This window comes from Microbacterium faecale, assembly GCF_014640975.1.
Taxonomy (GTDB): domain Bacteria; phylum Actinomycetota; class Actinomycetes; order Actinomycetales; family Microbacteriaceae; genus Microbacterium; species Microbacterium faecale.
The window spans coordinates 2,354,272-2,410,972 of the sequence record NZ_BMHO01000001.1 but is presented as its reverse complement, the minus strand read 5'-3'; the positions used below and the strand labels follow the sequence as shown (position 1 = coordinate 2,410,972).

Annotated in this window: 60 protein-coding genes and 1 tRNA gene (2 of these 61 running past the window's edge); 40 read left to right on the top strand and 21 right to left on the bottom strand. The window is 69.0% G+C overall.

Going from position 1 to position 56,701, the window contains the following annotated elements; all coding sequences use genetic code 11:
• The 9 genes from uvrC to IEW87_RS11430 form a co-directional block, all read left to right on the top strand.
• A protein-coding gene (uvrC, locus tag IEW87_RS11470) for an excinuclease ABC subunit UvrC (RefSeq protein WP_188712334.1) crosses the window boundary here: on the top strand, position 1 shows a 1-nt sliver of it. The gene continues 1,907 nt to the left of window position 1, outside the view; a 1-nt sliver of its 1,908-nt coding sequence is all that appears in the window; the start codon falls outside the window, past its left edge; only part of the stop codon is in view: it crosses the left edge, with 1 base visible at position 1.
• Between the two features lie 11 nt (positions 2–12).
• Positions 13–903, top strand: a complete 891-nt coding sequence (gene rapZ / locus IEW87_RS11465; protein ID WP_188712333.1) for an RNase adapter RapZ — start codon at positions 13–15, stop codon at positions 901–903.
• 117 nt (positions 904–1,020) lie between these two features.
• Complete coding sequence (whiA, locus tag IEW87_RS11460; protein ID WP_188712332.1) at positions 1,021–2,001, top strand: DNA-binding protein WhiA; 981 nt, start codon at positions 1,021–1,023, stop codon at positions 1,999–2,001.
• A gap of 138 nt (positions 2,002–2,139) precedes the next feature.
• On the top strand, positions 2,140–2,766 hold the full coding sequence (locus IEW87_RS11455) for a superoxide dismutase (RefSeq protein WP_188712331.1): 627 nt from the start codon (positions 2,140–2,142) through the stop codon (positions 2,764–2,766).
• 101 nt (positions 2,767–2,867) lie between these two features.
• A complete protein-coding gene (gene gap, locus IEW87_RS11450; RefSeq protein ID WP_188712330.1) occupies positions 2,868–3,872 on the top strand; it encodes a type I glyceraldehyde-3-phosphate dehydrogenase in 1,005 nt (334 codons plus the stop codon).
• Positions 3,873–3,959: 87 nt separating this feature from the next.
• Entirely contained in the window at positions 3,960–5,174 is a 1,215-nt protein-coding gene (locus IEW87_RS11445; protein WP_188712329.1) for a phosphoglycerate kinase, read from the top strand.
• A complete protein-coding gene (gene tpiA / locus IEW87_RS11440) occupies positions 5,165–5,953 on the top strand; it encodes a triose-phosphate isomerase (RefSeq protein WP_188712328.1) in 789 nt (262 codons plus the stop codon). The genes IEW87_RS11445 and tpiA overlap by 10 nt, the downstream gene beginning before the upstream one ends.
• A 70-nt stretch (positions 5,954–6,023) precedes the next feature.
• Positions 6,024–6,272 carry a preprotein translocase subunit SecG gene (secG, locus tag IEW87_RS11435; protein WP_188712327.1) on the top strand — a complete coding sequence of 83 codons (249 nt, stop codon included), beginning with the start codon at positions 6,024–6,026 and terminating at the stop codon, positions 6,270–6,272.
• Complete coding sequence (locus IEW87_RS11430) at positions 6,272–6,631, top strand: RNA polymerase-binding protein RbpA (RefSeq protein WP_188712326.1); 360 nt, start codon at positions 6,272–6,274, stop codon at positions 6,629–6,631. The genes secG and IEW87_RS11430 overlap by 1 nt, the downstream gene beginning before the upstream one ends.
• Positions 6,632–6,769: 138 nt before the next feature.
• Here the strand turns inward: IEW87_RS11430 and pgl are convergent, their stop codons facing one another.
• From pgl to tkt, 5 genes are all read right to left on the bottom strand, one after another.
• Entirely contained in the window at positions 6,770–7,492 is a 723-nt protein-coding gene (gene pgl / locus IEW87_RS11425) for a 6-phosphogluconolactonase (RefSeq protein WP_188712325.1), read from the bottom strand.
• Positions 7,489–8,475: a glucose-6-phosphate dehydrogenase assembly protein OpcA gene (locus IEW87_RS11420; RefSeq protein ID WP_188712324.1), complete on the bottom strand. Its 987-nt coding sequence runs from the start codon at positions 8,473–8,475 to the stop codon at positions 7,489–7,491. The genes pgl and IEW87_RS11420 overlap by 4 nt, the downstream gene beginning before the upstream one ends.
• Positions 8,472–10,022, bottom strand: a complete 1,551-nt coding sequence (zwf, locus tag IEW87_RS11415) for a glucose-6-phosphate dehydrogenase (protein ID WP_188712323.1) — start codon at positions 10,020–10,022, stop codon at positions 8,472–8,474. The genes IEW87_RS11420 and zwf overlap by 4 nt, the downstream gene beginning before the upstream one ends.
• 75 nt (positions 10,023–10,097) lie before the next feature.
• A complete protein-coding gene (gene tal / locus IEW87_RS11410) occupies positions 10,098–11,204 on the bottom strand; it encodes a transaldolase (RefSeq protein ID WP_188712322.1) in 1,107 nt (368 codons plus the stop codon).
• Entirely contained in the window at positions 11,201–13,297 is a 2,097-nt protein-coding gene (gene tkt / locus IEW87_RS11405) for a transketolase (RefSeq protein WP_188712321.1), read from the bottom strand. The genes tal and tkt overlap by 4 nt, the downstream gene beginning before the upstream one ends.
• Before the next feature lie 245 nt (positions 13,298–13,542).
• Between tkt and IEW87_RS11400 the strand changes: the two genes are divergently transcribed.
• From IEW87_RS11400 to IEW87_RS11390, 3 genes are read left to right on the top strand one after another with little or no spacing between them, the layout of a single operon-like run.
• Complete coding sequence (locus tag IEW87_RS11400) at positions 13,543–14,508, top strand: heme o synthase (RefSeq protein ID WP_188712772.1); 966 nt, start codon at positions 13,543–13,545, stop codon at positions 14,506–14,508.
• 19 nt (positions 14,509–14,527) lie between these two features.
• Entirely contained in the window at positions 14,528–16,018 is a 1,491-nt protein-coding gene (locus tag IEW87_RS11395; protein ID WP_268234599.1) for an MFS transporter, read from the top strand.
• Entirely contained in the window at positions 16,015–17,184 is a 1,170-nt protein-coding gene (locus IEW87_RS11390; protein WP_188712320.1) for a hypothetical protein, read from the top strand. The genes IEW87_RS11395 and IEW87_RS11390 overlap by 4 nt, the downstream gene beginning before the upstream one ends.
• Here the strand turns inward: IEW87_RS11390 and IEW87_RS11385 are convergent.
• Positions 17,156–18,214, bottom strand: a complete 1,059-nt coding sequence (locus tag IEW87_RS11385; protein WP_188712319.1) for a COX15/CtaA family protein — start codon at positions 18,212–18,214, stop codon at positions 17,156–17,158. The genes IEW87_RS11390 and IEW87_RS11385 overlap by 29 nt on opposite strands.
• 227 nt (positions 18,215–18,441) lie before the next feature.
• Between IEW87_RS11385 and sufB the strand changes: the two genes are divergently transcribed.
• The 6 genes from sufB (at position 18,442) to IEW87_RS11355 (ending at position 23,852) form a co-directional block, all read left to right on the top strand.
• Entirely contained in the window at positions 18,442–19,860 is a 1,419-nt protein-coding gene (sufB, locus tag IEW87_RS11380) for a Fe-S cluster assembly protein SufB (protein WP_188712318.1), read from the top strand.
• A gap of 2 nt (positions 19,861–19,862) precedes the next feature.
• Positions 19,863–21,080 carry a Fe-S cluster assembly protein SufD gene (gene sufD / locus IEW87_RS11375; RefSeq protein WP_188712317.1) on the top strand — a complete coding sequence of 406 codons (1,218 nt, stop codon included), beginning with the start codon at positions 19,863–19,865 and terminating at the stop codon, positions 21,078–21,080.
• Entirely contained in the window at positions 21,077–21,403 is a 327-nt protein-coding gene (locus IEW87_RS11370; protein WP_188712316.1) for a non-heme iron oxygenase ferredoxin subunit, read from the top strand. The genes sufD and IEW87_RS11370 overlap by 4 nt, the downstream gene beginning before the upstream one ends.
• 1 nt (position 21,404) lies before the next feature.
• Positions 21,405–22,175: a Fe-S cluster assembly ATPase SufC gene (sufC, locus tag IEW87_RS11365; protein ID WP_188712315.1), complete on the top strand. Its 771-nt coding sequence runs from the start codon at positions 21,405–21,407 to the stop codon at positions 22,173–22,175.
• Positions 22,176–22,194: 19 nt separating this feature from the next.
• On the top strand, positions 22,195–22,524 hold the full coding sequence (locus IEW87_RS11360) for a metal-sulfur cluster assembly factor (protein ID WP_188712314.1): 330 nt from the start codon (positions 22,195–22,197) through the stop codon (positions 22,522–22,524).
• Between the two features lie 176 nt (positions 22,525–22,700).
• Positions 22,701–23,852 carry a MalY/PatB family protein gene (locus IEW87_RS11355; RefSeq protein WP_188712313.1) on the top strand — a complete coding sequence of 384 codons (1,152 nt, stop codon included), beginning with the start codon at positions 22,701–22,703 and terminating at the stop codon, positions 23,850–23,852.
• A gap of 30 nt (positions 23,853–23,882) precedes the next feature.
• Here IEW87_RS11355 and IEW87_RS11350 read toward each other — a convergent pair whose 3' ends face one another.
• A complete protein-coding gene (locus IEW87_RS11350) occupies positions 23,883–24,818 on the bottom strand; it encodes a LysR family transcriptional regulator (RefSeq protein WP_188712312.1) in 936 nt (311 codons plus the stop codon).
• A gap of 96 nt (positions 24,819–24,914) precedes the next feature.
• Here IEW87_RS11350 and IEW87_RS11345 point away from each other — a divergent pair, with 96 nt between their 5' ends.
• Complete coding sequence (locus tag IEW87_RS11345) at positions 24,915–25,946, top strand: MBL fold metallo-hydrolase (RefSeq protein WP_188712311.1); 1,032 nt, start codon at positions 24,915–24,917, stop codon at positions 25,944–25,946.
• A gap of 68 nt (positions 25,947–26,014) precedes the next feature.
• Complete coding sequence (locus IEW87_RS11340; RefSeq protein ID WP_188712310.1) at positions 26,015–27,397, top strand: MFS transporter; 1,383 nt, start codon at positions 26,015–26,017, stop codon at positions 27,395–27,397.
• A 24-nt stretch (positions 27,398–27,421) separates the two neighbouring features.
• Here the strand turns inward: IEW87_RS11340 and IEW87_RS11335 are convergent, their stop codons facing one another.
• Positions 27,422–27,952, bottom strand: a complete 531-nt coding sequence (locus IEW87_RS11335) for a TetR family transcriptional regulator (protein ID WP_188712309.1) — start codon at positions 27,950–27,952, stop codon at positions 27,422–27,424.
• 53 nt (positions 27,953–28,005) lie between these two features.
• Here IEW87_RS11335 and IEW87_RS15065 point away from each other — a divergent pair, with 53 nt between their 5' ends.
• The 4 genes from IEW87_RS15065 (at position 28,006) to IEW87_RS11320 (ending at position 31,559) form a co-directional block, all read left to right on the top strand.
• Positions 28,006–28,593, top strand: a complete 588-nt coding sequence (locus IEW87_RS15065; protein ID WP_229731117.1) for a biotin transporter BioY — start codon at positions 28,006–28,008, stop codon at positions 28,591–28,593.
• Positions 28,590–29,270 (top strand): energy-coupling factor ABC transporter ATP-binding protein, encoded by a 681-nt coding sequence (locus IEW87_RS11330; protein ID WP_229731116.1) that lies wholly within the window; start codon positions 28,590–28,592, stop codon positions 29,268–29,270. Before IEW87_RS15065 ends, IEW87_RS11330 begins: the two co-directional genes overlap by 4 nt.
• A complete protein-coding gene (locus IEW87_RS11325; RefSeq protein ID WP_188712307.1) occupies positions 29,267–29,860 on the top strand; it encodes an energy-coupling factor transporter transmembrane component T family protein in 594 nt (197 codons plus the stop codon). The genes IEW87_RS11330 and IEW87_RS11325 overlap by 4 nt, the downstream gene beginning before the upstream one ends.
• Positions 29,861–29,960: 100 nt before the next feature.
• Complete coding sequence (locus IEW87_RS11320; RefSeq protein WP_188712306.1) at positions 29,961–31,559, top strand: ABC-F family ATP-binding cassette domain-containing protein; 1,599 nt, start codon at positions 29,961–29,963, stop codon at positions 31,557–31,559.
• A gap of 60 nt (positions 31,560–31,619) precedes the next feature.
• Here the strand turns inward: IEW87_RS11320 and IEW87_RS11315 are convergent, their stop codons facing one another.
• The 4 genes from IEW87_RS11315 to IEW87_RS11300 form a co-directional block, all read right to left on the bottom strand.
• Positions 31,620–32,465: an SURF1 family cytochrome oxidase biogenesis protein gene (locus IEW87_RS11315; RefSeq protein WP_188712305.1), complete on the bottom strand. Its 846-nt coding sequence runs from the start codon at positions 32,463–32,465 to the stop codon at positions 31,620–31,622.
• Positions 32,462–32,632, bottom strand: coding sequence for a hypothetical protein (locus IEW87_RS11310; protein ID WP_308420922.1), 171 nt, complete (start codon positions 32,630–32,632; stop codon positions 32,462–32,464). Before IEW87_RS11310 ends, IEW87_RS11315 begins: the two co-directional genes overlap by 4 nt.
• A gap of 71 nt (positions 32,633–32,703) precedes the next feature.
• Positions 32,704–33,090, bottom strand: a complete 387-nt coding sequence (locus IEW87_RS11305) for a DUF3099 domain-containing protein (RefSeq protein ID WP_229731115.1) — start codon at positions 33,088–33,090, stop codon at positions 32,704–32,706.
• Between the two features lie 88 nt (positions 33,091–33,178).
• Positions 33,179–33,571 (bottom strand): DUF4190 domain-containing protein, encoded by a 393-nt coding sequence (locus tag IEW87_RS11300; RefSeq protein ID WP_188712303.1) that lies wholly within the window; start codon positions 33,569–33,571, stop codon positions 33,179–33,181.
• 125 nt (positions 33,572–33,696) lie between these two features.
• Between IEW87_RS11300 and fabG the strand changes: the two genes are divergently transcribed.
• A complete protein-coding gene (gene fabG, locus IEW87_RS11295; RefSeq protein ID WP_188712302.1) occupies positions 33,697–34,419 on the top strand; it encodes a 3-oxoacyl-ACP reductase FabG in 723 nt (240 codons plus the stop codon).
• 82 nt (positions 34,420–34,501) lie between these two features.
• Here the strand turns inward: fabG and serB are convergent, their stop codons facing one another.
• Entirely contained in the window at positions 34,502–35,140 is a 639-nt protein-coding gene (gene serB, locus IEW87_RS11290) for a phosphoserine phosphatase SerB (protein WP_188712770.1), read from the bottom strand.
• 35 nt (positions 35,141–35,175) lie between these two features.
• On the opposite strand from serB, the gene IEW87_RS11285 reads away from it, so the two are divergent.
• Entirely contained in the window at positions 35,176–35,973 is a 798-nt protein-coding gene (locus tag IEW87_RS11285; protein ID WP_188712301.1) for an ABC transporter ATP-binding protein, read from the top strand.
• Positions 35,974–36,068: 95 nt separating this feature from the next.
• On the top strand, positions 36,069–36,320 hold the full coding sequence (locus tag IEW87_RS11280; RefSeq protein ID WP_188712300.1) for a type B 50S ribosomal protein L31: 252 nt from the start codon (positions 36,069–36,071) through the stop codon (positions 36,318–36,320).
• A gap of 77 nt (positions 36,321–36,397) precedes the next feature.
• Here IEW87_RS11280 and IEW87_RS11275 read toward each other — a convergent pair whose 3' ends face one another.
• A complete protein-coding gene (locus IEW87_RS11275) occupies positions 36,398–37,132 on the bottom strand; it encodes an exonuclease domain-containing protein (protein WP_229731201.1) in 735 nt (244 codons plus the stop codon).
• Positions 37,133–37,434: 302 nt separating this feature from the next.
• On the opposite strand from IEW87_RS11275, the gene IEW87_RS11270 reads away from it, so the two are divergent.
• Complete coding sequence (locus tag IEW87_RS11270; RefSeq protein WP_373285131.1) at positions 37,435–38,328, top strand: alpha/beta fold hydrolase; 894 nt, start codon at positions 37,435–37,437, stop codon at positions 38,326–38,328.
• Here the strand turns inward: IEW87_RS11270 and IEW87_RS11265 are convergent.
• From IEW87_RS11265 to IEW87_RS11255, 3 genes are all read right to left on the bottom strand, one after another.
• Complete coding sequence (locus IEW87_RS11265) at positions 38,297–38,773, bottom strand: Lrp/AsnC family transcriptional regulator (protein WP_188712298.1); 477 nt, start codon at positions 38,771–38,773, stop codon at positions 38,297–38,299. The genes IEW87_RS11270 and IEW87_RS11265 overlap by 32 nt on opposite strands.
• Positions 38,774–38,872: 99 nt before the next feature.
• On the bottom strand, positions 38,873–39,442 hold the full coding sequence (locus tag IEW87_RS11260) for a histidine phosphatase family protein (protein WP_188712297.1): 570 nt from the start codon (positions 39,440–39,442) through the stop codon (positions 38,873–38,875).
• Positions 39,443–39,614: 172 nt separating this feature from the next.
• Positions 39,615–40,445 (bottom strand): Sir2 family NAD-dependent protein deacetylase, encoded by an 831-nt coding sequence (locus IEW87_RS11255; protein ID WP_188712296.1) that lies wholly within the window; start codon positions 40,443–40,445, stop codon positions 39,615–39,617.
• 23 nt (positions 40,446–40,468) lie between these two features.
• On the opposite strand from IEW87_RS11255, the gene IEW87_RS11250 reads away from it, so the two are divergent.
• Positions 40,469–41,284, top strand: a complete 816-nt coding sequence (locus IEW87_RS11250) for a TrmH family RNA methyltransferase (RefSeq protein WP_188712295.1) — start codon at positions 40,469–40,471, stop codon at positions 41,282–41,284.
• Here the strand turns inward: IEW87_RS11250 and IEW87_RS11245 are convergent.
• On the bottom strand, positions 41,281–42,081 hold the full coding sequence (locus tag IEW87_RS11245; RefSeq protein ID WP_188712294.1) for an SGNH/GDSL hydrolase family protein: 801 nt from the start codon (positions 42,079–42,081) through the stop codon (positions 41,281–41,283). The two genes, IEW87_RS11250 and IEW87_RS11245, sit on opposite strands and share 4 nt — an antisense overlap.
• Positions 42,082–42,189: 108 nt before the next feature.
• Between IEW87_RS11245 and IEW87_RS11240 the strand changes: the two genes are divergently transcribed.
• From IEW87_RS11240 to IEW87_RS11230, 3 genes are all read left to right on the top strand, one after another.
• Entirely contained in the window at positions 42,190–43,938 is a 1,749-nt protein-coding gene (locus IEW87_RS11240; RefSeq protein WP_188712293.1) for a DEAD/DEAH box helicase, read from the top strand.
• Between the two features lie 112 nt (positions 43,939–44,050).
• A complete protein-coding gene (locus tag IEW87_RS11235) occupies positions 44,051–45,139 on the top strand; it encodes a VIT1/CCC1 transporter family protein (RefSeq protein ID WP_229731114.1) in 1,089 nt (362 codons plus the stop codon).
• A gap of 108 nt (positions 45,140–45,247) precedes the next feature.
• Positions 45,248–45,333: transfer RNA gene (locus IEW87_RS11230), tRNA-Leu, on the top strand.
• Positions 45,334–45,429: 96 nt separating this feature from the next.
• Here the strand turns inward: IEW87_RS11230 and IEW87_RS11225 are convergent.
• From IEW87_RS11225 to IEW87_RS11215, 3 genes are all read right to left on the bottom strand, one after another.
• Entirely contained in the window at positions 45,430–45,984 is a 555-nt protein-coding gene (locus IEW87_RS11225) for an SGNH/GDSL hydrolase family protein (protein WP_188712292.1), read from the bottom strand.
• A 157-nt stretch (positions 45,985–46,141) separates the two neighbouring features.
• Complete coding sequence (locus IEW87_RS11220; RefSeq protein WP_229731113.1) at positions 46,142–47,260, bottom strand: serine hydrolase domain-containing protein; 1,119 nt, start codon at positions 47,258–47,260, stop codon at positions 46,142–46,144.
• A 66-nt stretch (positions 47,261–47,326) separates the two neighbouring features.
• Positions 47,327–48,088, bottom strand: coding sequence for an SDR family NAD(P)-dependent oxidoreductase (locus IEW87_RS11215; protein ID WP_188712290.1), 762 nt, complete (start codon positions 48,086–48,088; stop codon positions 47,327–47,329).
• Between the two features lie 211 nt (positions 48,089–48,299).
• Between IEW87_RS11215 and pdhA the strand changes: the two genes are divergently transcribed.
• From pdhA to IEW87_RS11175, 8 genes are all read left to right on the top strand, one after another.
• The gene (pdhA, locus tag IEW87_RS11210; RefSeq protein WP_188712289.1) at positions 48,300–49,418 is read left to right on the top strand and encodes a pyruvate dehydrogenase (acetyl-transferring) E1 component subunit alpha; all 1,119 of its coding nucleotides are present in this window, start codon (positions 48,300–48,302) and stop codon (positions 49,416–49,418) included.
• Entirely contained in the window at positions 49,415–50,431 is a 1,017-nt protein-coding gene (locus IEW87_RS11205; RefSeq protein WP_188712288.1) for an alpha-ketoacid dehydrogenase subunit beta, read from the top strand. The genes pdhA and IEW87_RS11205 overlap by 4 nt, the downstream gene beginning before the upstream one ends.
• A complete protein-coding gene (locus IEW87_RS11200) occupies positions 50,428–51,624 on the top strand; it encodes a dihydrolipoamide acetyltransferase family protein (RefSeq protein WP_188712287.1) in 1,197 nt (398 codons plus the stop codon). Before IEW87_RS11205 ends, IEW87_RS11200 begins: the two co-directional genes overlap by 4 nt.
• A gap of 4 nt (positions 51,625–51,628) precedes the next feature.
• Positions 51,629–53,236, top strand: coding sequence for a carboxyl transferase domain-containing protein (locus tag IEW87_RS11195; RefSeq protein ID WP_188712286.1), 1,608 nt, complete (start codon positions 51,629–51,631; stop codon positions 53,234–53,236).
• Positions 53,236–55,173, top strand: a complete 1,938-nt coding sequence (locus IEW87_RS11190) for an acetyl/propionyl/methylcrotonyl-CoA carboxylase subunit alpha (protein ID WP_188712285.1) — start codon at positions 53,236–53,238, stop codon at positions 55,171–55,173. The genes IEW87_RS11195 and IEW87_RS11190 overlap by 1 nt, the downstream gene beginning before the upstream one ends.
• Positions 55,170–55,643, top strand: a complete 474-nt coding sequence (locus IEW87_RS11185) for a MaoC family dehydratase (protein ID WP_229731112.1) — start codon at positions 55,170–55,172, stop codon at positions 55,641–55,643. The genes IEW87_RS11190 and IEW87_RS11185 overlap by 4 nt, the downstream gene beginning before the upstream one ends.
• The gene (locus tag IEW87_RS11180; protein WP_188712284.1) at positions 55,640–56,455 is read left to right on the top strand and encodes an HpcH/HpaI aldolase/citrate lyase family protein; all 816 of its coding nucleotides are present in this window, start codon (positions 55,640–55,642) and stop codon (positions 56,453–56,455) included. The genes IEW87_RS11185 and IEW87_RS11180 overlap by 4 nt, the downstream gene beginning before the upstream one ends.
• Positions 56,456–56,517: 62 nt before the next feature.
• Positions 56,518–56,701: the 5' portion of an acyl-CoA dehydrogenase family protein gene (locus tag IEW87_RS11175; protein WP_373285130.1), read on the top strand. Its footprint extends 983 nt past the window's final position; the window shows 184 of its 1,167 coding nt (coding positions 1–184); the start codon lies at positions 56,518–56,520; the stop codon falls past the right edge of the window.

The window sequence follows — 56,701 nt, the reverse complement described above, 5'->3', positions numbered from 1 at the left end:
ACCCGGGCCGATATGGTGGCGAGTGTGAACGGTGCGACGGAGAACCAGGGCGAATTGCTGATCGTCACCGGGATGTCGGGAGCGGGCCGCACCACGGTCGCCAACGCCCTCGAGGACCACGGGTGGTACGTCGTGGATAACCTGCCCCCGCAGATGCTGCGCCCACTCCTCGAGCTCGCGGGACGCGTCGACGGGCAGCTGCCCCGCGTCGCGGCGGTGGTCGACGTTCGCGGCGGCGAGATGTTCGCCGAGCTGCAGTCGATCGTCCACCAGCTGCGCGAGCTGGGGAATCTCCGGATCATCTTCCTCGACGCCTCTGACGATGTGCTCGTGCGGCGCTTCGAACAGGTGCGCCGGCCGCACCCGCTCCAAGGTGACGGCACGATCCTCGACGGGATCCGCGAGGAGCGGCGCCTCGTGCAGTCGATCCGCGAGCGCAGCGACGTCACCATCGACACGTCGACCCTCAACGTGCACCAGCTCGCGTCGCGCGTCTCCGGCCTCTTCGACGAAGACGGGGCTCCCCGACACCGCACGACGATCCTCAGCTTCGGCTTCAAGTACGGACTGCCGGTCGATGCCGATCTCGTCGCGGACATGCGCTTCCTGCCGAATCCGTTCTGGGATGAGCAACTGCGCGGGCTCACGGGCGAAGACGACGCGGTGAGTGCGTTCGTCCTGGCCCAGGAGGGTGCAGAGGAGTTCCTCGACGCGTACGTCGCCGCGGTGCGCCCGATCCTCGCCGGGTATCAGCGCGAGAACAAGACGCACTCCACGATCGCCGTCGGCTGCACCGGCGGAAAACATCGCTCGGTCGCAATGGCGCGCGCCCTCGGGGAGCGGCTGGCGGCGGATCCGGACCTGCAGGTGCGGGTGCGGCACCGTGATCTCGGCCGCGAGTGATGCCATAGTTATAGCCCGGCGTGCTGAGAGTTCCACCACGGCGCGGACGGAGTGCTCCCGGTACGCTGGTAACCCCCGATCCGGGGACCCATGCCGCTGCCGAAGCTGAGGAGATCTGTGGCACTGACCAAGGATGTGAAGGCCGAGCTGATCGAGGTGCGCGACCCCCGCGCGTCGGTCCGCGTCGCCGAGACGACCGCCCTGTTGCGATTCGCGGGAGGCCTGCACTCCATCGCCGGCCGCGTCGCGGTCGAGGCCGAGGTCGACGACCGACGGCTCGCGATCCGCACCGCGCGCGACATCGCCGAGATTTATGGCGTGCGTCCCGAGCTGGCCCGCATCCAGTCGTCCGGCGCCCGCGACGGTGAGCGATTCGCCGTGCGCATCGTCCAGGGCGGCGAGACGCTCGCCCGGCAGACCGGACTCCTCGACATGCGCCGGCGCCCGGTGCGTGGCCTGCCGAACCGATTGACGACCGGCAACACGGTCGAGCTGCAGGCGATCTGGCGCGGGGCATTCCTCGCGGCGGGCACCGTCTCCGAGCCCGGCCGCTCCGCCGCTCTCGACGTCGCCTGCCCCTCAGGAGAGGCCGGCATGGCACTGGTCGGTGCGGCCCACCGCATCGGCGTCGCGGCCAAGCAGCGTGAGGTGCGCGGGGTCCCGCGCGTGGTGATCCGCGATGCGGAGGCCATCCGTCAGATGCTGCAGCTGATGGGAGCGACGCGCGCCGCCGCGAACTGGGACGAGCTGCGTCAGCGCCGTGAGGTGCGCGCCGGCGTGAATCGTCTCGTGAACTTCGACGACGCGAACCTCCGCCGCTCCGCGCAGGCCGCGGTCGCGGCGTGCGCACGCGTCGAGCGCGCGCTCGAGATCCTCGGCGAGGACGTCCCTGGCCACCTGCGGCAGGCGGGCGAGCTGCGGCTCGCGCACCGCGACGCGAGCCTCGACGAGCTCGGCCACCAGGCGGATCCGCCGCTGACGAAGGACGCGGTCGCCGGCCGGATCCGCCGCCTCCTGGCGATGGCGGACAAGCGCGCGAGCGCGGACGGGATCCCTGGCACCGAGTCTGCTGTGCCGCCGAGCGTCGAATCGGCCTAGGGTGCGTCTCCTTACTTGACCCGTCACGCGATGTCACGTCCGCGTGCCGGATCCTCTCACCGTCACTAGGATGAGAGGGTCCGCTCGGTTACGCATCAGACGATGCACGAGAAGCCGGAAAGAAAGAGAAGGCGACTGATGGCCACGTACACTCTTCCCGAACTCAGCTACGACTACGGTGCGCTTGAGCCGCACATCAGCGGTCGCATCATGGAGCTTCACCACTCCAAGCACCACAACACCTATGTCACCGGTGCCAACACCGCGCTCGACCAGCTCGCCGAGGCGCGGGCGACGGGCGAGTTCGGTGCGATCAACAAGCTCGAGAAGGACCTCGCGTTCAACCTCGGCGGCCACACGAACCACTCGATCTTCTGGACGAACCTGACGCCGGAAGGACAGGAGCGTCCGGAGGGCGAGATCGCCGCGGCGATCGATGAGCACTTCGGCTCGTTCGACGGCTTCCAGGGGCAGTTCTCGGCCGCAGCGCTGGGCATCCAGGGATCCGGCTGGGCCGGCATGTTCTGGGACTCGATCGGTCAGAAGCTGATCATCCAGCAGTTCTTCGACCAGCAGTCGCAGTTCGCGGCTGGCACGGTCCCGGTGCTGCTGCTCGACATGTGGGAGCACGCCTTCTACCTCGACTACCAGAACGTCAAGGGCGACTACGTCAAGGCATTCTGGAACATCGTCAACTGGGACAATGTGGCGGATCGATTCCGCACGGCTCGCGATAAGACCGCGGGCCTGCTGATCGCGAATTGAACCGTTGTTCGGCCGGCGGAGTGCGGATCCGCCGGCCGAACGCCCTCCCTTGACGAAGACCCATGAAACGCCCCTCGGGGCCATACCCTAGGAGACACAGAGTGTCCGCACGGATCGGTATCAACGGCTTCGGCCGCATCGGACGCAACTTCATTCGGGCTGCCCTCGCGCAGAGCGCGGACTTCGAGGTCGTCGCAGTCAATGACCTCACCGACAACAAGGCGCTTGCCCACCTGCTGAAGTACGACTCCGTCGGTGGCCCTCTCGGCCGCGACGTCTCGTACGACGACGAGTCGATCACGGTCGACGGCAAGACGATCAAGGCGTTCGCCGAGCGCGACCCTGCGAAGCTCCCCTGGGGCGAGCTGGGCGTCGACATCGTGATCGAGTCGACGGGCCGCTTCACTCACGCCGATCAGGCGAAGGCCCACCTCGAGGCCGGTGCGAAGAAGGTCATCATCTCGGCTCCCGCAAAGGGCGACGTCGCGACGTACGCGATCGGCATCAACGCCGACCAGTACGACCCGGCGACCGAGCACATTCTCTCGAACGCGTCGTGCACCACGAACGCGCTCGCCCCGCTGGCCAAGGTCTTCAACGACGCCTTCGGCATCGAGCGCGGCTTCATGATGACCGCGCACGCCTACACGGCTGACCAGAACCTGCAGGACGGCCCGCACGGCGACCTGCGTCGCGCGCGCGCTGCCGCGATCAACATCGTCCCGACGTCCACCGGCGCCGCGAAGGCCATCGGTCTCGTGATGCCGGAGCTGAACGGCAAGCTCGACGGCACGAGCTATCGCGTGCCGATCCCCACGGGCTCCATCGTCGACCTGACCCTGATCACCAAGGACGGGCTGACGGTCGACGAGGTCAACGCCGCCTACAAGGCCGCCGCCGAGGGACCGCTCAAGGGCGTTCTCGAGTACTCGGATGACCCGCTCGTCTCGAGCGACATCGTGCAGAACCCGCACTCGTCGATCTTCGACTCGGGCCTGACCAGCGTCAGCGGGAACCTCGTGAAGGTCTCGTCCTGGTACGACAACGAGTGGGGCTACTCGAACCGCCTCGTCGACTTCACGTCGCTCGTCGCGTCGAAGCTCTGACGACCGACCACGACCGACGATGATCGAACGCCCGCCCGCCGTGCACACGTGCCGGCGGGCGGGCGTTCGCATGTAGATTGGCGCCCGATGACTCTTCGTACCCTTGACACCCTCGGCGACCTCGCCGGCACGCGCGTTTTCGTCCGCTGCGACTTCAACGTCCCGCTCGCGGACGGCACGATCACGGACGACGGCCGCATTCGTGCGGCGCTCCCGACGATCCGTGCGCTCGTCGACGCCGGTGCCCGCGTCGTGACCGCATCGCACCTCGGACGCCCGAAGGGCGCCCCCGATCCTCAATACTCTCTTGCCCCGGTCGCCGCGCGACTCGGTGAGCTGCTCGGTGCCCCCGTCGCCGCCGCGACCGACACCGTCGGCGCGTCTGCAGCCGAGGTCGTCGCCGGCCTCGAGAACGGCCAGGTCGCGGTTCTCGAGAACCTCCGGTTCCACCCCGGCGAGACGGCGAAGGACGACGACGAGCGCCGCGCCTTCGCGCAGGAGCTCGCGCAGCTGGCCGACGTCATGGTCTCCGACGGGTTCGGCGTCGTGCACCGCAAGCAGGCGAGTGTCTACGAGCTCGCGCAGCTGCTGCCGTCCGCCGCGGGCAACCTCGTCGCGCACGAGGTCAGCGTGCTCGATCGCCTGCTCACCGCCCCGGAGCGTCCATATACCGTCGTGCTCGGCGGATCCAAGGTCAGCGACAAGCTGGGCGTCATCGACAGCCTGCTGCCACGCGTCGAGAAGCTGCTGATCGGCGGCGGAATGGCGTACACGTTCCTGGCCGCACAGGGCTACGCGATCGGCAAGAGCCTCGTCGAGACCGACCAGATCGCCACGGCGAAGCGGTACATGGCCGACGCAGCCGACAAGGGTGTGGAGCTGATCCTGCCCGTCGACAGCCTGATGGCGTCCGCATTCGCGGCCGACGCGACGAGCGAGAATGCGCCGAGCGAAAACCTCGAGAGCACGTTCCTCGGCGCCGACGCGCTGGGCCTCGACATCGGGCCCGCGAGTGCGGAGACCTTCGCGGAGGCCATCCGCACCTCGAAGACCGTGTTCTGGAATGGCCCGATGGGCGTGTTCGAGTTCCCGGCCTTCGCGGAGGGCACGCGCGCGGTTGCGCAGGCCCTCACGGAGACCGACGGTCTGACGGTCGTCGGCGGTGGCGACTCCGCTGCCGCGGCGCGCACGCTCGGATTCGCCGACGACCAGTTCGGCCACGTGTCGACCGGCGGCGGCGCCAGCCTCGAGTTCCTCGAGGGTAAGAAACTCCCCGGACTGGAGGTCCTCGGATGGGCATGACACGTACGCCGCTGATTGCGGGCAACTGGAAGATGAATCTCGACCACCTTCAGGCGGTCGCCCTCGTTCAGAAGCTGCACTGGAGCCTGAAGGACGCCTCACACGAGTTCGACGACGTCGACGTCACGGTGTTCCCGCCCTTCACCGACCTGCGCAGCGTCCAGACGCTCGTCGACGCGGACAAGATTCCGTTCGGGCTCGGCGCGCAGGATCTGTCCATCCACGACTCCGGCGCCTACACGGGCGAGGTCTCGGGCGAGTTCCTCGCGAAGCTGGGCTGCGGATCCGTCATCGTCGGCCATTCGGAGCGTCGCGAGTACCACGCAGAGACCGACGAGGTCGTGGCGGCCAAGACGCGCGCCGCGGTGAAGCACGGACTCGTGCCGGTGATCTGCGTCGGCGAGACGAGCGAGGACCTCGAGAAGCATGGCGCGTCGGCAGTGCCGGTCGCGCAGCTCGAGACGATTCTCGACGGCCTCGCGTCCGACTCGGAGATCGTCGTCGCGTACGAGCCCGTCTGGGCGATCGGATCCGGCCAGGCCGCGACCCCGGAGCAGGCCCAGGAGGTCTGCCAGAAGCTGCGCGACGTCATCCGCGTGTCGCTGGGCGACGAAGCGGCGGACGCCACGCGCGTGCTATACGGCGGATCCGTGAAGTCCGGAAACATCGCCTCTTTCATGCGCGAGCCCGACATCGACGGAGCGCTTGTCGGCGGCGGCAGCCTCAAGGTCGACGAGTTCAGCGCCATCGTGCGCTTCCAGAAGCACGTCGGCGTCTGATCCGGCGCTGATCGGTATAATCGACGATTGTGCGGTCTCACCGGATCGCACAGACGAAAGGCCTTATCACGTGCAGATTCTCGAGATCATCCTGCAGGTGCTCCTCGGGCTGACCAGCCTCCTGCTGATTCTGTTCATCCTGATGCACAAGGGACGCGGCGGCGGACTGTCCGACATGTTCGGCGGCGGTATGACGCAGGCGGTGAGCTCCTCCGGCTCGGCGGAGCGTGTGCTGAACTACCTGACCATCGTCGTCGCGCTCGTCTGGTTCCTTTCCATCGTGGGCCTCGGGCTCATCACGAAGTTCCAGGTGATCTGATGGCCGGCGGTCACAGCTCAAGCGCCATCCGCGGGACACGGGTGGGCTCCGGCCCGATGGGCGAGCAGGATCATGGACACCAGGCTGAGCGAATCGCGGTCGAGTACTGGGACGCGCACGGCAACTCGGTCATCAAGCATTACGCGGCCGAGATCCCGGAGGACGAGATCCCCGAGATCGTCGATCACCCGAAGTCGGGTCTGCCGGCGGGGCGCGACAAGAGCGATCCCCCCGCGCCCGAGAAGCTGCAGGCCTACAAGTCGCACCTCGAGTACGTCAAGGAGCGTCGCACCGACGAGGAAGCCGACGAGCTCCTCGAGGACGCGCTGAACAAGCTGCGAGAGAAGCGCGGCGAGTAACCCTCTGGTCCGCGACAGCGCCCCGCCACAAGGCGGGGCGCTGTCGCGTTGGGCGAGAACGAGCCCACGCCCCCGACGCATCCAGCGAGCATCGCCGTGGAGAAGTCGGGGGCGTGAGGACGCCTGCGATGTGAGCGATCAGGCGCTTGCGGCGTCGTCGGCGAAGACGATCGTCTCCGACGTGCCGCGGGCAACCGCCGCCGGGGCGGTCTCCGGGTCCGCGCCGGCGCGGATCCGGGCGACCGCGTCGGACTTGTCGGCACCCGCGACGACGAGCCAGACGCGCTCGGAGGCGTTGATGATCGGCAGCGTAAAGGTCACGCGTTCGGACGGCGGCTTCGGCGATTCCCTGATGGGCAGCACCGTCGCCGATTCGACGTGGATCTCATCGCGCCCGGGGAAGAGCGACGCGATGTGCGCGTCGGGGCCGACGCCGAGGAACGTCACGTCGAAGACGGGAGCGGAGGCATCCGCCGCTGCGAAGCGCTCGAGCTCGCTCGCGTAGGCCAGGGCGGCGTCGTCGAGGTCGCCGTCCTCCGTCGCCCACGGCTCGTGCACGCGGGCGTCCGGAAGCACGTCGAGCAGCGCCTCGCGCGCCTGCAGCGTGTTGCGGTCGCCGTCGGCCCGCGCGACGAAGCGCTCGTCGCTGAACCAGAAGTGCACGCGCGACCAGTCGACGGTGCGGAGATCGTCATGTCCGGCGATCGCGGCGAGGCTGGCGATCCCCATGGATCCGCCCGTGAGCGCGACGTGGACGTCGCGTGTTTCGGTCAGCGGCGCGACGACCTCGATGAACCGGGAGGCGACGGTGTCGGCGAGCGCGGACTTGTCGGCGCGGGTGACGAACGTGGCGGAGCTCATGCGTCGTTCTCCTTCTCGGTGGCGCCCGTGGGGACCGGGGCGTATCCGTGCGTCTGCACCGGGGCGGGGAGGGCGTTCCACCCGTCCGTGATGACGCGGCCGTAGAGCGGGTCCGGGTCGAGCCGGCGCAGCTCTTCGGCGATGCACTCGCGTAGCGTGCGTCGGGGCAGGAGCAGCTCATGGTCGGGCTGCCCGGGTTGCGTGAGGACCGCGTGCGTCGGCGTCTTGCGCTCGAGCACGATATCGCCGGACGCGCGCGTCAGGCGCACCGAGCGCATGCCGTGGTTCCACTCGGCGGGGTCCTCGTACTGCCACGACACGGGGGCGTCGAGCGCGAGCCCGAGCCAGGCCGCGAGCAGCGCGGTGGAGGGCGACGGGCTCGCGCCGCGCACCTCGATCGCGGTGACGGGCTCGTACGGCGGCTGGTCGAGAACGGCGGCGAGCTGCTCACGCCAGGTCGTCAGCCGCGTCCACGCGAGGTCCGTGTCGCCGGGCCGGTACGTCTCGTCGAGACGCTGAAGGCGCTCGGAGGCTGCTTGAGACGTCGACGAGTCGGTGATGCGCCGCTGGGCGATGCGTCCGAGCGGGTCGAGCGCCGGCGCTTCCGGGGGAGTGTCCGGCCACCACACCACGACGGGCGCGTCGGGCAGGAGCAGACCGGTGACGAGCGACTCGGGATTGTTCGCCGCCTCGCCGTGCGCGCGCAGGATGATGACCTCGCTCGCGCCGGCGTCGCCGCCGATGCGGATCTGGGCGTCGAGACGCGAGGCGTCTTCCGGGTGGGTGACGAGCACGATGACGCGCATCGGGTGCTCGCGCGACGCATCGTTGGCGGCCTCGATCGCGCGCTCTGCGGGTCGGTGATCGCTCTTGATGATGAGTGTGAGCACGCGACCGAGTGCGACCGCGCCGCCCTCTTCGCGGACGGACACGAGCTTCTTCGCGACGGTCGAGACGGTGGTCTCGTTGAGGTCGATAATCACGGGCGCCTCCAAACGCGACCGTCCTGCGCGAGCAGGGCATCGGCGGATTCGGGTCCCCAGGATCCGGGTTCGTACTGCTCGACAGGCGTGTCGAGCGATGCCCAGTACTCCTCGACGGGGTCGAGGATGCGCCAGGACAGCTCGACTTCCTCGTGGCGGGGGAAGAGCGGCGGATCTCCGAGCAGCACGTCGAGGATCAGGCGCTCGTATGCCTCAGGGCTCGCCTCGGTGAAAGCGTGGCCGTATCCGAAGTCCATCGTGACGTCCCGCACGTGCGTTCCGTTGCCGGGCACCTTCGAACCGAATCGCAGCGTCACGCCCTCATCGGGCTGCACGCGAATCACGAGCGCATTCTGGCCGAGCTCCGACCGGTCGCGTCCGCGTTCGAACAGGTACTCGGGGGCGCGTTTGAAGACGATCGCGATCTCTGTCACCCGGCGACCGAGGCGCTTGCCGGTGCGCAGATAGAACGGCACGCCCTCCCAGCGGCGGGTCTCGATCCCGACCTTGATCGCGGCGTACGTCTCGGTTGCCGAGCGCGGGTTCATCCCCTCCTCGTCGCGGAAGCCGGTGACCTGCTCGCCACCCTGCCATCCGCCGGCGTACTGGCCGCGGGCGGTGGCGGTGGAGAGGTCCTCGGGGAGGCGTACGGCCTCCAGCACCTTCTCCTTCTCGGCGCGGAGGTGGTCAGCGGACAGGCTGATCGGCTCCTCCATCGCGGTCAGCGCGAGCAGCTGCAGCAGGTGATTCTGGATCACGTCGCGCGCCGCACCGACCCCGTCGTAGTAGCCAGCGCGGCCGCCGACGCCGATGTCCTCGGCCATGGTGATCTGCACGTGGTCGATGTGGTTCTTATTCCACAGCGGCTCGTAGAGCTCGTTGGCGAAGCGCAGGGCCAGGATGTTCTGGACCGTCTCCTTGCCGAGGTAGTGGTCGATGCGAAAGATCGCGTCGCTCGGGAAGGCGGCCTCGAGCGAGTCATTCAGCTCGCGCGCCGACTCGAGGTCGTGACCGAACGGCTTCTCGATGACGACGCGACGCCAGCGGTCCTCGTCCGCCTTCTCGTCGACGAGGCCCGAACGCAGCAGCTGCTGCGCGACGATGTCGAACGCGTTCGGCGGAATCGACAGGTAGAACGCGTGGTTGCCCATCGTTCCGCGCTCGCGGTCGAGCGTGTCGACGGTCTCACGGAGGCGCGCGAACGCGTCGTCGTCGTCGAAGGTGCCCTCGACGAAGCGGATCCCCTCCGCGAGCTGCTGCCACGTCTCCTCCCGGAACTCCGTGCGGGCGTGGCGCATCACGGCGTCGCGGACGACCTCCGCGAAGTCCTGATCGTCCCACTCGCGGCGGGCGAAGCCGACCAAGGCGAATCCGGGGGGAAGGAGGCCGCGGTTGGCGAGGTCGTACACGGCCGGCATCAGCTTCTTGCGTGACAGGTCGCCCGTCACGCCGAAGATCACGAGAGCACTGGGCCCGGCGATGCGATTGAGGCGACGGTCGTCGCTGTCGCGCAGCGGATTGACGCCGCGCTGGATGGGAGCAGGCATGGGTTCCTTCGTCGGGTCAGGGGCGAAGCCTGATGCCGGGGAGCGGACGCGGCGCGCTCCCCGGCACACGGATCGTCAGCGAGCGGCCTCGAGGGCGTCGGTGACCGTCTTCTGCAGGTCCCGCCACGAGGCGTCGAACTTCTCGACGCCCTCGTCCTCGAGGACCTGTGTGACGTCGGCGAAGTCGACGCCGACGGCGGCGAGCTGCGCGAACACCTCGCGGGCGTCCTCATAGTTCACGGTGACGGTGTCGCCGCGGACCTCGGCGTGGTCGAACGTGGCCTCGAGCGTCTTCTCCGGCATCGTGTTCACGGTGCCCTCGGCGACGAGTTCGGTCACGTAGAGCGTGTCCGGCAGCGCGGGGTCCTTGACACCCGTCGACGCCCACAGCGGACGCTGCACGTTCGCGCCCGCGGCCAGGAGGTCGGCTGCGCGCTTCTCGGCGAAGCGCTTCTCGAAGAGCTCGTAGGCGAGGCGCGCGTTCGCGATGCCGGCGCGCGACTTCAGCGCGGTGGCGTCGTCGGATCCGATCTTCGTGAGACGCCCATCGACCTCCGTGTCGACGCGCGACACGAAGAACGAGGCGACGGAACGCAGCTTCGACAGGTCGTGGCCCGCGTCGCGCGCCTTCTCGAGGCCCGCGAGGTACGCGTCGATGACCTCGCCGTAACGCTCGAGGCTGAAGATCAGCGTGACGTTGACGCTGATGCCCGCGCCGATCGTCTCGGTGATGGCGGGCAGACCGCCCCGGGTCGCCGGGATCTTGATGAGGGCGTTCTCGCGGTCGACGCGCTTCCAGAGATCCTTCGCCTGCTCGACGGTGCCCGCCGTATCGTGGGCGAGGTCGGGGGAGACCTCGATCGAGACGCGCCCGTCGACGCCGTCGGTCGCGTCGTAGACGGGACGGAACACGTCGCACGCCTCCTGCACGTCGCGCGTCGTGATGGAGAAGATCGCCTGGTCGGTCGTCGCGCCCTGCGCGGCGAGCTCGGCCACGGAATCCGCGTAGGCGGCTCCGTTCGAGAGCGCACCGGCGAAGATCGTCGGGTTCGTCGTCACTCCCGTGACGTCGCGCGTCGTGATCAGCTCGGCGAGGTTGCCGCTCGTGATGCGCTCACGCGAGAGGTCGTCGAGCCAGATGCTGACGCCGGCGGACGAGAGCTGTGCGGTGGGGGAGGTCATGCGTTCTCCTTGAGGGTCTCGCGTGCGGCCTCGACGACCGCCTCGGTGGTGATACCGAACTTCTGGAACAGGGTCTTGTAGTCGGCGGAGGCGCCGAAGTGCTCGATCGAGATCGAGCGGCCGCGGTCGCCGACGATGTCGCGCCACGACAGGGCGATGCCCGCCTCGACGGAGACACGCGCCGTGACAGCCGACGGCAGGACGCTCTCGCGGTACTCCTCGCTCTGCTCGGCGAACCATTCGAGCGACGGCGCCGAGACGACCCGGGCGTTGACGCCCTCGGCCTTGAGCTGCTCGCGCGCCTCGACGGCGAGCTGAACCTCGGAGCCGGTGCCGATGAGAATGACGTCCGGCGTGCCGCCGGGAGCCTCCTGCAGCACGTAGGCGCCCTTCGCGGTGAGCGCGGCCGAAGCGAAGTCGTCGCCCGACGCAGCGTCCGCAGCCCGCGTGAAGGTCGGAACGCCCTGGCGAGTGAGCGCGAAGCCCGTCGGACCGCCGCGGCGCGTGAGCGTCTCGAGCCACGCGTACGCCGTCTCGTTGGCGTCCGCCGGACGAACGACCGCGAGGTTCGGGATCGCACGCAGGGCAGCCAGGTGCTCGATCGGCTGGTGCGTTGGGCCGTCCTCGCCGAGCGCGACCGAGTCGTGCGTCCACACGAAGATGCTCGGGATGTCCATGAGCGCGGCGAGGCGCACCGACGGCCGCATGTAGTCCGAGAACTGCAGGAATGTGCCGCCGTACGCGCGCGTCTTGCCGTGCAGCACGATGCCGTTCAGGATCGCGCCCATCGCGTGCTCGCGGATGCCGAAGTGCAGCACGCGGCCGTACGGCGTGCCGGAGAACTTCGCGGTGGAGCGGGCGGGGACGTTGAACGAGTCAGCGCCATCGATGGTCGTGTTGTTCGAGCCGGCGAGGTCGGCGGATCCGCCCCACAGCTCGGGCAGCTCGGCCGCGAGCGCGTTGATGACCTTGCCCGAGGCGGCGCGGGTCGCGATCGAGCCGCCGTCTTCGAAGTCGGGCAGGGCGGACTCGAGGCCGTCGGGCAGCTCGCCGGCCTCGAGCCGGTCGAACAGCGCCTTGCGCTCGGGGTTCGCGGCGGCCCACGCGTCGAACTTCTTCTGCCACTCGGCGCGGATGCCCGCGCCACGCTCGCTGAGCGAGCGTGTGTGGGCGATGACCTCGTCGGAGACCTCGAAGGTCTGCTCCGGGTCGAAGCCGAGGATCTGCTTCGTCGCCGCGAGTTCCTCGCCGCCGAGTGCCGAGCCGTGGATGCCGCCCGTGTCCTTCTTATTCGGAGCGGGCCAGCCGATGACGGTCTTGAGCACGATGAGCGACGGCTTGTCGGTCGCCTGCTTCGCCTCCTCGATCGCGGCTGAGAGCTCGGCGATGTCCTCGACGTAGTCGCCGGTCTTCTTCCAGTCGACCGTCAGGACCTGCCAGCCATAGGCCTCGTAGCGCGCCTGCACGTCCTCGGTGAAGGCGACGTCCGTGTCATCCTCGATCGAGATCTGGTTCGCGTCGTAGAGCACGACGAGGTTGCCGAGCTGCTGGTGCCCGGCGAGCGAGGAGGCCTCGCTCGTGACGCCCTCCTGCAGGTCGCCATCGCTTGCGACGACGTACACGAAATGGTCGAACGGGCTCTCGCCGGCGGCCGCCTCGGGGTCGAACAGACCGCGCTCGTAGCGCGCCGCATACGCGAACCCGACGGACGAGGCGAGGCCCTGGCCGAGCGGACCTGTCGTGATCTCGACGCCCTCGGTCTCACGGAACTCGGGGTGGCCGGGCGTCTTCGATCCCCAGGTGCGCAGCGCCTTGAGGTCGTCGAGCTCGAGCCCGAAGCCGCCGAGGTACAGCTGCACGTACTGCGTCAGCGAGGAGTGGCCGGCCGAGAGGATGAAGCGGTCGCGCCCCACCCAGTGCGGGTCAGCGGGATCGTGGTTCATCACGCGTTGGTACAGCAGGTACGCCGCTGGTGCGAGGCTCATAGCGGTGCCCGGATGTCCGTTGCCCACCTTCTCGACGGCATCCGCCGCAAGCACTCGTGCCGTGTCGACCGCACGCTGATCGATCTCGTCCCAACGCAGTTCCGCCACGGGGACCGCCCTTCTTCGTCGGTTATGCGCCGCGGACGTTCGGGGCCCGAGCCGCGCCGGAAACGTCCGACACGGCGTCGACGCGCGTTTCGCCGCCCAGCTTAGTGAATCCTGAGCCGTCGCGCGTCATCCGGACGTCATCTGCGACATGTGCGTGGGAGGATCCTGGTCGTGGCGGCGTGGAGCCCCGATAGACTGCTCGTATTGCATATCGAGCGGATGTTACGGAGGGTTCAGCGGTGTCGATGACTTCTCACCCGGAGCGCGCGTCGGCCGCAGGGCACGCCGACACAGTGCGCACGGGGCGCCGGGGCGTGCGCCGCACGATCGCCGCTTACGTCGCGCTCACGAAGCCGCGCGTGCTCGAGCTGCTGCTGGTGTCGACCATCCCGGTGATGTTCCTCGCCGCGCAGGGGCTGCCGAACCTCTGGCTCGTCCTCGCGACCGTTATCGGTGGCTCGCTGAGCGCCGGATCTGCCGCCTCGTTCAATATGTATCTCGATCGCGACATCGACCGGGTGATGAAGCGCACGCAGAACCGTCCGCTCGTCACGGGCGAGGTCACCCCGCGCGAGACCCTCATCTTCTCGTGGGTGCTCGCCGTCGTACAGGCCGTGTGGCTGCTGGCCTTCACCAACGTGCTGACGGCATTCCTGTCGTCGTTCGCCATCTTCTTCTACGTCGTGATCTACACGATGCTGCTCAAGCGCCACACCGAGCAGAACATCGTGTGGGGCGGGATCGCCGGCTGCTTCCCCGTGCTCATCGGCTGGACCGCCGTGACGAACTCGCTCGCCTGGGCACCGTTCGTGCTGTTCGTGCTCGTCTTCCTCTGGACGCCGCCGCACTACTGGCCGCTGTCGATGAAGTACGCCGGCGATTACGACGAGACCGACGTGCCGATGCTCGGGGCCACCCGATCGGGTGCACAGGTCGGCCTGCAGGTCGTGCTGTACGCGTGGGCGACCGTCGCGTGCTCGCTCCTGCTGATTCCCGTCGCGCAGATGGGGCTGGTCTACTCGGCCTGCGCGGTCGTGTTCGGCGGCTGGTTCATCTACGAGTCGCACCGTATGTACACCATGTCGGTGCGCGCCGAGGCGGGCGTCGAGCGGGGCTCGGAGGCGCGGCCGATGCGCGTCTTCCACGCGTCGATCACCTACCTCACCCTCGTCTTCCTCGCCGTCGCCGTCGACCCGCTGCTGCCGTTCTGATCCGGTCGCACGTAACCCCGTGACCGACGCAGGAGACGGAACCCCGACCACCCGCAGCATCGCCCTGAGCGCTGCCGGCCGGTGGCGTGCGTTCGGCGTGAGCGTGACCGTCGCCGCCCTGACGATCATGGACATCTCCAAGGTCAACGTCGGGCTCGCGTCGATCGAGACCGCGCTCGGCGGCGGATCCACCGAGCTTCAGCTGGTCGTGTCCGGCTACATTCTCGCGTTCGGGCTCATCCTGGTGCCCGCCGGCCGCATCGGCGACCAGCGGTCGCGCCGCACGCTCATGATCGGCGGTCTGGTCGGCTTCACGTTGGCGAGCGCCCTCGGCGCACTTGCCCCGAACATCTGGGTGCTCGTCGCGGCGCGCTTCCTGCAGGGCGTCGCGGCCGGGGTGCAGATGCCGCAGGTCATGGGCACGATCCAACAGATCTTCACGGGCGCGGAGCGGGCGCGGGCGTTCGGCATCTTCGGCGCGATCGTGGGGCTATCGACCGCGCTCGGTCCGACGCTCGGCGGCATGGTCATCGGGCTCGGCGGAGAGACCGACGGGTGGCGGTGGATCTTCTGGATGAACGTCCCCCTCGGTGCGATCGTCATCGCCGTCATGGTGCGCGTCCTTCCCGAGGTCAGACGACCGTCCGGCGAGCGGCTCTCGCTGGATCCGGTCGGTCTCGCGCTCTTCACGATCGTCGTCGTGACGCTCATGATTCCGTTCCTCCTCACGACGGGGTCGCCGGACGACGCCGCAATGCGCTGGTGGCTGCTCGTGCCCGCGGTCCTGTTCGCTGCCGGTTTCGTCGCATGGGAACGCCACTACGCGCGCACCGGCCGGCAGCCGCTCGTCCCGCTACGGCTGTTCCGCATCACATCCTGGCGCAACGGCACGATGCTGCAGGCGCTCTACTTTGCCGCCCTGCCGTCGATCTTCCTGCTCATGGCGCTGTATCTGCAGAACGGACTGGGGTATTCCGCACTCGTCGCCGGTGTCGTGACGATCGGCTTCGCGCTGTTGAGCGCGGCCTCCTCGTGGTACAGCGGCCGCCTCGTCGCGCGGTTCGGCCGGGCGCTCGTCATCGTCGGCCTCTTCATCGTGCTCATCTCGATCGTCGGCCTCGTCCTCGTGGCGCGCTTCACGAGCGACGAGACGACCCCCTGGGTCATGGCCGGCATCATGGTCATCGGAGGCGTCGGCGGCGGCATCGTCATCTCGCCGAACCAGACGTTGACGCTCGCGGAGATCCCACGCTCGGAGGGCGGCCTCGCCGGATCCGTCGGCCAGCTCGCCCAGCGCGTCGGCAACGCCATCGGTGCTGCAATCGCCCTGTCGCTGTTTTACTCGACCGTGTACCTCGAAGAGGGCACGCGGCCGCACGAGACGGTCTTCAACGACGCGTTCAGCAACGGGCTGCTCGCGGCGGCGCTGTTCGTGACGGCGTCGCTCGTCATCGCCTTCATCGACCTCGGATCGCGCCGGCGTCAGGCGCGGGAAGGACACGGCAGATGACGACACCGACCTCGGCCCGTCCGCGCCGTCGCCGCCTCCCGTGGATCCTCGCCGGGGTGTCGGCGTTCGTGGCGCTCGGGATCATCGCGGCGTTCGTGGTGCCGCCGTTGATCGCCCACCGCGACGCCGAAGCCGCGTACGCCGACGCCATCGCCGCGCGGGACGACGCCCGTGTCGAGTGGGATGAGGCGCGCGCGGCGTTGGACGATGAACGCGCGCCCGTCGAGGACGTCGTCACGCGCGCGGAGGCCGTCGCAATCGACGAGGTGAAGCTCTACCTCGATGAGGCGCTGTGGGAAGAGGTCGTCCAGCTCGTGGACGAGGTCGCCGAGATCGAGCAGGGCATTCCGGACAGCGACGACGCGCCCGTCGTCGAAGCGACGGAAGCGCCAGAAGACATCGAAGCGCTCCGCGAAGCGACGGATCGGGCGCGGGACGCGGCCGAGACGTACGAGGACGGTGCGGCGGGATTCGCCGCGGCGGCGGAGTCGCTCGCCGCCGTCGTGCCGCGGCTCGCGGAGACGACCGCGTCGCTGCGGGGGACGATCACAGAGACCGCCGACCGACTCGAGGAGGAGAACATCTCCGCCGAGAGCGTCACGCGGATCCGCATGCATTCCGCAGCGCGCCTCGCCGCCACGAGCGAGGAGCACGTTTCGACGTACGTGGCGCAGTACGCGGCGCGCGCGCACGAGGTCGAGGAATCCCAGGCCGCGGAGCTCGCGGAGAAGGACCAGGGCGACGGTCTCATGGAGGTGCGCCTCGAGATCGAGGACTTCGTGCGCTCCATTACGGGTGCCGCGCGCGTCGACTTCGACTGGGCGCCGATCGTTAACGGCCTCGGCGATGGTGTCTCGGCGGGCGGAGTGGTCGAGTGGCAGTACTCCGACGGCGGCTACGCGACGATGACGCTGTCGAACAGCGTCGCGGCCTATTGGCCGGATGAGCGGTTCGAGAGCCTCGTCGTGCACGAATCCGGGCACGTGATCACGTCGCAGTGCCGGGACATGCTGCTTGAGACGTTCGACGGTGACGTCGAGCTCATGGCGACCGCGTGGGCGATCGGGATGGGCTACACCAACACATGGGGCAACGGCGTCGACTTCTACTACAGCGGCACGTGGCCGCCGGATGACCTCATCGAGGCGTCGAAGGACTGCCGCTGATCGGACGCTTCATTCGCAGAACGAGGGCGACGTACGCCGCCGCGGAGAGGGCCGCGAGCACCATGTGCACGCCGACGAGCAGCGGCGGCAGCGAGGCGTTCGCCTGCCAGACTCCGACGAGGACCTGCACGATGAGCACCGCGAGGAAGGTCACCGACCAGCCGCGCGTTGGCAGGCCGCGCAGCCACGCGAGCACGACGATCGCCAGGGCGATTCCGGACATCGCGTAACCCGGCCACGAGTGCACGTGCGCGAGGATCGTCGCATCGAAGCCGGTGCGGATCACGTACTCGTCGCCCGAGTGCGGACCGTTGGCGGTCGTGAGCACGCCGAATGCGATCGTCGCGGCGAGCACGAGCGAGCCGACGTGCACGAGGATCGCGTACCCGCGGGGCACGGTGAGCTCGCGCGGGCCCGAGGTCGCGTTCATGCGCACGAGGAACGCGGCCGTCACGCACACGAGCAGGAGCGACGAGGCGTAGTGGAACCCGACGATGAACGGGTTCAGCCCGGTCAGCACGGCGCTGCCACCCACGACCGCCTGCGCCATCACGCCGACGAGCACGATCCAGGCGAGCGTCACGAGGTCGCGGCGCACGCGCGTGATGACGAGCGAATGCACCGCGCCGGCGACGGCCGCGAGGAGCAGCACGACCGACAGGGGGACCGCGCCGGAGAAGCCCATCGCCGTGAATCCGAGGTAAGCGCCGATCGCGCCGACGACCCCGCCGACTGCGAAGACGAGCGCCGGAACGAGCGAGCGGCGACCGCCCGCGGCGTGCAGCACGAGGAGGAGGACGACGAGCGCCACAATGCCGACGACGCCCGTCATCGTGCGGTTGCCGAACTCGATGATGCCGTGGATCCCGAGCTCCGCGGTCGGCACGAGCGAGTCGGGCGTGCACATCGGCCATTCCGAGCACCCGAGCCCGGATCCGGTCAACCGCACCGCGCCACCCGTGGCGATGATCAGCACCTCGGCGACGAACGACAACCAGGCGAAGATCCTGAGCGCGGGCGAGATCGGCATGGAGCGGCTCCTGTACCTGCCCTGAGCGTTACGCCGAAACGGGCGAGGCACGGGGCGAAACCTGTAGAATTGAGTGATGAAGGATTCGTACGCGATGCGTGCGTGATCCGAGAACAGTCTAGGCGCGCAATCTGCGCCAACAATGAGGACCCGACCACACCGCGTCCGCTCCGGCGCGGTGGAGCAGATGACACTGTTCGAGGTCCACGAGGAGAGTGTGAGGCGACATGTCCGATGTGCTGATCGACCGTCCAGAGCTCGAGAGTCTGGGGGTGTACGAGTTCGGCTGGCATGACTCCGACGTTGCCGGCGCGAGCGCCCAGCGCGGCCTGAGTGAGGCCGTCGTGCGCGACATCTCCCGTCTGAAGGACGAAGAAGAGTGGATGCTCAAGACGCGCCTCAAGGCGCTCAAGCTCTTCGACAAGAAGCCGATGCCCACGTGGGGTGCTGACATCACCGCCATCGACTTCGACAACATCAAATATTTCGTGCGCACGACCGAGAAGCAGGCGCAGTCCTGGGAGGACCTGCCCGACGACATCAAGAACACGTACGAGCGGCTCGGCATCCCGCAGGCTGAGCGCGAGCGTCTCGTCGCCGGTGTCGCCGCGCAGTACGAGTCCGAGGTCGTCTACCACCAGATCCGCGAGGACCTGGAGGAGCAGGGTGTCATCTTCATGGACACCGACACGGCGTTGCGCGAGCACCCGGAGTTCTTCAAGGAGTACTTCGGAACCGTCATCCCGTCCGGCGACAACAAGTTCGCGGCGCTCAACACGGCCGTCTGGTCGGGCGGATCCTTCGTCTACGTGCCGAAGGGCGTGCACGTCGAGATCCCGCTGCAGGCCTACTTCCGGATCAACACCGAGAACATGGGCCAGTTCGAGCGCACGCTGATCATTGCGGACGAGGGCAGCTACGTCCACTACATCGAGGGCTGCACGGCTCCGATCTACAAGAGCGACTCGCTGCACTCGGCCGTTGTCGAGATCATCGTGAAGAAGAACGCCCGCGTGCGCTACACGACGATCCAGAACTGGTCGAACAACGTCTACAACCTCGTCACGAAGCGCGCGATCGCGGAAGAGGGCGCGACGATGGAGTGGGTCGACGGCAACATCGGATCCAAGGTCACGATGAAGTACCCGTCGATCTTCCTCGTGGGCGAGCACGCGAAGGGCGAGACGCTGTCCGTGGCGTTCGCCGGTCCGGGCCAGCACCAGGACGCGGGCGCGAAGATGATCCACATGGCGCCGTACACGCAGTCGTCGATCGTCTCGAAGTCGATCGCACGAGGCGGCGGCCGCGCCGGTTACCGCGGCGAGGTGCGCGTCGATGAGAAGGCGCATCACTCGTCCAACTCGGTGATCTGTGACGCGTTGCTCGTCGACACGAAGTCGCGCTCCGACACCTATCCGGCGATCGACATCCGCGTCGACGACGTCGTCCTCGGCCATGAGGCGACCGTGTCGAAGGTCAGTGAAGAGCAGCTGTTCTACCTCATGAGCAGGGGTCTCGAAGAGACCGAGGCGATGTCGATGATCGTGCGTGGCTTCATCGAGCCGATCGCCCGTGAGCTGCCGATGGAATACGCGCTGGAACTCAACAAGCTCATCGAGATGGGCATGGAAGGATCGGTCGGCTAACGATGACGACTGACACGACGGCGCCCGCAGCGGCGCAGGATCAGCACGGCCACGTGGACCCGGCGCGTGCACTCGTCGGGGCACGGGACGATGTGACCGTTCCCGTGCAGACCCGCTCGGAGCGGCCGCGATCGTACGATCCGGCCGACTTCGGCACGCCGACCGGACGCGAGGTCAACTGGAAGCACACGCCCGTCTCGCGCATCGCGCCGCTGTTCGAGCAGTCGACGGCGAACGACGGCGTCACGTACACGTTCGCGTCCGGCGAGCAGTACGTCGCGGAACCGCTCGCGATCGGAGACGCCCCCCGGGGTGAGTTCTTCGAGCCCGAGGACATCACGGCCGCGGTCGCGTGGCACGGCGCCGACAAGGCGCTGCACATCAAGCTGCCGCGCGAGGTCGAGGTCGACGAGCCGATCGTGGTCGACATCGTCGGCCAGGGCGCGGACAAGCGCGCGGACGCCCACATCGTGATCGAGGCCGAGCCGATGTCGAGGGGCACCGTCGTGCTCCAGCACACGGGCTCGGCGCAGTACGGCCAGAACGTCGAGATCATCGCCCGCGACGGCTCGAACCTGACCGTCATCAGCGTGCAGAAGTGGGACGACGACGCGCTCCACGCGTCGGCGCACCAGGCGCGGGTTGACCGCGACGCGTCGCTGACGCACTTCGTGATCACGTTCGGCGGCGATCTCGTGCGGGTGAACCCCAACCTCGAGCTGTCGGGGCAGGGGTCGCACGGTGAGATGTTCGGGCTTGTCTACAGCGACACGGGTCAGCACCTCGAAAACCAGGTGTATCTCTTCCACAAGGGCGAGAACACCACGGGCGATGTGCTCTACAAGGGCGCACTCCAGGGCGAGACCGCCCGGACCGTCTGGATCGGCGACGTGCTGATCGGCCCGGACGCGACCGGAACCGACTCGTACGAGGCCAACCGCAACCTGCTGCTCACGAGCGGCGCTCGTGCCGACTCGATCCCGAACCTCGAGATCAAGACCGGCGACATCAAGGGCGCAGGACACGCATCCGCAACGGGTCGATTCGATGACGAGCAGCTGTTCTACCTGCAGACCCGCGGCATCAGCGAGGAAGAGGCGCGTCGACTCGTCGTGCTCGGCTTCCTCTCCGAGGTGCCGCAGAAGATCCGGATCCCGGAGTTGCAGCAGACGCTGCTCGCCGACATCGAGCGCGAGATCGCCGAGGGAGTGAAGCGGTGACCGCCACGCGCGTGTGCGGCCTGGGTGACCTCACTCAGGACGAACCCATGCGCGTCGAGATCGATGGCACGCCCATTGCGGTCGTGCGCGACTCGAACGACGAAGTGCACGCGATCGGCGACACCTGCACGCACGGTGACATCTCGCTGTCCGAAGGTTTCGTCGAGGGCGAGACGCTGGAATGCTGGGCCCACGGCTCGGCGTTCTCGCTCCGCACCGGCAAGCCTCTCAACCTCCCCGCTTACGAGCCCGTCCCCGTCTACGTCGTCCAGATCGACGGCGACGACGTGCTCATCGACATCAACGTGAAGAAGGAATACTGACATGGCTGTTCTCGAGATCCGCGACCTGTTCGTCACGGTCGAGACCGATGAGGGCACGATCCCGATCCTCAACGGCGTCAACCTGACCGTCGCCAGCGGCGAGACGCACGCGATCATGGGCCCGAACGGATCCGGCAAGTCGACGCTCGCCGCGACCATCGCTGGCCACCCCAAGTACGAGGTCGCGAGCGGAACGATCACGCTCGACGGCGAAGACGTCCTCGAGATGGGCGTCGACGAGCGTGCGCGCGCGGGACTGTTTCTCGCGATGCAGTACCCCGTCGAGATCCCCGGCGTCTCGGTGACGAACTTCCTGCGTACCGCGAAGACCGCGATCGATGGCGAGGCGCCGGCGATCCGCACCTGGGCCAAGGACGTCCGCGAGGGGATGCAGAACCTGCGCATGGACGAGAAGTTCGCGCAGCGCAACGTCAACGAGGGCTTCTCGGGCGGCGAGAAGAAGCGCCACGAGATTCTGCAGCTCGAGCTGCTGAAGCCGAAGCTCGCGATCCTCGACGAGACCGACTCCGGCCTCGACGTCGATGCGCTCAAGGTCGTCTCCGAGGGCGTGAACCGCGCCAAGGACACCACCGACCTCGGCGTGCTGCTGATCACCCACTACACGCGCATCCTCCGCTACATCAAGCCCGACTTCGTGCACGTCATGGTCGAGGGCAAGATCGTCGAGGAGGGCGGCCCCGAACTGGCGGAGCGCCTCGAGGAGTCCGGCTACGAGGGCTACCTCCCCGAAGACGCGCCCCTCCAGGGCTGAGGAAGCGTAAACTGTGACTATGTCCGCCACGCTTACCTCCGCGCTGTATGACGAGGTCACCGAGGCGCTCAAGGACGTCATGGACCCCGAGCTCGGGGTCAACATCGTCGACCTCGGGCTGATCTACGACCTGGCCTGGGATGACGAGAACGACGCGCTCGTCATTCACATGACGCTCACGAGCGCCGGGTGCCCGCTCACCGATGTGATCGAGGAGCAGATCGCTCAGTCGCTCGATGGCGTCGTCAAGCAGTTCCGGATCAACTGGGTCTGGATGCCGCCGTGGGGCCCCGAACGCATCACGGATGACGGGCGCGACCAGATGCGCGCGCTCGGCTTCGCGATCTGAGACGCATACGAAAGGTCCGCGGGCTTCGGCCTGCGGACCTTTCGCCGTTCCTGACGTCCTCAGTTTCCGAAACGGCTTCACACCGCGAACTTGGGCGCCGTCTGCGGAAGGTTGAGCGTGACGGGCGATGACGCTCGGCGACGGGGGATCATCCGTCCTGGCGTAGGGTCGTGACCATGACGGATCCGCTTGACGCTCTGCCTCTCGACGTCCTGCGCCAGCGCTCCAGCACGAAGTGGGCGACACACCCCGACGATGTGCTGCCGCTTTTCGTCGCTGAGACGGACTTCCCGCTCGCCGAGCCGATCACCCGAACGCTGACCGACGCGATCGCGATCGGCGACACCGGCTACGTGCCGCCGAAGACGGCGTACCCGGAGGCGTTCGCCGCGTTTGCTGAGCGGCGCTGGGGCTGGCAGGTCGATCCCGATCGCGTGCGCACGACGTGCGACGTCATGATGGGCGTCGCTGAGCTCGTCCGGGCGACGGCGAAGCCAGGGGAGAAGGTCGTGATCACCTCGCCCGTGTATCCGCCGTTCTTCAGCGTGCATGACGAATCGCACACCGAGTACGTCGATGTTCCGCTCCGGAGAGACGGCGGTTCGTGGTCGCTCGACCTTGAGGGAATCGACCGCGCCTTCGCCGATGGCGCCGTCGCGATTCTGCTCTGCAACCCGCACAACCCGACTGGAACCGCGCACACGCCCGAGGCGCTCGCGGAGCTCGCGCGCAGCGCCGAACGGCACGGCGCCGTCGTGATCAGCGACGAGATCCACGCGCCGCTCGCGATCCCGGGTCGTCGGCCCTTCACGCCCTTCCTCACAGTGTCGGCCGAGGCGCGGCAGGTGGGGTTCGCCGTGCAGAGCGCGAGCAAGACCTTCAACCTCGCCGGCCTGAAGTGCGCGCACATCGTCACGGCGACCGACCGCAACGCCGAGCTCGTGCGGCGGATCCCGGACGAGGTCGAGTGGCGTACGGGATTGTTTGGCATCAAAGCCGGGATCGCGTCGTACACCGACGGCGACCCGTGGCTCGACGCGCTCCTGGCGCGCCTCGCCGCCAACCAGACCCTGCTCGTCGACTTGCTCGCCGAATATGTGCCTGCCGCGGCATACGTACCGGGGGACGCCGGCTTCCTCGCCTGGGTCGACCTGCGCGAGACCGGCTGGGGGGATGATCCGGCGGCGAGGATCCTCGCGGATGCTCGTGTTGCGCTCAACTCGGGCCCGGCGTTCGGCGCCCCAGGCCGCGGCCACGCGCGCATCAACTACGGCACCGGCCCCGAGATCCTCACTGAGGCCGTCCGCCGCATCGGCGCCCTCACCTGACCTCGCCCGCGCGGAGGTCGGCGGCGCGCGTCAGGTCCGTGACGAGGCCTCGTCGCGGTTCAGCGCCGCGTGGGTCGCGACCCAGTACTCGCGCACGGCGCTGAGCACCTCCGTGATGAGCGCAGTCGGCCTGACGCCGCGGGGGAGCACCGCAGCGACCGGATTGTCGAGCGCTTCGCCCGGCAGCGCGCGGAACAGCAATGGACGCCCCTCCGGGCTGTGCGAGCGCGTCTGCATGAGAATCGAGTACGCGGATCCGCGGCCTGCGACATTCTGGATCGCGTCGACGCTGCTGCTGCGCCACGGCACGAGTGGTTCGACGCCCTCGGCCGCGAATGCCGCGAGCGTGCGCTGGAGCGCGGGCTCTTCGTCGAGGAAGATCGCCGGATGCTCCGCCAGCAACGGCAGTGAGAGCTGCACCTCGGAGGCGAGGGGGTGGTCGGGGCTCATGACCGCCATGCGTCGGGCGCGTCGCAGCATCGTCGGCTCGCAGCCGTCGATGAGCTGGGCTCGGTAGATCACGGCGACCTGCACGCGTCCGGCGAGGAGCTCCTGCTGCACGAACGAACCCGAGCCCTCGATGAACTGCAGTTGCACATCAGGATGGCGCGTCGCGAACCACTCGATCAGGGCGGGGATCGTATGCGTGGAGAGAGTGCGATAGACGCCGATGGCGAGGCGCCCGCTCAGACGCCCGCGCGCCTCCGACACGATCGCGGACACCTGACTGACGCCGTCGAGGACTCCGCGGGCGTGCGAGGCAACCGCGACGCCCTCGGCGGTGAGCGCGATGCCGTGCCCCGGACGCCGGATCGCCAGGCGGGCGCCGACGGTGCCCTCGAGCTGAGCGAGCGCCGTGCTGACGGCCGCCTGCGTGACGTGGCATGCGGTGGCGGCGCCCGTCACGGACCCCGTGTCGGCGATGGCGACGAAGTACTCGAGCTGGCGAATCGTGATGTCAGTCATTACCTCTCTTGATACCACGTCTAAAGACATTTAGTTGGACAGATGTCTGTCCTCCGGTGAGCATGGTGGAACACCTTGGGAAAGGAACACGACGACGTGAGCACGGAATTCTCCCCGCACATCGTGACGCTCGGCACGGCCGGCGGCCCGCGCTGGTGGGCAGACCATGACGGAGCGCCCCGATTCGGCATCGCGACCGCGGTGGTCGTCGGCGAGCGGTGGTATCTCGTCGACTGCGGCGATGGAGCAGGGCATCAGGCGCGTTCCGCCGGCCTGAACATGGCTGACCTCGGTGGCATCTTCCTGACGCACCTCCACTCCGATCACGTCGTAGACCTCCCCGGAATCGTGCTGTTCGGGGCGTTCGAGCTGAAGGGCCGCACGGGCGGCCCCATCCCGATCGTCGGTCCCGGCGACCGGGGCAAGCTCACGCCGCTGGCCCCGCAGGCGACGGCACGGCCGCAGCCGGTCGCTCCCGAACGGCCGACGCCGGGCGTCGCCGGACTCATGGACGGCATCCTCGCGGCGTACGCGACCGACATCAACGACCGCATCTTCGACTCGCTGGCGAAGAGCCCGCGCGACACGTTCGCGGTGCGAGAGATCGATGTCGGGGGCATCCGCGGCTTCGACCCCGACACCACCGTGGCCCCCGAGATGGAGCCGATCGAGGTCTTCCGTGACGACCTCGTCACCGTGACGGCGACGCTCGTGTCGCACCATCCGATGGCCCCGGCGTTCGCATTCCGGTTCGACACGGAGCACGGATCCGTCACCATCTCGGGCGATACCGCTCCCTGCGACAACCTCGTGCGACTCGCCCGGGACACCGACCTGCTGCTGCACGAGGCGATCGACCTCGACAACCTCGCGGCGCAATACCCCGACACCGAGATGATGCGCGCCACGATGGAACACCACCGTCGTTCGCACACCACTCCCGCCGACGCGGGGACGGTCGCTGCGCGAGCAGGCGCCCGCCATCTCGCGCTGCACCACCTCGTTCCCGCCTACGCCCACCCGGCGGTCTGGCAGGACGCTCGGCTGTCGTTCGGCGGGCCTCTGTCGATCCCGGACGACCTCGATCGCATCGTCTTCGCACGCGTCCCCGAGCCCTCGGCCTCGTAGTCGCGACCGTCCCGCGCCAGCAGGCGTCACCCGCTTCATCGGCCACCGCGCCACACTAGGAGTCAATGATGACCAACGTCAGCCCGTCACCGTCCAGTGACCACGTGTACGCCGCATCGCGGCGCGACATGCGTCGGATCCTCGCGTCGAGTCTGATCGGCACCGCGCTCGAGTACTACGACTTCATCCTGTACGCGACTGCCGCCGGCATCGTCTTCAACAAGGTGTTCTTCACGAATCTCGACCCCGCCCTTGCGCTGATCTTCTCGTTCGCCACCCTCGCTGCGGGGTACGTCGCGCGTCCGCTCGGCGGCATCATCTTCGGACACCTCGGCGACAAGATCGGCCGCAAGACCGTCCTGATGGCGACGATCGTCTTGATGGGCGTCACGTCGACGCTGATCGGGCTGCTGCCGGCGACGGCTCAGATCGGGATGTGGGCGCCGGCCCTGCTGGTCACCCTGCGTGTCGTCCAGGGCATCGCCGTCGGGGGCGAATGGGGAGGGGCCACGCTCGTCGGCTTCGAGAACGCAAAGAAGCGTTCTCGCGGATTCGCCGCGGCGTTCTCGTACATGGGCGCCCCCACGGGGACCCTCGTCGGCACGCTGATCCTGGCCGGCATGGCGACGCTGCCCGAGGAGCAGTTCCTCTCGTGGGGCTGGCGGGTGCCGTTCGTGCTGTCAGCGGCGTTCATGATGATCGCCGTCTTCATCCGCCGCAAGGTGTCGGAGTCGAAGGTGTTCCAAGAGGCGCTCGAGAACGCCCCGAAGGAGAAGAAGACCCCGCTCGCCGATCTGGTGCGCCACCACTGGCGACCGCTGCTCCGCGCCTTCGCCGTCGGCATCTCGGGGCAGGCCGCGCAGGGCCTGATGGGCGCGTGGGCCGTCGCGTACGTTGTCGCGCAGGCGTCGCACTCGCAGAGCCTGATCCTCGTGCTGAAGTCCGCCGCCGCGGTCACCACGATCATCTTCATCATCGTCTCGTCGCGGATGTCGGACCGGTTCGGCCGCCGCCGGATCCTGCTGTTCGGCAACATCCTCGGCATCACCTTGGCGTTCCCGATCATGATGATGCTCCAGACCGACAGCGTCGTCCTGTTCTTCTTCGCGGTGTTCCTCGGACTCTCGGTGGTGCAGGGATTCTCTGCCGGACCGTACGGCGCGTACGCGGGGGAGCAGTTCCCGACCGCCGTGCGAAACTCGGGCGCCTCGGTCGCCTATCAGTTCGCCGCGACCGCTGGCGCGGGCTTCACTCCCATGATCGCGACCGCGCTCGCCGCGGCCGGCGGCGGAAACCTGTGGCTCGTGTCGCTGCTGTGGATCGGCTTCGCCTCCGTCAGCCTGATCGGCCTCCTCACGGGCAAGGACCGCTCGCACCTCGAGCTCACGGAACTCGATGGAGCGGCGCCCGTGGTGACGAAGCCCGAGCAGGATCTCGCACGCGTCCGCTGATCGCACGTGCCTGCGGCCCTCACGTCATGGCGTGGTGAGGCGGTCGATGCCGGCCTCGAAGTCGGCGCGGGTCGCTGCCGCGACGTCGGCGGGATCCGCGTCGTAGGCGCCGATGGCCGCGGCCTGCATCCGCTGCTGGACGAGATAGGTGTGGCCGAGGACGAACTGCGCGAGGACGGTCGCGTCGCGGGCGGGGTCCGCGGAACCGGCCGCCTCGTATGCCGAACGGATCCGCGCCTCGAGCGCATCGGATCCGAGGGAGAGTGCGGCGGTCGATACGACCACCTCCGCGCCGTCTCGTCGGTTGAGGAGGGCGTCGCGGAGCGCGCGGGCTGTCTCGCGTACGCCGGTCGCCGGCGCGGCCTCGCTGACGATCCGATCGGCGACCGCGGCGAGAAGCGACTGCTTGTTCTCGACGTGCCAGTACAGAGCGCTCGGCTGCACGCCGAGATGCGTCGCGAGGCGGCGCATCGACAGGTCGGGGAGCCCGAACGCGTCGAGGAGTTCGAGGGCGGCATCGACGATGCCCTCGAGGTCGTGTCCGGTTCCACGCATGAACACGACTATAGTGAACGATGTTCAGTGAACGGTGTTCAGGAAGGCTCATCATGACCAGATCCGAATCGTGGGAGGCACGCGACATCGCGCGCATCGCCGTCTTCGCGGGCATCATCATCGTGCTCGGCATCATGGGGCCGATCCCGGTTCCCGGCCTCGTGCCCATCACCGCCCAGACACTCGGCGTGATGCTCGCCGGAACGGTCTTGGGATGGCGCCGCGGGGGAGCGGCCGTCCTGATCGTGTTCCTTCTCGTCGCGATCGGTTTGCCCGTGCTCTCCGGCGGGCGCGGCGGGCTCGGCGTCTTCCTCGGACCCACCGCGGGCTACCTCATCGGATGGCTGCCGGCGGTCGTCGTCGTGGGCGTCCTCGCGCATCTCGGCGCGCGCCGCCTCGTCTGGTGGCGCGTCGCGCTCGGGGCGGTCGTCGGCGGAATCGTCGTCATGTATGCCGTCGGGATCCCCGGAGTCGCGCTCGTGACGGGCATCGGGCTCGGCGAAGCCGCCCTCTCGTCGCTGGCGTTCCTCCCCGGCGATCTGATCAAGGCGGTCGTCGCGGTCGTGCTGACGATGCTCCTCTACCGCGCGTATCCACCCGCCTTTCCCGCGACGGTGCGTCGCGCACGGGCGGCCGCGTGATCCGCATCCGCGACCTCGGCGTGGCGATCGACGGCGCGCGGGTGCTCGCCGACGTGACGGTGACCCTCGAGGAGCGGCGGATCGCGGTGATCGGCGCAAACGGATCCGGGAAGTCGACGTTCGCGCGCACGCTCAATGGGCTCGTCGCTCCGACCGAGGGATCCGTCGAGGTGTGCGACATCGACGTCCGGCGCGATCCGCGTCGCGCGCGACAGGCCGTCGGATTCCTCTTCACGAACCCCGATGCGCAGATCCTCATGCCGACAGCGGCCGAGGACGTCGCGCTGTCGGTGAAGGCCGCTGGCGTGCCCCGCGCCGAGCGCACGGAGCGCACCGCCGCGGCCCTGGCACGATTCGGCCTCACCGACCACGCGGATCAGCCCGCGCACAGCCTCTCGGGCGGACAGAAGCAACTCCTCGCGCTCGCAGCTGTTCTCGTGCGAGCGCCGCGCGTGCTCGTCGCAGACGAGCCGACGACCCTGCTCGATCTCGGCAACGCCCGCCGCATGGCCGACCTGCTGCTGGGCGACGAGGGGCCGGAGCAGACGCTGATCGTCACCCATGACCTCGCCCTCGCCGAGCGAACCGACGTGTGCCTCCGATTCGCCGACGGGCGGCTCGCGGATCTCGGCGACCCCGTCGAGGTGGTCGCTCGCTACCGTGCGGAATTCCCGTGATTCCGCTCTACCGGCCCGGCACGAGCCCGCTGCACCGCCTCGGCGCGGGGTGGAAACTCGCCGGTCTCGCCGTCCTCGCCGTCGCCGCATCGGTCTTTCCGCACACGCCCGTCTCAGCCGTCGTCACGCTCGGGCTCACGCTCGTGGTCTTCCTCATTGGTGGGCTCGGCGTCACCGCGTGGCTGGGCCGAGTGTGGGACCTGAAGTGGATCATCGTGTTCCTCGCCCTCACTCAGGGCATCTTCCTCGGCCCTGCACCGGCGCTGACCGGCACGACGCGCGTCGTCGCGGTACTGCTGCTCGCATCCGTGTGCACCATGACGACGCCGACGGGGGAGATGATCGATGCGCTCCGACGCGCGCTCAGCCCGCTCCGCCGTATCGGCGTGGATCCGTGGCGCGTCGCCTTCACCGTCTCCCTGACGATCGCCGTCATTCCCGTCGTCGGCGCTCTCGCCGCCCAGGTGCGCGACGCCGCGCGCGCACGCGGCGTTCGGCTCGGGCCCCGGGCGATCGTGACGCTTCTCGTGCTCGCGCTGCGTCACGCCGACGACATGGGCGACGCGCTGACGGCGCGCGGCATCGCCTGACGCCGCGCGCAGGCCAGACGACGATCAGCCGCACACCGATAGGATGATCTGCCGGCGCGATCGCGCCCGAAACCCCCTCCAACGAACAGGACCGTTCAGAGTGCTTGCCGTCAAGGACCTAGAGATCCGCGTGGGTGCGCGCCTGCTGATGAGCGGCGTGACGTTCCGTGTGGGCGACGGCGACAAGATCGGCCTCGTCGGGCGCAACGGTGCCGGCAAGACGACGCTCACGAGGGTGCTCGCGGGTGACATCGTCGCGAGCGACGGATCCGTGACGCTCTCGGGCGAGCTCGGCTACCTGCCGCAGGACCCGCGCACGGGCGACCCGGAGGAGCTGGCGCGCACACGGATCCTCAATGCCCGCGGACTCGGCGACCTGCAGGCCGGCATCACGCAGGCGACGGAGGACATGGGATCCGACGACCCGGCGCGCGCTGAGAAGGGCATGCGCCGCTTCGGTCGGCTCACCGAGCGCTTCGAGGCGATCGGCGGCTACGCGGCCGAAGCGGAGGCGGCGACGATTGCGAGCAACCTCGCGCTGCCCGACCGGATTCTCGACCAGCCGCTCAAGACGCTCTCGGGCGGTCAGCGCCGACGCATCGAGCTCGCGCGGATCCTCTTCAGCGACGCCGACACCATGATCCTCGACGAGCCCACCAACCACCTCGACGCCGACAGCGTCGTTTGGTTGCGCGAGTTCCTCAAGTCCTACCGGGGCGGGCTCATCGTCATCAGCCACGACGTCGATCTCGTCGGCGAGACCGTCAACCGCGTGTTCTACCTCGACGCGAACCGCCAGGTCATCGACATCTACAACATGGGCTGGAAGCACTACCAGCGCCAGCGTGTCGCCGATGAGGAGCGCCGCAAGAAGGAGCGCACGAACGCCGAGAAGAAGGCCTCGGCACTGCGCCAGCAGGCCGCGAAGTTCGGGGCCAAGGCCACGAAGGCCGCCGCCGCCCACCAGATGGAGGCGCGCGCGGATCGACTCCTCGCGGGCCTCGAAGAGGTGCGTCAGGTCGACCGCGTCGCGAACATCCGGTTCCCGAAGCCCGCGCCGTGCGGGAAGACGCCGCTCATGGCGTCGTCGCTGTCGAAGTCCTACGGCGCGCTCGAGATCTTCGCTGGCGTCGACCTCGCGATCGACCGCGGCAGCAAGGTCGTCGTGCTCGGCCTCAACGGTGCGGGCAAGACGACGCTGCTGCGGATCCTCGCCGGCGTCGACGCATCGGACACGGGCCAGATCGAACCCGGGCACGGGCTGAAGATCGGCTACTACGCTCAGGAGCACGAGAACCTCGACATCGATCGCAGCGTGCTACAGAACATGATGTCGTCGGCGCCGAACCTGACCGAGACCGAGGCGCGCCGCGTACTCGGATCGTTCCTCTTCACCGGCGATGACGTGCTGAAGCCGGCGCGCGTGCTCTCCGGCGGTGAGAAGACGCGCCTCTCGCTCGCAACGCTCGTCGTGTCGTCGGCGAACGTGCTGCTGCTCGACGAGCCGACGAATAACCTCGACCCGGCAAGCCGCGAAGAGATCCTCGACGCCCTCGCGCACTACGAGGGCGCCGTCGTCCTCGTCTCGCACGACGAGGGCGCCGTCGAGGCGCTCAACCCCGAGCGCGTCCTCCTGCTTCCCGACGGCGTCGAGGATATTTGGAACAAAGACTACGCCGACCTCATCTCACTGGCGTAGAACGCGCGGGCGCACGCACCTGCCCACGTTGTCGTCGGTCGTAGGGCGCTCCCGTACGCCCTACAGGCGGTCGAGGATGGCGTCTTCCTCTTCGGCGTCTCGGTCGCGGCGCTTGCGGCGCGGGCGGCGCTGGGGGCGCGGCCTGTCTTCGTCGAGGTCGTCCGGGTCCTCGTCGTCGCCGCGAGCGGGGACCATCTCGGTGCGGATCATGTATCCGATGAACGCGAAGCCCATGATCGCGAACAGGATCCACTGCACCGCGTACGACAAGTGGGGCCCCGGGTCGACCTCCGGAGCGGCGAGGGGGTTCGGCCGCTCGTCGGGGGCCGGCTCCTCGCTCGACATGATGGCGTAGACGGGGGTGATCGTCTGCTCCCCGGTCTGCGCCGCGACGGACGGCACGTGGATCATCGGCAGCTGCCCCTCGGGCGCGGTGCGACCGGACGTCGGCAACGCCTCGCTCGCGCGCAGTCGGGCGGTGACGGTGACCTCTCCCGTCGGGGGAGCGGGAACAGCCTCGGCACCGCCCTCGTACGCCGGCGGAACCCAACCGCGATCGATCGCGAGGATCCGACCGTCGTCGAGCTGAAGCGGCACGATGACCTCGTAGGCGCTGGTGCCGCCCTCGGGGCGATTGCGGGCCAGCAGCTGGTCATCGGCGAGATACTCACCGGTAACGACGACGGGATGCCACTCGTCGCCGGGATCGAAGTCGTCGGTTCCCGACATCAGCTCGCTCAGCGGCACGGGGTCGGCGTCGTAGTTGTTCGTGATCAGCGCATTCGAAGCGTCACGCAGCTCGCCGCGCGCGAACTGCCACGACGAGAGGATCGCACACGCGATCGCGAACAGGATCGCGACGAGGACGTAGATGCTCCACCGCGCGCTGCGCGGCCAGGTCCTCATCGGGGACCCTCGGGAAGATCGACGTCGGACCCGTCGGTCACGTCGTCGACGACGCGCACGGGGAATGCGCGGGACGCGAGGAAGTCGTGCAGGTAGTCGGCGTGCTCCGCGCACGCGAGCCACACCTTGCGCCGGTCGGGCGTGTGGATCTTCGGGTTACGCCACACGACGCTCATCTCGGCGGGCGCTCGGCATTCCGCGCGCGCGCACTGGGGGGAATCGGGGGCGAAGCCGAGGATCATCGTTCGTCACTCTCTTCGTCTGTGTGGGGCGCGCTCGTCGACGGGTCCTCGGAGGAGCCGTCGATCCGGATCACGTGCGGGCCTTCCGATGGGTCAGCTGGTGCGGCGCCAGGCTCGATCGCGCGCGTCGGGCTCACGGCGGTGGTCGTGCCGCGCGCGTTCGCCTGGTTCGCGAAGACGACGGCGATGTACGGCAGGACGATCGCCCCGACACTGAAGACGGCGGTCTGCCACCCCCACGGCTGGACCGCGAAGGCGAGTACCAGGCACACGGTGCGGATGACCATCGTCAGCACGTACTGCTTCATGCGCGCCGTCTCGTCGTCCTGCGGCGATTTGCCGATCGACGTCGCGGACTGAGCGGGGCGGATGTGCTTCCTCACGATGCCTCCATTCTAGGCGCCGTGGCGCACACGAGAGCGGCCCGCGCCCCCGACGGTGATCGGGGCCGCGGGCCGCTCTGGCGGTGGCTCAGTAGGCGCCGAGAACGCCGAAGCCCGTGGCGATCGCGCCGAAGACGGCGACGACCAGGATGCCGATGATGATGCTCACGCCGATCAGGATGTACCCGATGATGAGGCCGGTCAGCGCCATCCCGCGTCCGCCTCCGCCGCGCTTCTTGATCTGAGACAGGGCGATGTGGCCGAAGACCACGGCGAGGATCGCCGAGATCGGCGCGAGAATGCTGAGGATGCTCCCGATGACGGGGACGAGCGAAAGGATCCACGCTGCGGGCGAGACGAGCGACGCGATCAGCGCGGTGAGCGCGAGCGGGTTCGTCTGCTGCTGCGGCGCCGCGCCATACGACGGCGGAGCCTGCGGTGGCTGGTAGGCGGGCTGCTGCGGCTGGTCGAACTGCGACATGTGATTTCTCTCTCCCCGACGTGTCGTGTTCGGCCAGTCTAGCCCGGCGCCGCGGCGCGTCGCACGGGGGACACCCCGTCATCTAGGGTGGGGACCGGCCGAATCGGAACACCCCAGGAGCACCCATGAACGCACCAGCCACGCCCGACCACGTCGCCCTCGTCACCGGCGGGAACCGCGGGATTGGACGGGCGATCGCTGAGCGTCTCGTGCGGGACGGTTATCGCGTTGCGGTCACGGCGCGATCCGGCGAAGGTCCAGAGGGAACGCTGACCGTCCGCGCGGACGTGAACGACGGTGCATCGTTGGACGCCGCTGTGGCACAGATCGAAGCCGAGCTCGGCCCGGTGACGACGATCGTCGCGAACGCCGGAGTGACGAAGGACACCCTGCTGATGCGGATGAGCGACGACGACTTCACGAGCGTCGTCGACACCAACCTCGGCGGCGCGTTCCGCACCGTCAAGCGCGCGATCCGATCGATGCTGCGGGCGAAGCACGGCCGCATCATTCTCATCTCGAGTGTGTCGGGTCTGTTCGGTGTGGCCGGGCAGGCGAACTACTCCGCGTCGAAGGCGGGACTCGTGGGCTTCGCACGCGCGATCACGCGCGAGTTGGGCGGCCGGGGCATCACGGCGAACGTCGTGGCGCCCGGGTTCATCGAATCGGACATGACGGCGCAGCTCGACGAGAAGACGCAGAAGACCTACCAGACGCAGATCCCCGCGGGACGTTTCGGATCGGCCGATGAGATCGCCGGCGTCGTCTCGTGGCTCGCGAGCGACGACGCCTCCTACATCTCCGGCGCGGTCATTCCCGTCGACGGCGGTCTCGGGATGGGGCACTGACGCGGGAGACGCCTCCGCAATTCCACAAGTCTCCGACAAGTCCGCTGCGAATCGCGCCGGACTTGTCGGAGACTTGTGGACATCAGGGGAGCAGGGGGATGATCTCGCGCAGGTTCACGGGGCCGACCGTGAGGTTCGCTGCGCGTCGGACGGCTGGCTTCGCGTTGAAGGCGATGCCGAGTCCCGCGCGTGCGATCATCTCCAGATCGTTCGCGCCGTCGCCGATCGCGACAGTCCGGTGGCGAGCGACCCCCGCTTCGTCCGCCCACGCCGTGAGCTGATCGGCCTTCGCGGCCGCGTCGACGATCGCGCCGTCGACCTCGCCGGTCAGCGCGCCGTCGCGCGCGACGAGACGGTTCGCGCGCCACACGTCGACGCCGAGCGTGGGAGCGAGATCGTCGAGGATCTCGTGGAACCCGCCGGAGACAACGCCGACGATGCCGCCGCGAGCATGAATGGCCGACGTGAGATCGGTGACGCCGGGAGTCGGCTCGATCCGCGCGCGCACGCGCGAAAAGGACGAGAGAGGCACTCCCGCGAGTTCGCGGACCCTCCCGCGCAGGCTCTCGGCGAAGTCGATCTCGCCGCGCATCGCGGCCTCGGTCGCGGCGGCCACTTCGGCACCGCGCCCCGCCTCGTCGGCGATGAGTTCGATGACCTCATTGCGGATCAGGGTGGAATCGGCGTCGAGCACGACGAGAAAACGCGCAGTCACAACGATGAGCGTACTGAAGTTCGGTCGGTAGGATCACGCATATGACCTCCGTGCTCGAGATGAAGGATGTCGTCGTGCGCCGAAACGGGCGCCATATTGTCGACGGCGTGTCCTGGACAGTGAACGACGACGAGCGCTGGGTCATTCTCGGCCCGAACGGCGCGGGGAAGACGACCCTCCTCCAGATCGCCGACACCATGATGTTCCCGACGTCGGGAACCGTCGACGTGCTCGGTGAGCGTCTCGGCAAGACCGACGTGTTCAGCCTGCGCCCGTTCATCGGCTTCGCCTCGACAGCGCTGGCACGCCAGATCCCCGCCGACGAGAGCGTCCTCAACGCGGTGCTGACCGCCGCCTACTCGGTGATGGGCCGCTGGAACGAGCAGTACGAGAACATCGACGAACGTCGGGCGTTGCGCGTGCTCGCCGAGTGGAAGCTCGACGGCCTCGCCGACCGCACGTTCGGTACCCTCAGCGATGGCGAACGCAAGCGCGTGCAGGTGGCGCGCGCCGTCATGACGGATCCCGAGCTGCTTCTGCTCGACGAACCGACGGCGAGCCTGGACCTCGGAGCACGCGAGGAGCTGCTGCAGCTGCTGAGCGGCTACGCCCAGGCGCCGACGACTCCCGCGATGGTCATGGTGACCCACCACGTCGAGGAGATCCCCGTCGGGTTCACGCACGTCATGCTGCTGCGCGAAGGGCGCGCAGTCGCTCAGGGGCCGCTGCGCGAGACGCTGACGCGCGAGAACCTCGAGCAGACCTTCGGCTTCCCGATCGCCATCATCGAGCAGAACGGCCGCTGGGTCGCGCGGGCCGAAGCACCCATCTTCGGCTGAGCGGGCGTCTGGTAAAGTAGTGCGCTGGCGCTCGAGGTGCGCCGGTGCGCACGCGCACGATTCCCTCCTCACGAAACGTCCCCGCAAGGATTCTCATGAAGACTGACATCCACCCCTCGTACGAGTACGTCGTGTTCCGCGACCTCGGCTCGGGCGAGACGTACCTGACGCGTTCCACGGCGACGAGCGACAAGACGATCGAACTCGACGGCGAAACCTACCCCGTCATCGACGTCGAGATCTCCGCGGCGTCGCACCCGTTCTACACGGGCAAGCAGCGCATCATGGACTCGGCTGGCCGCGTGGAGCGGTTCAACCAGCGGTTCAAGAACTTCGGCGGCAAGTAAGCCGATCACACGAAGAGGGGCCTGCTCGAGCGGGCCCCTCTTCGTGTCTCTGTGAGGCGGTGTTGCCGCGACGCGCGTCAGCGGATCGGCCAGGACCCATCGATCGTCTCGCCCGGGGCGATGCGTCCGATGCGCACGAAGTATTCCCCGAGGCTCGCCGCCTGTGCCGCGGCCCACCCGACCTGCGCCGCGTGCAGTTCTGCGAGCGTCGTCGGAAGATCGCTCCCGAAGCGCTCGGCCTGCGCCAGCGCGACGCGCCCGGCGGCGATCGCATCCGCGGACGCGTCGTGCGCGTCTTCGAGCGTCACGCCATAGTGCGCCGCGACGATGTCGAGCGTGCGCTTGCCGCGGCGGTACCGATCGTGCTGCTTGTCGACGACGAGCGGGTCGACGACGGGAGAGGGGTTCGCGATCGGGGCGAGCCCGTGGCGGGCGGCCTCGTGTCGCAGCACCGACAGGTCGAAGGGCGCGTTGTAGGCGACGACCGGGATCCCCGTGTCGAAGAGCGTGCGGAGGGCGCCGATGATCTCGCCGACCACCTCGGCGGCCGCACGGCCCTCGGCGCGCGCCGTCTCGGTCGAGACGCCGTGCACCGCGGCCGCGGCCGCGGGGATTTCGATGCCGGGATCGGCGAGCCAGGAGTGCGACTCGATGACCTCGCCGGAGGCGTCGAGGACGCCTACGAATGCCGTCACAATGCGGTCGTTCGCGACGTCGATGCCGGTCGTCTCGAGGTCGAAGACGCCGACGCGCGTGAAGAGCACGCCGCCTGCCTCATCGGGGAACCGCGCCGTGATGTCGTCGAATGCCATGCGCAGCTCCTCGGGTGAGTCCATCATCAGGCGTCCGTCGATGTCGATCAGCGCCTCGTGCGGCGCGGCGGTGGGCCGGCGACGCGCCGCAGCCTGCTGGCGTGGGCGACGTGGCACCCACGAATCCTTCTCGCCCGGATGATCGAGATCCTCCACGGCGAAGAGCGGCGGGGGATCGGGCCACGACGTCTTCATACTCACTGACCGTATGGCCACCGAGCGCGGACGCGGGCGCGCCACGCCACGAACGCGCGCCCTCGGTCCCGCGAAGCGCCGCGCCTTAGACTCGAACCGTGCCCGCGGTGCCGTCCTACTACGCCGATCAGCTCGACCGGATCCCGGTCGCGCGTCGCGCGGTCGACGCGGGCGGCACGCAGACGGCGTACTGGACGTACGGATCCGACGACGCCGCTGTCACCATCCTCGCCGTGCACGGATTCCGCGGCGACCATCACGGCCTCGAGCCCGTCGTCGCGCACCTGCCCGGCGTGCGCTGGATCATGCCCGATTTGCCGGGATTCGGCGAGACGCCACCCATCGCGGGGCGCGCCCATGACATCGACGCGTATGCTGCGTGGCTCGCCGAGGTCGCCGCGCGCATCGCACCCGGAGCGATCGTACTGGGGCACTCCTTCGGTTCGATCGTCGCCGCCGCGGCCGTCGCGCGCGGCCTGGCCACGCCGAAGCTGATTCTCGTCAACCCGATCGGTGCGCCGGCGCTGGCTGGTCCGCGCGGGCTGCTCACGCGGCTGGCCGTGCTCTATTACCGGCTGGGCGCATGGCTGCCCGAGCGCCTCGGCACCTGGCTCCTGCGCACGCGGCTGATCGTTCGCGTCATGAGCGCCGCCATGGCGAAGACGCGCGACAAGGCCCTCCGGCGCTGGATCCACGACCAGCACGACCGGTTCTTCTCACTCTTCAGCGACCGCGAGACGTTGCGACAGGCCTTCGTCGCGAGCGTCAGTCATGACGTCCGCGCGTTCGCGGCGGAAATCCGGAGCCCGACGCTCCTCGTCGCGGCCGTGCAGGACGACATCACGCCGATCGAGGCGGAACGGACGCTCGTCACACTGTTCGAGCAGGCCGAGCTCGTCGAAATCGACGATGTCGGCCACCTGATCCACTACGAGCGGCCGAGTGAGGCCGCCGCGGCGATCAGCCGGTTCATCGAGCCTCGCGGCGGGCGAGCTCCATGAGACCTGACACGCGATAGGGGATCGAGTCGCTCATCACGAGCCGCGTCTCCGTGCGCTCGACGCCGTCGATCGACAGGATCCGCGCGTCGACGTCGAAGAGGTGCCGCGCGTCGCGACAGGCCACGAGTGCGATCAGATCCACCTGCCCGGACACGCCGTGCACCTGTACGACTTCGGGGACCCGGCGCAGCTCCTCGGTGATCTTCGGCAGCCGCGACTGCACGAGGCCGATCGAGATGAAGGCCTGCAGCGGGAAACCCAACGCCGCGGGCGAGATCGACCGCTCGAACGAGTGGAACACGCCGAACTCATCGAGTCGCGCCATGCGCGCCTGCACGGTGTTTCGCGAGAGCCCGAGCTTTTCGGCGAGTGCGACGACGGTCGCGCGGGGGTCGACGCTGAGCGCTGCGATCAGTTCGAGGTCAACGTGGTCGAGAGTGGCCATCACGGTGACAGTACCAGTGGAGGTGGCTCCGTCTGCACATTATGCTCAATTGTTACGCGAGCAAGTGCGCGCGATGGGTGATGATGGCGCGAATAGTTCTCAGCGTGGTGAACCGTGGTAGCCGATCACGCGGGCCCCGGCGGAGGTCAGCTCGATGATCTGCTGCGACCCGTTGCCGATGCGCTCGTCGGGGCGGGGAAGTTCTCCGTCGGTGATGTGGCGCAGGACCTGTCCGATGAGTCCGCCGTGCGCGACGGCGACGACCGGGTCGTCACCCGCGATGTCAGCGATCTCCTCGAGCGTCGCGAAGGCGCGCTCTCGCAGATCGTCGACCGTCTCCGCATCCGGCACGTCCCGGCCACCGGGGAACCGCTGCCAGAAATCGGCGACGAGGAGCCCCTCGGCCGCGCCGTAGTTGCGCTCGCGCAGACCGTCGCGGAGGTGAGGATCACCGAGACCGATCGTGCGGCCGATGATCTCGGCGGTCTCCTTCGCGCGGACCAGCGGGCTGGCGAACAGGTGAGTGTAATCGCCGCCACGCAGGGCCTCGCCGGCGGCGGCCGCCTGCGCGCGACCGGTGTCATTGAGAGGGATGTCGCTGTGCCCCTGCACGCGACCCGCGCGGTTCCAATCGGTCTCGCCGTGGCGTACGAGTGCGATAAGTGTCACACCTTCGATCCTAGGGTGTGTCTCATAATTGGAGCCGTCGCGAGCAAGGCCCTGGGTGCGTGCGTCGCAAGACGGAGGAGGGAGGCGATGCCTTTGCATCGTCGACCGACGACAACGCCGCGAGGCGCGTGCTCAGGGCCTGCGCAGTAGGCGAGCAATTGTGAGACGCGCCCTAGGCGAGGGCGTGAGCGAGCTTGGTCAGGACGTCGCTCGTGCCGCCGTCGACCTTGACGGCCGCCCGTGCGTCAGCCTTCGTCTCGCCGCGATTGACGATGACGACGGGGTGCCCGAGACGCCGCGCCCGCTCGACAAGTCGGATCCCGCTGTTGACGACGAGCGAGGATCCGGCGACGAGCAGCGCGTCGCTCGCGCGCACGAGCTGTTCCGCGTGGCGGAATCGCCCGACGGGGATGAACTCGCCGAAGAACACCACGTCGGGTTTGAGCACACCCCCGCAGACGGTGCAGTCCGGCACCACGAGGTCGACCACGGCGTCGGGGGCGACATCGCCGTCGGGGCCGAGCGGCACCGAATCCGGCGTCGCGATCCACGGGTTGTCACGCTCGAGACGGTGCGCGATATCGCGGCGGTCGAAGACCTGGCCACAATGCGTGCAGAAGATCCGGCGCATCGTGCCGTGCAGCTCGACGACGCGGGAGCTCCCCGCGCGCAGGTGGAGGCTGTCGACGTTCTGCGTCGCGATGCCGGTCACGACTCTCGCTCGCTCCATACGGGCGAGGGCGCGATGCCCGGCGTTCGGCTCGGACGCCGCGAACGCGCGCCAGCCGAGATGTGAGCCGATCCAGTACCGGTCTCGGGCGCGAGCATCGCCGAGATAGGTCTGTGCCGTCATCGGGATGCGCCTCGGCGCGCCGTCGCCGCGATAGTCGGGGATCCCGGAGTCGGTCGAGATGCCGGCGCCGGTCAGCACGGCGATGCGGCGCCCGGCCAGGACATCGACCGCCCGCGCAATGTCGTCAGCGGGAGAGTTCCGGATCGCCACACCGTCGATCCTACGATGGTGACGTGCACCTCGAGCGGATCCAGGACCCGGGTGACCCCCGCCTGGACGATTATCGGAATCTCACCGACGTCGCGTTGCGGCGTGTGCTCGAACCGGCGGGCGGGTTGTACATGGCCGAGTCGGCGAAGGTGCTCTCCCGCGCGATCGGCGCCGGTCACGCTCCGCGGTCGGTGCTGACGGCCGAGAAATGGCTCGATGACGTCGAACGCATCGTCGGCGGTGTGGATGTGCCCGTGTTCGTCGTGCCGGACGCGGTCGCGGAGTCGGTGACCGGCTACACGGTGCACCGCGGCATGCTCGCGGCCATGCACCGCCCGGTGCTGCCGGAGGTGTCCACCGTGCTGCGCGGCGCGCGCACTGCGCTCGTTCTCGACGGTCTCGTCGACCACACCAACGTCGGGGCCGCCTTCCGCAACGCGGCGGGTCTCGGTGCCGACGCCGTCCTGGTCACCCCGCGGTGCGCGGATCCGCTCTACCGCCGCTCGGTGCGGGTGTCGATGGGCACCGTCTTTCAAGTTCCGTGGACACGCCTGCCCGCGTGGCGCGAGACGGATGGACCGAGCGCGGGCGACCTGCTCCACGCGGAGGGCTTCCACATCGCGGCGATGGCGCTCACCGACGAGGCGGTGCCGCTCGACGAGTTCGCCGCGCAGCGCCCGCAGCGCGTGGCTTTCGTCATGGGCTCCGAGGGGCCTGGTCTCGAGACGCGAGCGCTCGCGGCCGCGGACACGACGGTCGTGATTCCGATGGCGGGCGGAGTGGACTCGCTCAACGTCGCCGCGGCCAGTGCCGTTGCGCTGTGGGCCCTGCGCGCCTAGCCGAAGTCGGGCCGCTTCGGCGTGACGCCGTCGCCCGACGACTGGTGGCGGAGCCTGCGCAGCACCCACGGCACGAGGTGCGTGCGCGCCCACACGAGGTCGTCGCGGCGGGCCGCGCGCCAGGGGCGCTCCGGCAACGGATCGGGCTGCATCGGCTGCAGCTCGTTCGGCACGTTCAGCGTGTGCAGCACCATGCGCGCGACCTCGTGGTGGCCGAGCGCGTTCAGGTGCAGGCGGTCGTCCGCCCAGAAGCGCGGATCCTGGATCTCGCACAGCGCCCAGAGATCCGCGACGAGGGCGTCGTACCGCTCGGCCACCGCCCGCATGTTCTCGTTGTAGATCGCGATCTTGCCGCGGAACGGACGGAACACGGGATTCCAGGCGACGTCGAAGCCGGTGAAGACAACGACCGCGGCGCCCGACGACGATAGGCGCGCGATGGTCGTCTCGAAGAGCTCCGCAATCTCGTCCGGATCCGAGCCGGGCCGGATCACGTCGTTCCCGCCCGCGCAGAGGGTGATGAGATCGGGCTTCAAGGCGAGAGCCGCGTCGAGCTGTTCGTCGTGGATCTGGCGGATGAGCTTGCCGCGCACGGCGAGGTTCGCGTAGGCGAAGTCGTCCACCTGCTCGCTGAGCACCTCGGCCACCCGATCCGCCCAGCCGCGGTGCCCGCCCGGCGCGCCCGGCTCGGGATCCCCGATGCCCTCCGTGAACGAGTCGCCGACCGCGACGAGCCGGCGCCAGGGGTGCGAGTCGTCGTTGGAAACGAACGGGGTGCGCGGGTCGTGCGCGGTCATGGAACCTCCTCAAAGTCACACGAAATCTAGTCGTTTCCCTCCATCGACGCCACCACCTGAGAGCACTCGGCGAACGAGCGTCGGACCTCGCCGCTATCGTGGACAATCGTGCTGAGCCCGTCCTTTCCGCAGCGAGCCCCCCGGGGGACGGCTGGTCGGCTGCGCGCATGGCAGCAGGAGGCACTCGAGGCGTTCTTCGAGTCGAACAAGCGCGACTTCCTTGTCGCGGCGACGCCCGGCGCCGGTAAGACGACCTTCGCGCTGACGGTCGCGCGAGAGCTCAAGCAGGCCGGTGAGATCGACCGGATCGTCGTCGTGTGCCCCACGGAGCACCTCAAGACGCAGTGGGCCGACGCGGCCGCTCGCGTGTCGATCCGCCTCGATCCGTCGTTCAGCAACGCGACGCCGCAGCTCGCCCGTCACTTCCACGGCGCGGCCGTTACGTACGCGCAGATCGCCGTGAAGCCGTGGGTGCATCGCCGGCTCGTTGCCGACGCGCGCACGCTGGTCATCCTCGACGAGGTTCACCACGGCGGCGACGCGCTCAGCTGGGGAGACGCGATCCGCGAGGCGTATCAGCCCGCCGCACGCCGACTGCTGCTGAGCGGGACGCCGTTCCGCAGCGACGACGCGCCGATCCCATTCGTCGAATACGCGCCCGACGAGAAGGGCCTGCGTACCTCTGTCACCGACTACGACTACGGATACGCGCGCGCTCTCGCAGACGGCGTCGTGCGCCCTGTCCTGTTTCACGTGTACTCGGGGCACATGACGTGGCGCACCCGGATGGGCGACGAGGTCGAGGCGCATCTGGGTCAGGACAACACGAAGGATGTCACGAGCCAGGCCTGGCGCACGGCGCTCGATCCTGAGGGCGAGTGGATGCCCGCCGTCCTCGCGAGCGCCGACCGGCGCCTCACGGAGATCCGCCACCACGTGCCCGACGCGGGCGGTCTCGTCATCGCGACGGATCAGTCCACGGCACGCGCGTACGCCGAGCTACTGCGCACGATCACGGGCCAGCGGCCGACGCTCGTGCTCAGCGACGAAGTCGAAGCCTCGCGACGCATCGAGCAGTTCGCGCAGAACACGTCGCGATGGATGGTCGCGGTGCGGATGGTCTCCGAGGGCGTCGATGTGCCGCGACTCGCCGTCGGCGTCTACGCGACCAGCTCGTCGACGCCGCTGTTCTTCGCGCAGGCGATCGGTCGATTCGTGCGCGCTCGCCGCAAGGGCGAGGCGGCGAGCGTGTTCCTGCCCCAGGTTCCCGTGCTCATGGCGCTCGCGCACGAGCTCGAGAAGCAGCGTGACCACGTGCTCGACCGTGGCGAGAAGGACGAGGATGGGCTGGACGACAGCCTGCTCGAAGCGGCTGAGCGTGAGGAGTCGGCGAGCGATGAGCTCCTCGAGCAGGCGTTCTCGTTCGCACCGCTCGGCTCCGTCGCGCATTTCGACTCCGTCGTCTTCGAAGGGCAGCAGTTCGGGCAGCTCGCGGTGCCGGGGAGCGACGAGGAACAGGAGTTCATCGGGCTGCCGGGACTGCTCGAGCCGGAGCACGTGCACGAACTGCTGATGCAGCGGCAGACGCGGCAGACGCGGCACCGCACAGCGCGCGAGACCCGGGAACGCGAAGCGGGCGTCGCCAGCGATCTTCCCGAGCCGCTGCACCGCACGCTCAAGGAGCAGCGACAGCTCCTCAACAGCCTCGTCGGCGTCTACGCACACCAGACGGGGGATCCGCACGGCCAGGTACACGCCTGGCTGCGCCGGATCTGCGGGGGACCGGCGGTCGCGCAGGCCACGGTCGCGCAGCTGCAAGCGCGCATCGACCTGCTGCGGCGACGGGTGCGCAGTTGACGCGCGGTGCGTCGCCTACTCGTTTCGGTGCTCCGTAATGCTCTGAGCGCGGTCAGCGGTGCGGGCTACGTTCGTGGGGATCCGTTCGGATGATCGATCAGAGGAGCCCCGCGTGGAGCACGTGCAGCCCGACCCGGCACAGGCCTCGCCGGCCGAACGTCGCCGCTGGGCACGCTACCTTGCCGACGAACGCGCGGAGGCTGCCGTGTACCGACGTCTCGCGCGGCGGCGAGCGGGCGACGAGCGGGAGATCCTCGTGCAGCTCGCCGACGCGGAGCGTCGCCACGAGCAGCATTGGCTGCGGCTGCTCGGCGGGGAGCCGGCGCGGATGCCGCGCGCCAGCGTCCGCACGCGCGTCACCGCGTGGCTCGCGACGCGCTTCGGATCGATCTTCACCCTCGCGCTTGCTCAGCGCGCCGAGGCGCGGTCGCCGTACGAATCGGATCCGTTCGCGACGCCCGCGATGAGCGCGGACGAGAAGGTTCACCACGAGGTCGTGCGCGGTCTCGCCGCTCGGAGCCGGAGGCGCCTGTCCGGGACCTTCCGCGCAGCCGTTTTCGGAGCCAACGACGGTCTGGTCAGCAACCTCGCGCTCGTGATGGGCATCGGCGCGACGGGTGTGTCCGGCTCGTTCGTGATGTTCAGCGGCATCGCAGGCCTGCTCGCCGGCGCGCTGTCGATGGGGGCAGGCGAGTTCGTTTCGGTGAGATCGCAACGTGAGCTGCTCGACGCGACGGAGCCGAACGACTTCGCGCACGCCGGCCTGCCGGATCTCGACATCGACGAGAACGAGCTCGCGCTTGTCTATCGCACGCGCGGCATGCGCGAGGACGAGGCGATCGCGCGGGCGCGCAAGCTCGTCGGCGACGCCCATCAGGGGCGCATGCCGGCGCCGACCGCGGCGCAGGATGACCACGAGGTCATTGGCGGTGCATGGCGCGCAGCCGCGTCGAGCTTCTGCTTCTTCGCGGGGGGCGCGATCATCCCCGTCCTGCCATGGATCTTCGGTCTCAGCGGGCTCATCGCGGTCGTGCTCGCGCTCGCGCTCGTCGGCATCGCGCTGCTCGTGACCGGCGCCACGGTGGGTCTCCTGTCGGGGTCGGCTCCGCTCCCGCGGGCGCTGCGACAGCTGGCGATCGGCTTCGGCGCGGCGGCCGTGACGTACCTGCTCGGACTGCTGTTCGGGGTCTCCGTGGCGTGACGCGCCCGAGCGGCGAGGTTGATTCGCGGGGGAGCGGTCACGGTGGTAATGTTTTCTCTTGGTTCGGAAATCGAGCGGTCTCGCTCAGGCACCGGACCGACACCCAATGCGCGGGTGGCGGAAATGGTAGACGCGCTAGCTTGAGGTGCTAGTGCCCGTATTAGGGCGTGGGGGTTCAAGTCCCCCCTCGCGCACAGAAGGAAAATGGTCTCTGACCAGGAGTTTTCAACTCTTGGCTGGGGCCATTTTCTCGTCGTGTGCTCAGTTATGTGGTCTATAGCCCATAACCGCTAGGTGAGCTGTGCCCAGACGGCATCAGCCCAGAGTAGGTGCCCCTTCTCATTCGGATGGAAGCGGTCGTGAGCGAAAGTGCGCAGGTATTCGCGAAGCGGTAGCGTGGTGGTTGGCGAGTGGATGTCCGCGACGGCGTGACTATGGCGTTCCGCGGCCTGGCGGATCACCTGGTTCGCCCTCCGCACGCGATTCTCGTGAGGCCAGTGTCTGAAGTTCGCCACGAGGCCCAGGACCGAACCGGTGGGAAGCGCCGTCGCGATCGACTCCATGTCACGCTCGAAGTCGGCGGGGCGGAACACCGCCTTCCAAGCCACGTCGTTTCCGCCGATCACGCACGTGACGAAATCGGGTGCGGGAATCTCTGTGAGTTTCGGGACCTGGTTGTCGAGCACGTCCCTCGCCATCGCTCCACTGATCGAGAAATTCATCACGCGGAGCGTCTTGCCTGTGCTCTCCGTGAGTCGTCTCGCGACCACGCCGACGTACCCGTGCTCCGGATCATCGACACCGACGCCGACTCCGGCCGAGTCGCCGAGCGCGACGTACGTCAAAGCGCCCTCCTGTGGCTGTGCCCAGTATTCCCTGTGGCCGTGAGCCTGCGCTCTGCTTCTTCTGGTGGCGGTGCCCATGCTCGAAAAATACCCCGCGGGGGTATTGCAAGCAAGGCGGACGCCGACGCCGCGCTCCGCGCGGCCACCCCGACTGGCCTCAGTGGACCGAATCGGTGTCGCGTACGCCCTGGAGGTCGCTCAGGAGCTCCGCGATCCGATCGTCCATCTCGACCTGGGTGAGTACGACGCACACCGTCCCGTCAGGGTCGACGAAGAAGTCGGTTCCGTAGCCGCCGGACCAGCCGAACCGTCCGCGATATGCGCCGTCGGTCACGACCGAGACACCGTAGCCCCAGCCGATGTTGTTCCAGAATCCGTCGTAGAAGCTGTCGGGCGTCTTCAGCGCGGGGTCGATGTGGTCGGTCGCGATCGCGGTGACGGACTCGCGACGGAGTAGTCCGCCGTCGACCAGCCCTCGCGCGAACGCGTGATAATCGGCGAGCGTCGATACCAGTTCGGCGTGATTCTCGTCGCACGGCGCCGGTCCCGTGTAGTAACCGGCGCCCGCCTCCTCGACCTGCTCGAAGGCATCGTCCGTGCGCCGGAACGCTGGAACGAGCCGATGCGCCTCGGCATCCGGAACGCGGAACCCGGTGTCCGGCATGCCGACGACGTCGAAGACCTCGCGCCGGAGGACATCGGCGGTGGGCAGCCCGGCGACGCGACCGAGCAGAATCCCGAGGATCCCGAACGAGAGGTGGTATCGCCATCCTTCCCCGGGGTGATGCGCGAGCGGCAGTTCCGTGAGGGCGTGCAGCCAGTCCTCGGCACCGCGGTTGGCGGGAGCGCTCGAGGGCATGAGCAGCGCGTCGTCCATCGCCGTCTGAAGCGGCGACGGGGTCGGGATGATCCCGTAGCCGGCGGTGTTCGTGAGGAGGTGGCGCAGGGTGATCGGTCGGCGTGCGGCGACGGTGTCGTCGAGCGCGGCGGCCGGATGCGCGAGCACACGCCGGTCGGCCAGTTCCGGCAGCCAGCGCTCGATCGGCTCGTCGAGCGACAGCGCACCCCGTTCGACGAGGCGCAGCGCGGCGACGGTCGCGATGGGCTTCGTCATCGATTGGATCCGGAAGATGGCGTCCGTGCGAATCGGCGGTCCGCCGGGAGCAGCGGATCCGACCGCGATCGGCGCGAGGTCGCGCCCGAGCGAGGCGACCGCGCCGGGAATCGAGCCCTGCTCGACGTGGCGTGCAAGGATCCGCTTCAGCCTGTTCGTCACGCGCACAGTGTACGGAGGGACCGAGCGAGCGTCGAGAGGGGCCGTGCTGGCGGATCGGTGTGAGGGTCAGCTCGGTTCGAGCCGCACAGCGCCGTCGAGGCGGATCGTCTCGCCGTTGAGCATCGGGTTCTGGGCGATGTGCTCCACCAGCGCCGCATACTCCGTCGGCATGCCGAGCCGCGAGGGGTGCGGGGTCTTGCTGCCGAGCGATTCCTGCACCTCCGCGGGCAGGCTCGCCATCATCGGCGTCTCGAACAGGCCTGGCGCGATCGTCACGACGCGGATGAGGTGTCGGGCGAGTTCGCGCGCAGCGGGAAGGGTGAAGCCGACGACGCCGCCCTTCGACGCTCCGTAGGCGATCTGGCCGATCTGCCCTTCGAATGCGGCGATGGACGCGGTGTTGACGATGACTCCGCGCTCGCCGTCGATCGGATCCGTCTGTGCGATCGCCTCGGCGGCCTGCGCGGCGAGGTTGACGGTTCCGCCGAGGTTGACGGTCACGGTGCGCATGAACGACTCCAGCGGGAGGGGGCCGTCGCGACCGAGGAGTTTGCCCGGAGTTGCGACTCCTGCGCAGTTCACGACGATCCGCAGCGAGCCGCCCGCAGACGCCGCGTCGACCGCCGCGCGGACATCCGCGACGTCGGTGACATCGCCGGGAACGAACCGCGCTCCGCCCCCGATCTCGTTCGCGACCTCCGCGCCCGCGGAGCCAGGCAGGTCGAGGAGGAACACGCGCGCTCCGCCAGCGACGAGCCGTTCGGCGGTCGCTCTGCCGAGCCCCGAGGCACCCCCGGAGATGAGGGCGTGAGAACCAGCGATGCGCATGAGCAGTTCCTTTCGTCGTGCACGGTTCGTGCCATTCTGCCGACTCCCCACGCGTTCCGCACCATGTATCTGCATGTCGCGTGTGACTGAGCAATGTGGGGAGGAACGCGCGAGGTGGTTGCTCGAAGTGCACGGCCGGCGTACCGTGAAGACAGGCCACACCACGGCCGGACGACGCGCTCACGAGGCGCGGGAACGAGGAGGTTCCGCCATGTCGATCGATGTGTCCGCACGCGCCGCAGAACATTCCGCCGGGCTCGACGAGCCGCTCGCGATTCTCGACCCCAGCGGCGCACGTCACGCCAACGCCGTCCTCGACGGCCAGCTCTCCGACGTCGATGAGACGGCGCTGACGGATCTCTACGTCGATATGGCGCTCGCGCGTCGCGTCGACCAGGAGGCCTTCGCCCTCACACGCCAAGGCGAGCTGGTCCTGTGGCCGCCGTCCCTCGGCCAGGAGGCGGCGCAGGTGGGATCCGGGCGTGCCCTGCGCGAGACGGACTTCGTCTTCGGCTCCTACCGCGAGCACGCGCTCGCCGTGCTGCGCGGGGTCACGTTCCGAGAGCTGCTCGCCGTGTGGCAGGGAACGACACAGTCCGGTTGGGATCCGCAGGCGTATCGCATGGCGACCCCGCAGATCATCATCGGTGCGCAGACGCTCCATGCCACCGGATATGCGATGGGCCTGCGTATGGACGGCGCCGACGACGTCGCCATCGCCTACCTGGGCGACGGCGCGATGAGTGAGGGAGACGTCAACGAGGCGATGGTGTTCGCGAGCACGTTCCGCGTGCCCGCCGTGTTCTTCTGCCAGAACAACCACTACGCGATCTCCGAGCCGGTGCGGCTGCAGTCCGCATCGCCGCTCGCCGCGCGCGCGACGGGGTTCGGGATCCCGGCCCTGCGCGTCGACGGCAACGACGTCCTCGCCGTGCTCGCAGCCACGCGCATCGCCTTGCAGCGCGCGCGCCGCGGCGGGGGACCGACCTTCATCGAGGCGGTCACCTACCGTATCGGCCCGCACACCACGACCGACGACCCCACCCGGTACCGCGACGACGAAGAGGTCGCGCAGTGGCGCGGCAAGGATCCGATCGACCGCCTCGAACGGCACCTCGCGCAGAACGGGGCGCGGGTCGATCAGATCCGTGAAGAGGCGCAGGTGCGGTGCGACCAGGCCGCTCGGGACCTGCGCACCGCCGTGACGACCGGCGAGATGCCGCGTGCCGAGACGATCTTCGACCACGTGTACACGACGCCGACCGTGCGGATCTCCGAGCAGCGGGCGCAGCACCTGGCGTTCGAGGCGAGCATCGAGGGGGAGTCATGACCGAGACGCTCCCACTCGGCAAAGCGATCGGACGGGCCCTCGGCGACGCGCTCGCCGAGGACGAGAAGGTCGTGCTGCTCGGCGAGGACATCGGGAAGCTGGGCGGCGTCTTCCGGGTCACGGACGGCCTGCAGCAGCAGTTCGGCGAGGCGCGCGTCATCGACTCGCCGCTCGCGGAATCGGCGATCGTCGGCACGGCCATCGGCATGGCGTACCGCGGATACCGACCCATCGTCGAGATCCAGTTCGACGGCTTCATGTTCCCCGCGTTCGACCAGATCGTCACCCAGCTCGCGCGGCTGCACTATCGCACGGCGGGCCGGGTCCGCATGCCTGTCACCGTGCGGATCCCGTACGGCGGCCACATCGGATCGGTCGAGCATCACGCGGAATCTCCCGAGTCCTACTTCGCTCACACGCCCGGCCTGCGCGTCGTGACGTGCTCCAGCCCGCAGGAGGCGTACTCGACGATGCGCGCCGCGATCGCGAGCGACGATCCGGTGATCGTGTTCGAACCGAAGGCGAAGTACTGGGGCAAGGGCGACGTCGATACTTCGGTCGTGCGCGATCTCGATACGGCGACCGTCCTGACCCGAGGCCGGGACGTGACGGTCGCCTGCTACGGACCGACGGTTCAGACCGCGCTCGATGCGGCGGTCGCCGCGAGCGACGAGGGGATCGAGCTCGAGGTGATCGACCTGCGCTCGATCTCGCCGGTGGACATCGACACGGTCGTCGACAGCGTGAGGCGCACGGGGCGGCTCGTCGTCGCCCACGAGGCACCGGCGGAAGCCTCGGTGTCGAGCGAGGTCGTCGCGAACGTCGTCGAGCGCGCTTTCGACGCGCTGAACGCCCCGCCCGAGCGCGTCACCGGATACGACACGCCCTACCCGCCATCCGCACTGGAGGGTCATTACCTCCCGAGCCTGGACCGGATCCTCGACGCCGTCGACCACGTGCTGGGTCGTCGTTCTTCCCGGTCCGAGCTCGCGCTCACGGGGGGTGCACGATGACGACGTTCCGACTGCCGGATCTCGGCGAGGGACTGACCGAGAGCACGATCGTGGAGTGGCAGGTCGCGGAGGGCGACACCGTCGCGTGGGGCGACGTGCTCGCGCAGGTCGAGACCGCGAAGGCGGTCGTGGAGCTGCCGAGCCCGCACGACGGACGCGTCCGGAAACTGCACGTCGAGGCGGGCGACACGGTTGATGTCGGCGCGCCGATCATCGATTTCGATCTCGGCCCGGGCGACGAGGATCCTTCCCCGGATGCCGATGCCGATGCCGATGCCGATGACGAGGCGCCGGCGGAGGCGTCCGCGCCCGCAGGATCGAGCGCAGACGACGCCGTGGCGGACACGGACGAACAGGACGCCCAGGACGCGGCGGAGGGCGCGGACGGCCGTGTGAGCGTCCTTGTCGGATCCGTGAAGCTCGGCGGCCGCGAGCGCCCGGCTCGCAGCCCGCGCACGTTCGCACAGCAGCCCTTCGTGCGCGACGACCGCGGCGGATCCCCCCGGGCCTCCCGTCGCGAGCCGGTCTCGGGACTCCGGCGGCGCACCGCGGAGGCCATGGTCGCGTCGGCGTTCACCGCGCCACACGCGTCGTGCTTCCTACAGGTCGACGTCACCGAGACGACGCAGATCGTCTCCGATCTGAAGGGCGGCGACTCCGCTCCGTCCTTCCTCGCGATGACCTGCCGCGCGATCGTGAGCGCCGCGGGACGCTCGCCGGGCGTCAATGCGACCTACCACTCGGAGCCGAGCGAGATCGAGTATCACGAGGCCGTCAACCTCGGCATCGCAGTCGCGACGGATCGCGGACTCGTCGTCGCGAGCGTCGACGACGCCGACCGTCTCGACGCGACCGAGCTCACGGCCGCCATCGCGCAGCGCGCGGCCGCTGCGCGCGACGGCAGCATCGGCCCCGAGGCGCTCACGGGTTCGACGCTGACGGTGTCGAACGTCGGCGTGTTCGGCGTCGACGGCGGCACGCCGATCCTCAATCCCGGTCAGTCAGCGATCATCGCCGTCGGAGCCGTGCGTCACATCCCGTGGGAGCACGACGGACAGATCGCGCTGCGCGACGTGTGCACGCTGACCGTGTCTTTCGATCATCGCGTCATCGATGGGCGCGAGGCGAGCCGATTCCTCGCCGACGTCGGCGGGATGCTGGCCCGGCCCGGACTCGCGTTGGCGAGGGGATGAGGCGATGGACGTTCTGACGAGCGCGGTCGACGCGACGAGCGAGGACGGCGAGCGTCGCGCCGCCGCGATGCGCACGCTCGTCGATGACCTGCGGGAACGCCTCGCGGCGGCCGCGAGCGGCGGATCCGAACGCGCGCGTGAACGGCACCTCGCCCGCGGCAAGCTGCTGCCTCGCGACCGCATCGACCGGCTGCTCGACGTCGGCAGCCCGTTCCTCGAGATCTCGCCCCTTGCCGCGACCGGGTGCTACGACGACGAGGCGCCGGCGGCGGGTGTCATCGCGGGAATCGGGAGCGTCTCGGGCCGGCGGTGCATGATCGTCGCGAACGACGCGACGGTGAAGGGCGGCACCTATTATCCCCTCACGGTCAAGAAGCACCTCCGGGCGCAGGCGATCGCGAACGAGAACCGCCTGCCGTGCGTGTACCTCGTCGATTCGGGCGGCGCCTATCTGCCACTCCAGGACGAGGTCTTCCCCGACCGCGAACATTTCGGCCGGATCTTCTACAACCAGGCGAGGATGAGCGCGGCCGGGATCGCGCAGATCGCGTGCGTGATGGGATCCTCGACGGCCGGCGGCGCGTACGTGCCCGCGATGAGCGACGAGACGGTGATCGTTGCCGAACAGGGGACGATCTTCCTGGGCGGACCGCCGCTCGTGAAGGCCGCCACGGGGGAGGAGGTCACCGCGGAAGAGCTCGGCGGCGGCGAACTCCACACGACCGTGTCCGGTGTCGCCGACCACCTCGCCGACGACGACGAGCACGCCCTGCGCATCGTCCGCGACATCGTCGCGACGCTTCCGCCCGATCCGGATGCACCATGGCCGGTCGCCGAACCGCGCGAGCCCGCGGTGGACCCGGCCGCGCTGTATGCGGCGGTTCCCGCTGACCTGCATACGCCCTACGAGGTGCGCGAAGTGATCGCCCGGCTCGTCGACGGCAGTGAGTTCACTGAGTTCAAGGCCGGGTTCGGCACGACCCTCGTGACGGGGTTCGCGTCGATCTTCGGCCACCCCGTCGGCATCGTCGCGAACAGCGGTGTGCTCTTCAGCGAGAGCGCGCAGAAGGGGGCGCACTTCATCGAGCTGTGCGATCAGCGCGGCATTCCGCTCGTGTTCCTGCAGAACATCACCGGATTCATGGTGGGGGCCGAGTATGAGCGCGGCGGCATCGCGAAGCACGGCGCGAAAATGGTCACCGCCGTCTCCTGTGCGCGCGTGCCGAAGCTCACGGTCGTCATCGGCGGATCCTTCGGGGCCGGCACCTACTCGATGTGCGGTCGCGCATACGATCCGCGGTTCCTCTGGCTCTGGCCGAACGCGCGCGTCTCGGTGATGGGAGGCCCGCAGGCCGCGAGCGTGCTCTCGACCGTGCGGCGCGAGCAGATCGAGCAGTCCGGCGGCGCGTGGAGCGCCGAAGACCAGGACGCGTTCGAGGCACCCATCCGCGACCAGTACGAGCGACAGGGGTCGCCGTACTACTCGACCGCGCGCCTCTGGGACGACGGCGTGATCGACCCCGCCGACACACGCCGCGTGCTCGGGCTGGCCCTTGACGTCGCGGGCCAGTCTCCGTTGCCCGACGTCCGCTACGGCGTCTTCCGGATGTGATGGCCGTGTTCGACAGCGTCCTCATCGCCAACCGCGGCGAGATCGCCGTGCGCGTGATCCGCACTCTCGATCGCCTCGGCATCCGCTCGATCGCCGTGTACTCGGACGCCGACGCGGACGCGATGCATGTGCGGGCCGCCTCGGCGGCGATCCGCATCGGGCCGGCCGACGCGCGCCGCTCGTACCTCGACGTCGAGGCCGTCGTGCGGGCCGCGCGTGACGCCGGTGCCCAGGCGATTCACCCGGGATACGGGTTCCTCGCGGAGAGCGCGGCGCTCGCTCGTGCGTGTCGGTCGGCTGGCATCGCGTTCATCGGTCCACCGCCGGAGGCGATCGAGACGATGGGCGACAAGGTCCGCGCGCGGGCCGCGGTGGAGAAGCGCGGCGTGGCGACGGTGCCCGGCGTCGCGGGGCCGGCGCTCGACGACGCGACGCTCGTGGCGGGCGCGGAACGGGTCGGATTCCCCGTCCTGGTCAAGCCGGCGCTCGGCGGAGGCGGGAAGGGGATGCACCGGGTCGACGATCCTGCGGGCCTTCCCGGTGCGCTTGCCCAGGCGCGCCGCGAGTCCACCGCTGCCTTTGGTGACGACACGCTCTTCCTGGAGAGATTCGTCACGAATCCACGCCATATCGAGGTGCAGATTCTCGCCGATGAGCACGGCAACGTCATCCACCTCGGCGAGCGGGAGTGCTCGCTGCAGCGCCGGCACCAGAAGGTGGTGGAGGAGGCGCCGAGCCCCCTGCTGACGGAGGAGCAGCGCGAACGGATCGGTCAGGCCGCCTGCGAGACGGCGCGCGCGGTCGGGTACGTCGGCGCGGGCACCGTCGAGTTCATCGTGTCCGGCGACCACCCCGACGAACCGTTCTTCATGGAGATGAACACGCGGCTGCAGGTCGAGCACCCCGTCACGGAGGCCGTCGTGGGCATCGATCTCGTCGAGCAGCAGCTGCGCGTCGCCGCAGGGGAGCAGCTCGATCGCGCCCAAGAGGACGTGCGGATCACCGGACACGCGATCGAGGCGCGAATCTACGCGGAGGATCCGGCCGCGGGCTTCGCGCCGACCGGCGGTGAGGCGCTGCTCGTCGAATGGCCCGAGGGGGACGGCGTGCGCGTGGACGCAGGAATAGCCTCCGGCGACGTCGTGTCGACCCATTACGACCCGATGCTCGCGAAGGTGATCGCGCATGCGGCGACGCGCGGCGCTGCGCTCGAGCGCCTGGATGCCGCCCTGGCCGACACGCGCGTGCTCGGGGTGATGACCAACGTCGCCTTCCTGCGCGCGCTCGTCGCGGATCCGGAGGTGCGCGCTGGGCGGCTGGACACCGGTCTCATCGACCGGCACGGCGAGCGTCTTGCGCGTATCGACGTTCCCGATGATGTGTTCGCGCAGGCGGGTCGTGCGCTGATCGAGCGCGGCGCGCGCGGCGTCCGGGCCTGGGACCCGGATGGGTGGCGGATCGGCGGTGCCGTGGGGTCGAGCGTCCGGCTGCGCGACGGCGCGGCCATCGCCACCGTCACGATGCTGCCCGCCAGCGCTGCCGCAAGCTCTGTCGCTGTGCGCGTGGCGCGTGAGCGAGGGACGTCGCAGAGTCGGCTGCTCGCCGACCCGGTCGCGGTCGCCTTCGCGCCCGGCGGGGTCTGGCTGTCGACCGCGGACGGCACCTGGTTTGTCGAGGAAGCGCGGAATGCGCGCCGCGGCCGCGCGGGGCAGGACCCTGCGCTCGCGTCGCCCATGCCGGGGACGGTCGTCGCGGTGCACGCGGCGGACGGTGGCGAGGTGGCCGCCGGCGACGCGCTCGTGAGTATCGAGGCGATGAAGATGGAGCATGTGCTGCGCGCCCCCGTCGCGGGAGTCGCGAGCATCGATGTGCGCGTCGGCGACCGAGTGTCGCGCGGCCAGGACGTCGCAGCGGTGCGGGAGAGCGAGGAATCGTGACGGAGAAGCGCATCACCCAGCGCGGGCTGTGGTTCGAGGAGTTCGAGGTCGGCGTCCTCTACGAACACCGCCCCGGGCGCACAGTGACCGAGGCCGACGACGTGCTGTTCACCACGATGACGATGAACACTCAGGCGCTGCATCTCGACGCGCACTGGTCCGAACAGACGGAGTTCGGCGAGCGGCTCGTGAATTCGATGTTCACGCTCGCGACGATCGTCGGCATGTCGACGAGTCAGCTCACGAACGGCACGATCGTGGCGAATCTCGGCCTATCGGAGGTGAGCTTCCCCGCGCCGATGCGGCACGGGGACACGCTCTACGGAGAGAGCCGGGTCGTCGACACGCGCCGGTCATCGTCGCGGCCGGGACAGGGGATCGTGACCCTCGAGCACACCGGGCGCAACCAGCATGGCGAGGTCGTCGCGCGTGCCGTCCGCGCCGTCCTGATGCAGGGGAGGCCCGCATGAGCTTCGACATGGGGCCGGCGCTGCTGTTCTGTCCCGGCGACCGCCCCGAGCGTTTCGAGAAGGCCGCCGCGCGCGCCGACGCCGTCATCCTCGATCTCGAGGACGGCGTCGCCCCCGACGCCAAGGCCGCCGCGCGCGACGCGATCGCGCAGTCGCGACTGGATCCGTCTCGCACCATCGTGCGCGTGAACGGGCTGGGGGATCGAGACGCGGATCTGGCGGCGGTCGCGCGTTCGCCGTACCGGACCGTGATGGTGCCGAAAGCCGAATCCGCAGCCGACGTCGCGGGTCTCGGCGACCTCGAGGTCGTCGCCCTCTGCGAAACCGCGCGTGGCGTCGTCGGATCCGAGCAGATCGCCGCGGATCCGCGGGTCGTCGCGCTGATGTGGGGTGCGGAGGACCTCGTCGCCTCGCTCGGCGGCACCTCCAGCCGTGATACCTCCGGTGCATACCGGTCGGTCGCGATGCACTCGCGCTCGCGGGTCCTGCTGGCTGCCGCCGCTCACGGCAAGGTCGCGATCGACGCGATCCGTACCGACATCGCCGACCTCGCCGGCTGCCTGGCGGAGGCGACGGACGCCGCCGCGAGCGGGTTCGGCGCGAAGGCCGCGATCCACCCCGCGCACGTGCCGCCGATCCGCGAGGCCTTCCGACCGACCGACGAGAGCGTGGACTGGGCCGCCCGGGTCCTCGCGGCGGCGACCGGCCGCGGCGGTGTGTTCCGCTTCGAGGGCGCGATGGTCGATGAGCCCGTTCTCATGCACGCGCGCCGGATCCTCGCGCGCACCCGCCACGGGGCCAAGGGCCCCTAAGAAGTGAAGGAGCACCCATGTCCATCACCGTTCCCGCCCCGGCCGTCGTCGAGGGCACCGAGATGCTGGATCCGGATCTGCAGGAGCTCGCGCGTCGCGTGCGTGAATTCGCTGACGACGTTGTCGCGCCCGCCGCATACGAGTACGACACGGAGCGCCGTCTGCCGATCGAGATCATCCGTCAGATGGGGGAGATGGGGCTGTTCGGTCTGCCGCTTCCGCAGCGATACGACGGGCAAGGCAAGA

Coding starts and splice junctions, on each gene's coding strand:
- rapZ (WP_188712333.1), top strand. CDS start 13: ATGGTGGCGAGTGTGAACGGTGCGACGGAGAACCAGGGCGAATTGCTG.
- IEW87_RS11455 (WP_188712331.1), top strand. CDS start 2,140: ATGGCCACGTACACTCTTCCCGAACTCAGCTACGACTACGGTGCGCTT.
- IEW87_RS11445 (WP_188712329.1), top strand. CDS start 3,960: ATGACTCTTCGTACCCTTGACACCCTCGGCGACCTCGCCGGCACGCGC.
- tpiA (WP_188712328.1), top strand. CDS start 5,165: ATGGGCATGACACGTACGCCGCTGATTGCGGGCAACTGGAAGATGAAT.
- IEW87_RS11430 (WP_188712326.1), top strand. CDS start 6,272: ATGGCCGGCGGTCACAGCTCAAGCGCCATCCGCGGGACACGGGTGGGC.
- pgl (WP_188712325.1), bottom strand. CDS start 7,492: ATGAGCTCCGCCACGTTCGTCACCCGCGCCGACAAGTCCGCGCTCGCC.
- zwf (WP_188712323.1), bottom strand. CDS start 10,022: ATGCCTGCTCCCATCCAGCGCGGCGTCAATCCGCTGCGCGACAGCGAC.
- tal (WP_188712322.1), bottom strand. CDS start 11,204: ATGACCTCCCCCACCGCACAGCTCTCGTCCGCCGGCGTCAGCATCTGG.
- IEW87_RS11400 (WP_188712772.1), top strand. CDS start 13,543: ATGACTTCTCACCCGGAGCGCGCGTCGGCCGCAGGGCACGCCGACACA.
- IEW87_RS11390 (WP_188712320.1), top strand. CDS start 16,015: ATGACGACACCGACCTCGGCCCGTCCGCGCCGTCGCCGCCTCCCGTGG.
- IEW87_RS11385 (WP_188712319.1), bottom strand. CDS start 18,214: ATGCCGATCTCGCCCGCGCTCAGGATCTTCGCCTGGTTGTCGTTCGTC.
- sufB (WP_188712318.1), top strand. CDS start 18,442: ATGTCCGATGTGCTGATCGACCGTCCAGAGCTCGAGAGTCTGGGGGTG.
- sufD (WP_188712317.1), top strand. CDS start 19,863: ATGACGACTGACACGACGGCGCCCGCAGCGGCGCAGGATCAGCACGGC.
- sufC (WP_188712315.1), top strand. CDS start 21,405: ATGGCTGTTCTCGAGATCCGCGACCTGTTCGTCACGGTCGAGACCGAT.
- IEW87_RS11360 (WP_188712314.1), top strand. CDS start 22,195: ATGTCCGCCACGCTTACCTCCGCGCTGTATGACGAGGTCACCGAGGCG.
- IEW87_RS11355 (WP_188712313.1), top strand. CDS start 22,701: ATGACGGATCCGCTTGACGCTCTGCCTCTCGACGTCCTGCGCCAGCGC.
- IEW87_RS11350 (WP_188712312.1), bottom strand. CDS start 24,818: ATGACTGACATCACGATTCGCCAGCTCGAGTACTTCGTCGCCATCGCC.
- IEW87_RS11340 (WP_188712310.1), top strand. CDS start 26,015: ATGACCAACGTCAGCCCGTCACCGTCCAGTGACCACGTGTACGCCGCA.
- IEW87_RS11335 (WP_188712309.1), bottom strand. CDS start 27,952: ATGCGTGGAACCGGACACGACCTCGAGGGCATCGTCGATGCCGCCCTC.
- IEW87_RS15065 (WP_229731117.1), top strand. CDS start 28,006: ATGACCAGATCCGAATCGTGGGAGGCACGCGACATCGCGCGCATCGCC.
- IEW87_RS11315 (WP_188712305.1), bottom strand. CDS start 32,465: ATGAGGACCTGGCCGCGCAGCGCGCGGTGGAGCATCTACGTCCTCGTC.
- IEW87_RS11300 (WP_188712303.1), bottom strand. CDS start 33,571: ATGTCGCAGTTCGACCAGCCGCAGCAGCCCGCCTACCAGCCACCGCAG.
- fabG (WP_188712302.1), top strand. CDS start 33,697: ATGAACGCACCAGCCACGCCCGACCACGTCGCCCTCGTCACCGGCGGG.
- IEW87_RS11285 (WP_188712301.1), top strand. CDS start 35,176: ATGACCTCCGTGCTCGAGATGAAGGATGTCGTCGTGCGCCGAAACGGG.
- IEW87_RS11280 (WP_188712300.1), top strand. CDS start 36,069: ATGAAGACTGACATCCACCCCTCGTACGAGTACGTCGTGTTCCGCGAC.
- IEW87_RS11275 (WP_229731201.1), bottom strand. CDS start 37,132: ATGGCATTCGACGACATCACGGCGCGGTTCCCCGATGAGGCAGGCGGC.
- IEW87_RS11265 (WP_188712298.1), bottom strand. CDS start 38,773: ATGGCCACTCTCGACCACGTTGACCTCGAACTGATCGCAGCGCTCAGC.
- IEW87_RS11245 (WP_188712294.1), bottom strand. CDS start 42,081: ATGACCGCGCACGACCCGCGCACCCCGTTCGTTTCCAACGACGACTCG.
- IEW87_RS11215 (WP_188712290.1), bottom strand. CDS start 48,088: ATGCGCATCGCTGGTTCTCACGCCCTCATCTCCGGGGGTGCCTCGGGG.
- pdhA (WP_188712289.1), top strand. CDS start 48,300: ATGTCGATCGATGTGTCCGCACGCGCCGCAGAACATTCCGCCGGGCTC.
- IEW87_RS11205 (WP_188712288.1), top strand. CDS start 49,415: ATGACCGAGACGCTCCCACTCGGCAAAGCGATCGGACGGGCCCTCGGC.
- IEW87_RS11200 (WP_188712287.1), top strand. CDS start 50,428: ATGACGACGTTCCGACTGCCGGATCTCGGCGAGGGACTGACCGAGAGC.
- IEW87_RS11195 (WP_188712286.1), top strand. CDS start 51,629: ATGGACGTTCTGACGAGCGCGGTCGACGCGACGAGCGAGGACGGCGAG.
- IEW87_RS11190 (WP_188712285.1), top strand. CDS start 53,236: ATGGCCGTGTTCGACAGCGTCCTCATCGCCAACCGCGGCGAGATCGCC.
- IEW87_RS11180 (WP_188712284.1), top strand. CDS start 55,640: ATGAGCTTCGACATGGGGCCGGCGCTGCTGTTCTGTCCCGGCGACCGC.